The sequence below is a fragment of the Pseudogulbenkiania sp. AW2-16 genome (assembly GCF_056824575.1).
In genome coordinates this window covers 1918359-1974388 of sequence record NZ_CP157668.1, presented here as the reverse complement: position 1 = coordinate 1974388, position 56030 = coordinate 1918359, and the positions used below count along the sequence as shown (strand labels likewise).

Annotated in this window: 53 protein-coding genes, 4 tRNA genes, 8 pseudogenes and 2 riboswitches (2 of these 67 cut by a window edge); of the genes and pseudogenes, 37 read left to right on the top strand and 28 right to left on the bottom strand. The window is 65.7% G+C overall.

Annotated elements, in window-relative coordinates; all coding sequences use genetic code 11:
• The 4 genes from ABKF58_RS09665 to ABKF58_RS09650 form a co-directional block, all read right to left on the bottom strand.
• Positions 1-191, bottom strand: partial view of a beta-ketoacyl-ACP synthase III gene (locus ABKF58_RS09665; protein WP_482584250.1) — the 5' portion only. The gene continues 769 nt to the left of window position 1, outside the view; the window shows 191 of its 960 coding nt (coding positions 1-191); its start codon is at positions 189-191; its stop codon lies beyond the left edge, outside the window.
• 5 nt (positions 192-196) lie between these two features.
• Positions 197-1234, bottom strand: a complete 1038-nt coding sequence (gene plsX / locus ABKF58_RS09660; RefSeq protein ID WP_040653009.1) for a phosphate acyltransferase PlsX — start codon at positions 1232-1234, stop codon at positions 197-199.
• A gap of 65 nt (positions 1235-1299) precedes the next feature.
• On the bottom strand, positions 1300-1479 hold the full coding sequence (gene rpmF / locus ABKF58_RS09655) for a 50S ribosomal protein L32 (RefSeq protein ID WP_008954998.1): 180 nt from the start codon (positions 1477-1479) through the stop codon (positions 1300-1302).
• Between the two features lie 47 nt (positions 1480-1526).
• Positions 1527-2030: a YceD family protein gene (locus tag ABKF58_RS09650; protein WP_008954997.1), complete on the bottom strand. Its 504-nt coding sequence runs from the start codon at positions 2028-2030 to the stop codon at positions 1527-1529.
• Positions 2031-2089: 59 nt separating this feature from the next.
• On the opposite strand from ABKF58_RS09650, the gene ABKF58_RS09645 reads away from it, so the two are divergent.
• The gene (locus ABKF58_RS09645; RefSeq protein ID WP_008954996.1) at positions 2090-2668 is read left to right on the top strand and encodes a Maf family protein; all 579 of its coding nucleotides are present in this window, start codon (positions 2090-2092) and stop codon (positions 2666-2668) included.
• Positions 2668-3372: an SAM-dependent methyltransferase gene (locus ABKF58_RS09640; RefSeq protein ID WP_482584249.1), complete on the top strand. Its 705-nt coding sequence runs from the start codon at positions 2668-2670 to the stop codon at positions 3370-3372. The genes ABKF58_RS09645 and ABKF58_RS09640 overlap by 1 nt, the downstream gene beginning before the upstream one ends.
• Positions 3373-3562: 190 nt before the next feature.
• On the opposite strand, the gene ABKF58_RS09635 is transcribed toward ABKF58_RS09640, so the two are convergent.
• A complete protein-coding gene (locus ABKF58_RS09635; RefSeq protein ID WP_482584248.1) occupies positions 3563-4423 on the bottom strand; it encodes a Rossmann-like and DUF2520 domain-containing protein in 861 nt (286 codons plus the stop codon).
• An 87-nt stretch (positions 4424-4510) separates the two neighbouring features.
• Between ABKF58_RS09635 and ABKF58_RS09630 the strand changes: the two genes are divergently transcribed.
• Both ABKF58_RS09630 and ABKF58_RS09625 read left to right on the top strand, forming a co-directional pair.
• Entirely contained in the window at positions 4511-5080 is a 570-nt protein-coding gene (locus tag ABKF58_RS09630; RefSeq protein WP_482584247.1) for a LemA family protein, read from the top strand.
• The gene (locus ABKF58_RS09625) at positions 5081-5971 is read left to right on the top strand and encodes a hypothetical protein (protein WP_482584246.1); all 891 of its coding nucleotides are present in this window, start codon (positions 5081-5083) and stop codon (positions 5969-5971) included.
• Positions 5972-6019: 48 nt separating this feature from the next.
• Here the strand turns inward: ABKF58_RS09625 and ABKF58_RS09620 are convergent, their stop codons facing one another.
• From ABKF58_RS09620 to gluQRS, 12 genes and pseudogenes are all read right to left on the bottom strand, one after another.
• Entirely contained in the window at positions 6020-7225 is a 1206-nt protein-coding gene (locus ABKF58_RS09620; RefSeq protein WP_482584245.1) for an ABC transporter permease, read from the bottom strand.
• A gap of 247 nt (positions 7226-7472) precedes the next feature.
• Positions 7473-7811: pseudogene (locus tag ABKF58_RS09615) on the bottom strand (ABC transporter ATP-binding protein); the annotation flags it as partial.
• Positions 7812-7936: 125 nt separating this feature from the next.
• Positions 7937-8764 (bottom strand): efflux RND transporter periplasmic adaptor subunit, encoded by an 828-nt coding sequence (locus tag ABKF58_RS09610; protein WP_482584244.1) that lies wholly within the window; start codon positions 8762-8764, stop codon positions 7937-7939.
• A gap of 130 nt (positions 8765-8894) precedes the next feature.
• Positions 8895-9128: pseudogene (locus tag ABKF58_RS09605) on the bottom strand (efflux RND transporter periplasmic adaptor subunit); the annotation flags it as partial.
• Positions 9129-9220: 92 nt separating this feature from the next.
• Positions 9221-9934, bottom strand: coding sequence for a TolC family protein (locus ABKF58_RS09600; RefSeq protein ID WP_482584243.1), 714 nt, complete (start codon positions 9932-9934; stop codon positions 9221-9223).
• 109 nt (positions 9935-10043) lie between these two features.
• A pseudogene (locus tag ABKF58_RS09595) lies at positions 10044-10427 on the bottom strand (TolC family protein); the annotation flags it as partial.
• 294 nt (positions 10428-10721) lie between these two features.
• A complete protein-coding gene (locus ABKF58_RS09590; RefSeq protein ID WP_482584242.1) occupies positions 10722-12008 on the bottom strand; it encodes an isovaleryl-CoA dehydrogenase in 1287 nt (428 codons plus the stop codon).
• Between the two features lie 82 nt (positions 12009-12090).
• Positions 12091-12348, bottom strand: a pseudogene (locus tag ABKF58_RS09585) (DNA alkylation response protein); the annotation flags it as partial.
• Positions 12349-12540: 192 nt separating this feature from the next.
• A complete protein-coding gene (gene gcvP, locus ABKF58_RS09580) occupies positions 12541-15396 on the bottom strand; it encodes an aminomethyl-transferring glycine dehydrogenase (protein ID WP_482584241.1) in 2856 nt (951 codons plus the stop codon).
• Positions 15397-15494: 98 nt separating this feature from the next.
• On the bottom strand, positions 15495-15881 hold the full coding sequence (gcvH, locus tag ABKF58_RS09575) for a glycine cleavage system protein GcvH (protein ID WP_008954982.1): 387 nt from the start codon (positions 15879-15881) through the stop codon (positions 15495-15497).
• Positions 15882-15977: 96 nt separating this feature from the next.
• Positions 15978-17066, bottom strand: coding sequence for a glycine cleavage system aminomethyltransferase GcvT (gene gcvT, locus ABKF58_RS09570; protein ID WP_008954981.1), 1089 nt, complete (start codon positions 17064-17066; stop codon positions 15978-15980).
• Positions 17067-17097: 31 nt separating this feature from the next.
• A riboswitch (glycine riboswitch) is annotated at positions 17098-17205 on the bottom strand.
• 19 nt (positions 17206-17224) lie between these two features.
• Positions 17225-17320, bottom strand: a riboswitch (glycine riboswitch).
• 139 nt (positions 17321-17459) lie between these two features.
• Positions 17460-18363, bottom strand: a pseudogene (gene gluQRS / locus ABKF58_RS09565) (tRNA glutamyl-Q(34) synthetase GluQRS).
• A gap of 84 nt (positions 18364-18447) precedes the next feature.
• On the opposite strand from gluQRS, the gene fdxA reads away from it, so the two are divergent.
• Positions 18448-18771: a ferredoxin FdxA gene (gene fdxA / locus ABKF58_RS09560; RefSeq protein ID WP_008954979.1), complete on the top strand. Its 324-nt coding sequence runs from the start codon at positions 18448-18450 to the stop codon at positions 18769-18771.
• Positions 18772-18985: 214 nt separating this feature from the next.
• Here fdxA and ABKF58_RS09555 read toward each other — a convergent pair whose 3' ends face one another.
• Positions 18986-20131, bottom strand: coding sequence for a sensor histidine kinase (locus ABKF58_RS09555; RefSeq protein WP_150105087.1), 1146 nt, complete (start codon positions 20129-20131; stop codon positions 18986-18988).
• 200 nt (positions 20132-20331) lie between these two features.
• Here ABKF58_RS09555 and ABKF58_RS09550 point away from each other — a divergent pair, with 200 nt between their 5' ends.
• The 10 genes and pseudogenes from ABKF58_RS09550 to ABKF58_RS09505 all read left to right on the top strand — a co-directional run bounded on the left by ABKF58_RS09550 (position 20332) and on the right by ABKF58_RS09505 (position 29574).
• A complete protein-coding gene (locus ABKF58_RS09550) occupies positions 20332-21276 on the top strand; it encodes a chemotaxis protein (RefSeq protein WP_008954977.1) in 945 nt (314 codons plus the stop codon).
• 47 nt (positions 21277-21323) lie between these two features.
• Positions 21324-22292: a chemotaxis protein gene (locus ABKF58_RS09545; RefSeq protein WP_482584240.1), complete on the top strand. Its 969-nt coding sequence runs from the start codon at positions 21324-21326 to the stop codon at positions 22290-22292.
• A 49-nt stretch (positions 22293-22341) separates the two neighbouring features.
• The gene (cheY, locus tag ABKF58_RS09540) at positions 22342-22731 is read left to right on the top strand and encodes a chemotaxis response regulator CheY (RefSeq protein ID WP_014088171.1); all 390 of its coding nucleotides are present in this window, start codon (positions 22342-22344) and stop codon (positions 22729-22731) included.
• Between the two features lie 45 nt (positions 22732-22776).
• Complete coding sequence (cheZ, locus tag ABKF58_RS09535) at positions 22777-23526, top strand: protein phosphatase CheZ (RefSeq protein ID WP_014088172.1); 750 nt, start codon at positions 22777-22779, stop codon at positions 23524-23526.
• A gap of 47 nt (positions 23527-23573) precedes the next feature.
• Positions 23574-25459: pseudogene (locus tag ABKF58_RS09530) on the top strand (chemotaxis protein CheA).
• A gap of 27 nt (positions 25460-25486) precedes the next feature.
• Positions 25487-26710: an EAL and HDOD domain-containing protein gene (locus tag ABKF58_RS09525; RefSeq protein WP_008954972.1), complete on the top strand. Its 1224-nt coding sequence runs from the start codon at positions 25487-25489 to the stop codon at positions 26708-26710.
• 36 nt (positions 26711-26746) lie between these two features.
• Entirely contained in the window at positions 26747-27430 is a 684-nt protein-coding gene (tsaB, locus tag ABKF58_RS09520; RefSeq protein ID WP_482584239.1) for a tRNA (adenosine(37)-N6)-threonylcarbamoyltransferase complex dimerization subunit type 1 TsaB, read from the top strand.
• Entirely contained in the window at positions 27427-27867 is a 441-nt protein-coding gene (gene rimI, locus ABKF58_RS09515; RefSeq protein WP_482584238.1) for a ribosomal protein S18-alanine N-acetyltransferase, read from the top strand. The genes tsaB and rimI overlap by 4 nt, the downstream gene beginning before the upstream one ends.
• Complete coding sequence (locus ABKF58_RS09510) at positions 27864-28715, top strand: uracil-DNA glycosylase (RefSeq protein ID WP_482584237.1); 852 nt, start codon at positions 27864-27866, stop codon at positions 28713-28715. Before rimI ends, ABKF58_RS09510 begins: the two co-directional genes overlap by 4 nt.
• Before the next feature lie 190 nt (positions 28716-28905).
• Positions 28906-29574 carry a GntR family transcriptional regulator gene (locus ABKF58_RS09505; protein ID WP_482584236.1) on the top strand — a complete coding sequence of 223 codons (669 nt, stop codon included), beginning with the start codon at positions 28906-28908 and terminating at the stop codon, positions 29572-29574.
• A gap of 52 nt (positions 29575-29626) precedes the next feature.
• Here the strand turns inward: ABKF58_RS09505 and ABKF58_RS09500 are convergent, their stop codons facing one another.
• A complete protein-coding gene (locus ABKF58_RS09500; protein ID WP_482584235.1) occupies positions 29627-30115 on the bottom strand; it encodes a dihydrofolate reductase in 489 nt (162 codons plus the stop codon).
• On the bottom strand, positions 30112-30906 hold the full coding sequence (locus tag ABKF58_RS09495) for a thymidylate synthase (protein ID WP_482584234.1): 795 nt from the start codon (positions 30904-30906) through the stop codon (positions 30112-30114). Before ABKF58_RS09495 ends, ABKF58_RS09500 begins: the two co-directional genes overlap by 4 nt.
• 153 nt (positions 30907-31059) lie before the next feature.
• Here ABKF58_RS09495 and flhB point away from each other — a divergent pair, with 153 nt between their 5' ends.
• From flhB to ABKF58_RS09460, 7 genes and pseudogenes are all read left to right on the top strand, one after another.
• A complete protein-coding gene (gene flhB, locus ABKF58_RS09490) occupies positions 31060-32226 on the top strand; it encodes a flagellar biosynthesis protein FlhB (RefSeq protein WP_482584233.1) in 1167 nt (388 codons plus the stop codon).
• Positions 32227-32232: 6 nt separating this feature from the next.
• Positions 32233-34318: pseudogene (gene flhA / locus ABKF58_RS09485) on the top strand (flagellar biosynthesis protein FlhA).
• A 128-nt stretch (positions 34319-34446) separates the two neighbouring features.
• Positions 34447-35274 (top strand): annotated as a pseudogene (gene flhF / locus ABKF58_RS09480) (flagellar biosynthesis GTPase FlhF); the annotation flags it as partial.
• A 76-nt stretch (positions 35275-35350) separates the two neighbouring features.
• Positions 35351-35764, top strand: coding sequence for a hypothetical protein (locus ABKF58_RS09475; RefSeq protein ID WP_482584232.1), 414 nt, complete (start codon positions 35351-35353; stop codon positions 35762-35764).
• 1 nt (position 35765) lies between these two features.
• The gene (locus ABKF58_RS09470) at positions 35766-36629 is read left to right on the top strand and encodes a MinD/ParA family ATP-binding protein (RefSeq protein ID WP_482584231.1); all 864 of its coding nucleotides are present in this window, start codon (positions 35766-35768) and stop codon (positions 36627-36629) included.
• Positions 36626-37372: an RNA polymerase sigma factor FliA gene (locus tag ABKF58_RS09465; protein ID WP_482584230.1), complete on the top strand. Its 747-nt coding sequence runs from the start codon at positions 36626-36628 to the stop codon at positions 37370-37372. Before ABKF58_RS09470 ends, ABKF58_RS09465 begins: the two co-directional genes overlap by 4 nt.
• A 46-nt stretch (positions 37373-37418) precedes the next feature.
• Complete coding sequence (locus ABKF58_RS09460; protein ID WP_014088185.1) at positions 37419-38168, top strand: flagellar motor protein; 750 nt, start codon at positions 37419-37421, stop codon at positions 38166-38168.
• 78 nt (positions 38169-38246) lie between these two features.
• Here ABKF58_RS09460 and ABKF58_RS09455 read toward each other — a convergent pair whose 3' ends face one another.
• Both ABKF58_RS09455 and ABKF58_RS09450 read right to left on the bottom strand, forming a co-directional pair.
• Entirely contained in the window at positions 38247-39677 is a 1431-nt protein-coding gene (locus tag ABKF58_RS09455; RefSeq protein WP_482584229.1) for an exonuclease domain-containing protein, read from the bottom strand.
• A gap of 2 nt (positions 39678-39679) precedes the next feature.
• Entirely contained in the window at positions 39680-40954 is a 1275-nt protein-coding gene (locus ABKF58_RS09450) for a Y-family DNA polymerase (protein ID WP_482584228.1), read from the bottom strand.
• A 137-nt stretch (positions 40955-41091) separates the two neighbouring features.
• Between ABKF58_RS09450 and ABKF58_RS09445 the strand changes: the two genes are divergently transcribed.
• The 5 genes from ABKF58_RS09445 (at position 41092) to ABKF58_RS09425 (ending at position 43032) form a co-directional block, all read left to right on the top strand.
• Positions 41092-41168 (top strand) — tRNA-Arg (locus ABKF58_RS09445).
• A 5-nt stretch (positions 41169-41173) separates the two neighbouring features.
• Positions 41174-41248: transfer RNA gene (locus tag ABKF58_RS09440), tRNA-Glu, on the top strand.
• 5 nt (positions 41249-41253) lie between these two features.
• Positions 41254-41330, top strand: a tRNA-Arg gene (locus tag ABKF58_RS09435).
• 3 nt (positions 41331-41333) lie between these two features.
• Positions 41334-41408 (top strand) — tRNA-Glu (locus ABKF58_RS09430).
• 211 nt (positions 41409-41619) lie between these two features.
• Entirely contained in the window at positions 41620-43032 is a 1413-nt protein-coding gene (locus tag ABKF58_RS09425; protein ID WP_482584227.1) for a sodium:proton antiporter, read from the top strand.
• Between the two features lie 66 nt (positions 43033-43098).
• Here ABKF58_RS09425 and coq7 read toward each other — a convergent pair whose 3' ends face one another.
• On the bottom strand, positions 43099-43719 hold the full coding sequence (gene coq7, locus ABKF58_RS09420; protein WP_294865383.1) for a 2-polyprenyl-3-methyl-6-methoxy-1,4-benzoquinone monooxygenase: 621 nt from the start codon (positions 43717-43719) through the stop codon (positions 43099-43101).
• A gap of 134 nt (positions 43720-43853) precedes the next feature.
• Here coq7 and ppa point away from each other — a divergent pair, with 134 nt between their 5' ends.
• Positions 43854-44387: an inorganic diphosphatase gene (gene ppa / locus ABKF58_RS09415; protein ID WP_008954955.1), complete on the top strand. Its 534-nt coding sequence runs from the start codon at positions 43854-43856 to the stop codon at positions 44385-44387.
• Positions 44388-44843: 456 nt separating this feature from the next.
• On the top strand, positions 44844-45584 hold the full coding sequence (locus tag ABKF58_RS09410) for a 6-phosphogluconate dehydrogenase (protein ID WP_482584226.1): 741 nt from the start codon (positions 44844-44846) through the stop codon (positions 45582-45584).
• Between the two features lie 215 nt (positions 45585-45799).
• On the opposite strand, the gene ABKF58_RS09405 is transcribed toward ABKF58_RS09410, so the two are convergent.
• Positions 45800-46348, bottom strand: coding sequence for a phasin family protein (locus ABKF58_RS09405; RefSeq protein WP_008954953.1), 549 nt, complete (start codon positions 46346-46348; stop codon positions 45800-45802).
• Positions 46349-46706: 358 nt separating this feature from the next.
• Between ABKF58_RS09405 and minC the strand changes: the two genes are divergently transcribed.
• The 4 genes from minC to ABKF58_RS09385 are packed head-to-tail and all read left to right on the top strand — an operon-like array spanning position 46707 to position 49473.
• A complete protein-coding gene (gene minC, locus ABKF58_RS09400; protein WP_482584225.1) occupies positions 46707-47414 on the top strand; it encodes a septum site-determining protein MinC in 708 nt (235 codons plus the stop codon).
• Between the two features lie 37 nt (positions 47415-47451).
• The gene (gene minD / locus ABKF58_RS09395; protein ID WP_482584224.1) at positions 47452-48264 is read left to right on the top strand and encodes a septum site-determining protein MinD; all 813 of its coding nucleotides are present in this window, start codon (positions 47452-47454) and stop codon (positions 48262-48264) included.
• 3 nt (positions 48265-48267) lie between these two features.
• Positions 48268-48531: a cell division topological specificity factor MinE gene (minE, locus tag ABKF58_RS09390; protein WP_008954950.1), complete on the top strand. Its 264-nt coding sequence runs from the start codon at positions 48268-48270 to the stop codon at positions 48529-48531.
• A 3-nt stretch (positions 48532-48534) separates the two neighbouring features.
• Positions 48535-49473, top strand: coding sequence for a LysR substrate-binding domain-containing protein (locus ABKF58_RS09385; protein WP_014088193.1), 939 nt, complete (start codon positions 48535-48537; stop codon positions 49471-49473).
• 265 nt (positions 49474-49738) lie between these two features.
• Here the strand turns inward: ABKF58_RS09385 and ABKF58_RS09380 are convergent, their stop codons facing one another.
• Positions 49739-50887, bottom strand: a complete 1149-nt coding sequence (locus tag ABKF58_RS09380; protein ID WP_482584223.1) for an aminotransferase-like domain-containing protein — start codon at positions 50885-50887, stop codon at positions 49739-49741.
• Between the two features lie 77 nt (positions 50888-50964).
• On the opposite strand from ABKF58_RS09380, the gene ABKF58_RS09375 reads away from it, so the two are divergent.
• Entirely contained in the window at positions 50965-51402 is a 438-nt protein-coding gene (locus ABKF58_RS09375) for a MarR family winged helix-turn-helix transcriptional regulator (protein ID WP_008954947.1), read from the top strand.
• 98 nt (positions 51403-51500) lie between these two features.
• Here the strand turns inward: ABKF58_RS09375 and ABKF58_RS09370 are convergent, their stop codons facing one another.
• Entirely contained in the window at positions 51501-52022 is a 522-nt protein-coding gene (locus ABKF58_RS09370) for a cytochrome b/b6 domain-containing protein (RefSeq protein WP_482584222.1), read from the bottom strand.
• A 141-nt stretch (positions 52023-52163) separates the two neighbouring features.
• On the opposite strand from ABKF58_RS09370, the gene ABKF58_RS09365 reads away from it, so the two are divergent.
• The 3 genes from ABKF58_RS09365 to ABKF58_RS09355 all read left to right on the top strand — a co-directional run bounded on the left by ABKF58_RS09365 (position 52164) and on the right by ABKF58_RS09355 (position 54313).
• Positions 52164-52574, top strand: coding sequence for a DUF1924 domain-containing protein (locus tag ABKF58_RS09365; protein WP_482584221.1), 411 nt, complete (start codon positions 52164-52166; stop codon positions 52572-52574).
• A gap of 9 nt (positions 52575-52583) precedes the next feature.
• On the top strand, positions 52584-53072 hold the full coding sequence (locus ABKF58_RS09360) for a diheme cytochrome c (protein ID WP_482584220.1): 489 nt from the start codon (positions 52584-52586) through the stop codon (positions 53070-53072).
• A 101-nt stretch (positions 53073-53173) separates the two neighbouring features.
• Positions 53174-54313 carry a cation diffusion facilitator family transporter gene (locus ABKF58_RS09355; RefSeq protein WP_482584219.1) on the top strand — a complete coding sequence of 380 codons (1140 nt, stop codon included), beginning with the start codon at positions 53174-53176 and terminating at the stop codon, positions 54311-54313.
• Positions 54314-54382: 69 nt separating this feature from the next.
• On the opposite strand, the gene greB is transcribed toward ABKF58_RS09355, so the two are convergent.
• Positions 54383-54940 carry a transcription elongation factor GreB gene (gene greB, locus ABKF58_RS09350; protein ID WP_294865364.1) on the bottom strand — a complete coding sequence of 186 codons (558 nt, stop codon included), beginning with the start codon at positions 54938-54940 and terminating at the stop codon, positions 54383-54385.
• 243 nt (positions 54941-55183) lie between these two features.
• Positions 55184-56030: the 3' portion of a 23S rRNA pseudouridine(2605) synthase RluB gene (gene rluB, locus ABKF58_RS09345; protein WP_294865529.1), read on the bottom strand. The gene runs 101 nt beyond the window's last position; only the last 847 of its 948 coding nucleotides appear in the window; its start codon lies beyond the right edge, outside the window; its stop codon occupies positions 55184-55186.

The following is a 56030-nucleotide window of genomic DNA, read 5'->3' as shown; positions in this document are numbered from 1 at the left end:
AGCGCAGCCTGAGCCGCCTTGAGTGCGAGATCGCTGGTGGTTTCGTGCTCGTCGGCGATGTGGCGGGCACGGATACCGGTGCGGGAGACGATCCACTCGTCACTGGTATCAATGCGCTCAGCCAGCATCGCATTCGTAAGCACGGTCGGCGGCAGGTAGCTGCCGGTGCCGAGAATGCGTGAATAGGCCATGTGTCTCAGTTCGCTGCTGCCTCGGATTGCTTGATGTGTTGTAGTTGCTCGGCAACCCGCTCGGCGATGTGAGCAATCACGCTGGAGCCGGCTTCCTCGCAAGCCTGTTCCAGCGCGTACCGGAATCCCAGCGCGTCGGTGCCGCCGTGGCTTTTCACCACGATGCCGCGCAAGCCCAGCAGGCTCGCGCCGTTGTAGCGGCGGGCATCCACCCGTTTCTTGAAGTGGTTCAGGACCGGCATGGCGGCCAGCGCACACAGCCGTGTCCACCAGCTTCGGGTGAATTCTTCGCGCAGGAAAGAGGCAATCATGTGCGCCAGACCTTCGGAGGTCTTGAGCGCCACGTTGCCGGTAAATCCGTCGCAGACTACCACATCCACCGTGCCACGGTAGATGTCGTTGCCTTCGACGTTGCCGTAAAAGTTCAGCGCGGCGTCTTTCAACAGTTCGGCGGCTTGCTTGACGGTCTCGTTACCCTTGATGTCTTCGGAGCCGATGTTGAGCAGGCCCACCGTGGGGTTGGCCTTGCCCGACAGACTGGACACCAGTTCGGAGCCCATGATGCCGAATTGCAGCAGTTGCGCCGGCGTGCAGTCGACGTTGGCCCCCAGGTCCAGCATGCAGCTGGTGCCCTTGCTGGTGGGCAAGAGCTTGGCGATGGCCGGGCGGTCGATGCCGGGAATGGTCTTGAGTACGAAGCGCGCGGTGGCCATCAGGGCACCGGTATTGCCGGCCGACACAGCCGCCTGCGCCTCGCCTTCTTTGACGAGGTTGATCGCGACCCGCATCGACGAATCTTTCTTGTTCTTCATGGCCAGCTGCGGCGATTCGTCCATGCCCACCACCTGGGATGCGTGGTGGAGGCGCAGACGGTCGCGCGCGACGGAGCCATGCAGCGCCAATTCCGCCTCAAGGGCGGTCTGGTCACCTACAAGAATGAGTCGTGCGTCGGGATGGTCTTGGAGAAACTGGATCGATGCCGGGACGGTGACCTTGAGGCCAACGTCACCGCCCATTGCATCAACCGCTACGGTGATAGTCATCAACGTGTACGGTGGTGAAACCTACCTGTTGTTTGACAGGTAAAGTTTGTGCGGAGAAAAAGCGATTACTCGCCCTTGGTCTTGACGACCTTGCGACCACGGTAGAAGCCGTTCGGGCTGATGTGGTGACGCAGATGGGCTTCGCCGGTGGTCGGCTCAACGGCCAGCGCCGGGGCGATCAGGAAATCGTGGGCGCGGTGCATGCCACGCTTGGACGGGGACTTTTTGTTCTGTTGAACGGCCATGGTCAACTCCTAAGAATTTCAAGTAGATTCTATTACACGAATCCGGTTTACTCGGACTTGGTGCCCTTGAGCGCCGCCAGCACCGCGAACGGATTCGGCTTGTCGGTCTTGGCGCGCGCGAGAGCATCCGTACCGCAATCGTCGTGTTTCGGCGACAGCGGCAAGCCCATGATGATTTCGTCTTCGACCAGCCGAACCACGTCCAACTCCGGCTCGGCCATGATGGCATCGAGCGTTTCGTCGGCCTCGCAGGCCGCCTCGAGCTTTTCCTCGTCGGTGAACAGCGTCATCGAGGAGTCGGTCTTGAGCACGTACGGCATGCTGGAGAGGCAACGCTGACAGCGCACGGAAATCGTGGCGTCGAGCGTGAGCCGGAGCACGGCACGACGCAACGGGTCGACGTGGCCGGAGAGGGTATACTTTACCTCGCCGTCCGTATCGGACAGGTCGTCGTGTATGCGCTGATCCAGCGCCGAGATGGCCAAGGTGCCAGTCTGCGAGCGGCCCTCGCGGGCAAACTTCAGCGGATCGATCAAAATCGGTTTAGACATAAACCTCGCATGATATAATTCGCCTCCCCGATTTGTCAAAAGAATCAAGCATTCACACCATGCAGATTGTCCTCGCTTCCACCTCTCCCTACCGCCGCGAGATCATCGCGCGCCTGGGCCTGCCGTTCGAGGCCGTGGCGCCGCATTGCGACGAAACCCCGCTGCCCAATGAGACCGCGCTCTTGACCGCCACCCGGCTGGCGCGCGCTAAGGCCGAATCGCTCGCCGGGCGCTTTCCCGAAGCGCTGATCATCGGCTCCGACCAGGTGGCGCTACTCGACGGCCAGCAGATCGGCAAGCCGCTCGAATTCGAGCGCGGCGTGGAGATGCTGACGTGGATGAGCGGTCGCACCGTGCTGTTCCACTCCGCGCTAGCGCTGGTGAACAGCGCCACCGGCCGGGTGCAGGAGACGGTGGGCCTGACCCGCGTGACACTGCGCGCGCTGTCCGAGACGCAGATTCGCCACTATCTGACACGCGAGCCGGATGCGCTGCATTGCGCCGGCGCGGCCAAGAGCGAGGGACTGGGTGGCGCGTTGATCGCGCGCATCGAGTCGGACGACCCCAACTCGCTGATCGGCGTGCCGTTGTTCGAGTTGGTGACGATGCTCGGCAACGAAGGCGTGGAGATTCTGTAATGGCCGGCACCCTGTTCCTGATCCCCACTCCGCTCGGCGACGAGGCCACGCCCTGGTTGCCGGAGCCGGAGCGCGCCCGCGTGATTCATCTCACCCATTTCGTGGTGGAGGCGGAAAAGACCGCGCGCAAGCACCTGAAGGCGCTCGGCGTGACCACGCCGATCCGCGAGCTGACGCTATCGACGCTGAACGAGCACACCAAGCCGGCCGAGGTGGCGGCGCTGCTGCAGCCGTTGGCCGAAGGGCTCGACCTGGGCCTGGTGTCGGAGGCCGGCTGCCCGGCGGTGGCCGACCCCGGCGCGCAACTGGTGGCGCTGGCGCACGAGAAGGGCTACCGCGTGGAGCCGTTGATCGGGCCGTCGTCGATCCTCTTGGCGCTGATGGCGTCCGGCGCCAACGGCCAGTGCTTCGCCTTCCACGGCTATTTGCCGGTGGACGCCGCCGAGCGCGCCAAGGCGGTGAAGGAGCTGGAACAGCGTTCGCGCCAGCGCAACGAGACGCAGATCTTCATCGAGACGCCGTACCGCAACAACGCCTTGCTGCAACAGCTGCGCGAGACGCTGAGCCCGGCGACCCGGCTGTGTGTGGCGGCCGATCTGACGCTGCCCAGCCAGACCATCGTCAGCCGCCGCGTCAAGGACTGGCCGAAGGACGCACCCGACTTCCACAAGCGCCCGGCGCTGTTCGTGGTTCACGCCGGCTGAGCGCTAACGTATCAAAGCACTTTGTCAGCAGCCTGAAACCGGCCGACATCGTCGGCCGGTTTTTGTTATCCCCCACCCCGCTTCACCACGCTCTCCATTTCCAGCGATCGCCACAGGTACTGCAGCGTGGACTTGGCCCGGCAGGCATACAATCGACCAGGCCATCGTTCAGCGACGGCGCCGCTCCGTCTCAACTCGGGGAGTCTAGCAGCCTCGCCAGTTCTGCCCGCGCCGCCTCCTCCAGCCGCTCCCCAGCCAGCCGCAGCGTCGCCCGCCCCATGGCACGGTAGGCGTCGGCGCACAGCGCGTCGTCGATGACCGCGAGATGCCGCGCCACGGTGCCGGCGTCGCCGCGCACGATGGGGCCGGTGAGCGCCGCCGCCGGTCCCAGTGCCAGGGTGTTATCGAGCGTCTGGCGCATCAGCCCGCCCACCAGCTGCGACGCCACGAGTGGCTCGATGCCGGCCCCGGCCGCCACCTGCAAGGCCAGCGCGTTGAGCGTCACCAAGTAGTTGGATGCCATCGACAGCGCGGCGTGATAGGCCGCCTTGCCACCCGGAGCGAGCCGGAACGGCCGGGCGCCGAGGGCTTCGGCCAACCTTTCCAGTTCGGCGCAGACACTTTCCTCCCCTTCCAGCGCGCACAGCGTGCCGCCGAAGCCCGCCACGGCGCGCGCCGGCTCGGCGAACGAAAAGGCCGGGTGCAGGCTGCCGATGCGCACACCTCGCGCCGTCAGCGGGGCCAGCAGGCTCGCCTCGCCGGCGCCGCTGGCGTGAAACACCAGCGCCCCGGACGGCACTACGCCGGCGTCGGCCAGGCCTTGCGCCGTGGTGGCGATCGCCGCATCCGGTACCGCCAGCAGGTAGAGTTCGGCCGGGGCCAGCGGTGTCAGCTCGGTGACGGCGCGACCGGCGCCGATGAAGGCGAGCGCCTCGGCGGCGTGCGCCGCGTCGCGGCACAGCACGTCGACCACGGCGTAGCCGGCATCGTGCGCCAGGCGTCCCAGCGTGCGCCCCAGACGCCCGGCACCGATGATGCTCAGACGCGCCATGACACCTCCTCGTCCGCGCTGCGCGTCAGCGCAACGTCATGCCATACTGCCAATGACATCGTTGAATTTCCCGACTGGATGGAAAACATGAAACTGATCCTGTTCTTGCTGCTGCTCACCCTGCCGCTGCTGTACGCAGCCATCCTCTACAACGCGCTGGTCGGCCTCAAGCACCAGGTCGGCAAGTGCTGGGCCAACATCGACGTGCTGCTCAAGCAGCGCCACGACGAATTGCCCAAGCTGGTGGAGGTATGCCGCCAGTACGCCCAGTTCGAACAGGCCACGTTGACCCGGGTGATGGAGGCGCGCGCCGCGATCTCGGACGCGGCACGGGCCGGCAACCTCGGTCGGCTCGGCGAACTCGAGAGCGGGCTGTCCGGCCTGCTCGGCCGTCTCTTCGCCGTGGCCGAGGCCTACCCCGAACTCAAGGCGGACCAGCAGTTTTCGCACCTGGCGCAGCGCATCAGCCAACTGGAAGAAAACATCGCCGACCGGCGCGAACTCTACAACGAAGCGGTCAACCTCAACAACGTGCGCATCGAACAGTTCCCCGACGTGTTCATCGCTCGGCTGTGCGGATTCCGCCCGGCCACGCCGCTGCGCTTTGCCGCCGCCGAGACGCGCGACGTCGACCTGACCGCCCTGTTCCAGCGTTAAGTGAGGAAGCGGCTGATTTACCGGCTGACCAGCCACGGCTGGCTGGGCTTCACCGGCTATCCCTTGGCGCTGCTGCTCGGCTTCAAGCTGCAGCCGGCCATGCTCTACACGCTGGGCTTGCCGCTTTGCACCACCTTCGGCCTGCTGGCGTGGTGGCTCAATTACCGCCGTTACCGGGTGATCGCCGATACGCCCACATCGCGCGCCGGCGCAGTGGCTCAGGGTTACGTCGAGCTGTTCGGTTGCGCGCGCAGCCATGAACGCGCCCCGCTCTACAGCTCGCTGAGCGGGCGGCGTTGCGTCTGGTTCCGCTGGGAACGCCGCTACGTCGGTCGCGACGGCCGGCTCGATCCGGCCCAGCAGCAAGAAAGCGACGCCTCCTTCCTGCTGCAGGACGGCCACGGCGAGGTGGTGGTCGACCCGGAACAGGCCGAGGTCCATCCCGCGCACCGCGCGAGCTGGCACGATCAGGACTATCTGTGCTGCGAGGAATGGATCGCCGACGGCGACCCGCTGTACGTGATCGGGGAGCTGGTCGCCATCGGCGGCGATGCCGCCGCCGACCCGCGGCGCGACGTGGCCGCCCTGCTGGCGGAGTGGAAGCGTGACCAGCCGGCGCTGCTGCGCCGCTTCGACCTCGACCGCAGCGGCGGCATCGACGAGCGCGAGTGGCTGGCGGCGCGTGCCGCCGCCGAACGCGAGGTGCGGCAACGGCAGCAGGAGTTCGCCGCCACGCCGCTCACGCTGCACCTGCAGCGTCCGGCCGACGGCCGGCCCTACCTGATCACCACCTTGTCATCCCATGACGGCGCCCACGCCTTCCGCTGGCGCGCCTGGCTGCACCTGGGAGCCGCGCTCACCGGCCTGCTGCTGTGGCTGCGCACGGGCTGACCCCGTCCGGCCACCCGCGCTCCCGGCTTGCGGCAAGGTACGCCCGCTTCATTCGTGGCGCAGCGCCTCGATCGGATCGAGCCGTGCCGCCTTGCGCGCCGGGAAATAACCGAACACCAGCCCCACCGTGGCGGAAAAGACGAAGGCGACGGCGACGATGGTGGCGTTGAACACGAACGGCACGTTCAGCACCGAGGCCAGCACCGCCGAGGCCACCAACGCCAGTGCGATCCCGATCAGCCCGCCCAGCGACGACAGCACCGCCGCCTCCACCAGGAACTGCAGCAGCACCTCCCGCTCCAGCGCGCCGATGGCGAGCCGGATGCCGATCTCGCGCGTGCGCTCGGTCACCGACACCAGCATGATGTTCATGATGCCGATGCCGCCCACCAGCAGGCTGACCGCCGCCACCGCGCCGAGTAGCGCGGTCAGGACCTCGGTGGTGGAGGTCAGCATCTTGCTGATCTCCTTCATGTCCATGACGTTGAAGTTGCTTTCCTCGTTGGCGGAGAGATGGCGCCGCTCGCGCATCAGGTGCTCGATGTCCTGCTGGGCGCGGCTGGTGGAGGTGCCCTCGCGCACCGACACCTGGAGCTGGTTGACGTCCTGGTTGCCGGCGATGCGGCGCTGGTAGGCGCGCAGCGGCATGATCGCCAGATCGTCCTGGTCGCTGCCCATGGCGGACTGCCCCTTGGGCTCGAGCAGGCCGACCACGCTGCAGGCGATGCCCTGCACGCGGATGCGCTCGCCCAACGGATCCTGCCGGCCGAACAGCTTGTCGCGCACGGTCTGGCCGATGATGCAGGCCGGCGCGCCGGCGCGCAGCTCGCTGTCGGAAAAGCGGCGCCCGCTGCGCAGCGTGAGGTTGCGCACGGTGAAGTACTCGTTGCTGGTGCCGATCACCTGGGTCGACCAGTTGGCGTGCCCGTACACCACCGTCAGCGAGCGCGACGCCATCGGCGCCACCGCCACCAGCGCCGGTATCTCGCGCACCAGCGCCTGGGCGTCGCCGATGCTGAACAGCGCCGCCCCGACGTTCTGCCCCGGGCCGAGGCGCCGGCTCGGGCTGATGATGAGCAGGTTGCTGCCGAGGCTGGCGATCTGCTGGGTGACCTGCAGCGTGGCGCCGCCGCCGAGCGTCACCATGATGATCACCGCCGCCACGCCGATGACGATGCCGAGGATGGTGAGGAAGGAGCGCAGCACGTTGCGGCGGATTTCGCGCAGGGCCAGGGCGAAGGCGTTCCAGAGCATCACCCGCCCCCTGGTGTGCGCGCTCCGCTGCCGGCACCACCAGGCCGTCGCGAAAATGGATGGTGCGGCCGGCGTACGCCGCCATGTCCGGTTCGTGCGTCACCATCACGATGGTGATGCCCTGCTCCCGGTTCAGGCGCGTGAGGATGGTCATGATCTCCTGGCTGCGCGCGCTGTCGAGGTTGCCGGTCGGCTCGTCCGCCAGCAGCAGCGCGGGACGGGTGACGATGGCGCGCGCGATCGCCACGCGCTGCTGTTGCCCGCCGGACAGTTCACCCGGGGTGTGGTCCTCCCAGCCCGCCAGCCCCACCTCCGCCAGCGCCTCGCGGGCGCGCTGGTGGCGCTGTTCGGCGGGATCGCCGCGATAGATCAGCGGCAGCTCGACGTTCTCCAGGGCGCTGGTGCGGTTGAGCAGGTTGAAGCCCTGGAACACGAAACCCAGGTAGTGGCGCCGCAGCAGCGCGCGCTGGTCGCGCGTGAGCCCGCCCACCTCGACCCCCTGGAACAGGTAGCTGCCGGAGCTCGGGGTATCGAGACAGCCGATCAGGTTCATGCAGGTGCTCTTGCCCGAGCCGGACGGCCCCATCACCGCCACGAACTCGCCTTGGGCGATGACGATGTCGATCCCGCCCAGCGCCTGCATCGCCGCCGCGCCGCGGCCGTAGGTCTTGGTGACCCGGCGCAGTTCGACGAGGGGGCGGCCGTCGGGCGTCATGACGGCTTTTTCACCTCGATCACGTCCACCACCACGGCGCGGCCCGGCGCCAGCGCCCCGCCCTTCACCTCGGTCAGGCTGCCGTCGCTCATGCCGGTCTTGAGCGTGACCTTCTGCAGCCGGCCCTGCTGCAGCACCCAGACATGGGGCTGCTTGTCGTTGCCGCCGGGCGGGCTAGCGCTGCGGCGCGGCGGGCGCGGCGGGCGCGGCAGCAGATTGGCGACCAGCCCGCGGCTGGCGGGCGCCGAGGTTTCCTGCGGCGGCACAAAACGCAGCGCGGCATTGGGCACCAGCAGCGCATCGCGCGCCTGCTCGACCACGATGCTGGCGGTGCCGGTCATGCCCGGGCGCAGCAGCAGGCCGGCGTTGTCCACCTTGAGCACGGTTTCGTACGTCACCACCCCGGCCACGGTCTTGGCGCCGAAACGCACTTGGGACAGGCGCGCCGGAAAGGTGCGCTCGGGGTAGGCGTCGACGGTGAAGCTGGCGGCCTGCCCTTCCCGCACCTTGCCAACGTCGGCCTCGTCCACGTCGACGTGCAGTTCCATCTGCGTCAGGTCTTCGGCCAACGTGAACAGTACCGGCGTCTGGAACGAGGCGGCCACGGTCTGGCCGGGTTCGGCGGCGCGTTTCAACACCACGCCGTCCACCGGAGAGCGGATCACTGCCTTGGCCAGGTCGGTGCGCTGCGCCTCCAGCGTGGCTTCCCCCTGGGTCACCGTGGCCCGGCTGTTGGCGGCATCCGCCACGGCGCGCTCGAAGGTGGCCTGGGCGGTCTCCATCTCGGACTGCGACGGCACCTTGCCGCCGCTGACCTGCTGCACCTCGGCGCAGCCGCCCCAGCTTGGCCTTGGCCTCGCTGACGGTGGCCTGCGCCTGCTGCACCCGGGCGCGGGCGGCGGCCAGCGCCGCCAGGCTCTGCTTGAGCTGGGCCTCGAGCTTGCTGGTATCGATGCGCGCCAGCACCTGACCGCGCTTCACCCGGTCGTTGTAATCGACCTCCACGCTCTTGATGGTGCCGGAAATCTCGCTGCCGACGTCCACCTGGTTGGTGGGCTGCAGCGTGCCGGTGGCGGAGACGGCCACGGTCAGGCTGCCGCGGCGCACCTCCTGCGTCAGGTAGCGCGGCTGGCCCGTGGCCTGACGGCTGTTCCAGTACAGCGCCGCCAGCCCCGCCGCCACGACCATGCCCCCCAGCAGCAGCCAGCGCCGGAGGCGCGAGACCACACGGGACTGCCGGTCGAGGCCGAGCTTTTTGGCCATGTCGCCGGGTTGCTCCATCATCCTCCTTTCGCCGCAGCCGCGTCCCAGCCGCCGCCCAGCGCCTTGTAAAGCCGTACCAGGTTGGACACCGCCGCCGCCTCGCTCTGGCTCAGCTGGTCCTGCAGCGACAGCAGCGAGCGTTGGGTGTCGAGCACCGCCTGGAAATCGACCAGGCCGGCCTGGTACTGGCTCGAGGCCAGATCGGCCGCCCCTTGCGCCGCCGTGACCGCATCACGCAGCGCCACGCCGCGGTTCTGCTCCTCGGCGTAGGCCACCAGCGCGCCCTCGACGTCGCGCAAGGCCGTGAGCACGGCGGACTGGTAATTGAGCAGCGCCTGCTGCTGCAGGGCATTCTGCACCTCGATGTTGTGGCGGACGCGGCCGGCGTCGAACACGACCTCGCCGACGCTGGCGCCCAGCGCATACAGGCCGGCGCTGGAACGCAACAGCCGGCCGCCGCTCAGGGCTTGCAGGCCGAGCGTGCCGGACAGCGACACATCGGGGTAGGCGGCGGCGCTGGCCACCCCGACCTGCGCCGTCGCCGCCGCCAGCTGGCGCTCGGCGCGGCGCAGGTCGGGGCGCTGGCGCAGGGTGTCGGCGGGGATGCCCACCGCCACGGTGGCGGGCAGGTGCGGGATGGCGGCCGGCTGGTCCAGTTCGCTCAGCTCGCCGGGCGCGCGCCCCAGCAGCACCGCCAGCCGCTGTTTCGACTGCGCCAGCCCCTGCTGCAATGCCGGCAGCTGGGCCCGCGTCTGCTCCAGGTTGAAGCGGGCCTCGGTCTTCGTCCAGCTGCGTGGTGAGTCCGGCCTGATGGCGCCAGCGCGTGATCTGCCAGGTCTCGTCCTGGGTGGCGAGGCTGCCGCGCGCGAGCGCCAGCCGGGCCTGAAAGCCGCGCGCCTCGACGTAGCCGAGCGCCACTTCCGCCAGCAGGCTGACCCGGGTGTCGCGCAGCGCCTCCTGCTCGGCGTCGAGCGTCGCCGCGGCGGCTTCCTGGGCACGGCGCAGGCCGCCGAACAGGTCGAGCTCCCAGCTGGCATCGAGCTGCGCCGACCAGGTCTCGACGGCGCGCCCCTTGCCCTGGCTCATCTCGTCGCTGGAACGGTTGCGGTTGACGGCGGCGCGGGCGTTCAGGGCAGGATAGCGCTCGGCCACGGCCAGCCCGTAGCGGGCGCGGGCCTCGCGCAGGCGGGCCTGCGCCAGTTTGACATCGAGATTGTTCGCCACGGCCTCGCCGATCAGGCGCGACAACAGCGGATCGGCCAGTGCGCTCCCACCAGCGCGCCAGTTCGGCCGCCGGCGGCATCGCGGCGTGCACGCCGCCCTGCAGCGGGCTGTGCCACGCCGGCGGTACCGCCATGGCAGGGGGTCGATAGTCCGGACCGACGGCGCACGCCGTCGCCAGCAGGGGCATGACAAAAACGGCACCACGCCGCCACGCGCGGCCGGCCGTGGGCCGCACGCCCTGGCCCGCGCCCGCCCCGCTCCGCTTAGGCGCCTCCCCCATGCGCATCCACCCGCTCAGGCCGACAGCGCGCGGCGCACGATCGGCGCCAGCGCCAGCGTCGACGGCAGGCTGCCGAAGCTGCCGCCCCAGTCCTCGCCCAGGCGCGAGGCACAGAACGCCTCGGCCAGCGCTTCCGGCGCGTGGCGCAGCAGCAAACCGGCCTGCACCAGCAGCACCATGCGCCGCACCAGGTGACGGGCGTCGGCCTCCGCCACGGGGCGCTGCAGCTGGTCGCTCAGGCGCCCCAGGGCATGGCGATAGAGCGGGTGACGTCCCGGCACCTGCGCCAGCTCGGCCAGCAGCACCTCGCGCGCGCGCGGATGCTTGGCGAGGGTGCGCAGCACGTCGAGGCACATCACGTTGCCCGAGCCCTCCCAGATCGAATTCACCGGCATTTCGGCGTAGGCCCGCGCCGCCACGCTTTCCGCCATGTAGCCGTTGCCGCCCAGCGCCTCCATCGCTTCCGCCGCCAACTCCGGACCACGCTTGCACACCCAGTACTTGCCGGCCGGCACCAGCAGCCGGCGCAGCAGCGTTTCGCCCTCGTCGTCCGGGGCGTCGGCGGCGCGCGCCAGGCGCAGGGCCAGCGCGATGGCGGCCTCGGTCTCCAGCGCCATGTCGGCCAGCACGTTGAGCATCAGCGGCTGCTCGATCAGGCGCCGGCCGAACGCGCGGCGATGGCGGCAATGGTGCACCGCCTGCGCCAGCACCTGGCGCATCATGCCGGCGCTGCCCAGCAGGCAGTCGAAGCGGGTGTGCCCGCCCATTTCCAGGATGAGCGGCACGCCCCGCCCCTCCTCGCCCAGTAGCACGGCGTAGGCGGCGTCGAACTCGACCTCGGCCGAGGCGTTGGAACGGTTGCCGAGCTTGTCCTTGAGGCGCAGCAGGCGCACCGCGTTGCGCGTGCCGTCGGGCAGCCAGCGCGGCAGGAAGAAGCAGGACAGGCCGCCCGGCGCCTGCGCCAACACCAGGTGGGCGTCGCTCTGCGGCACCGAGAAGAACCACTTGTGACCGCTGAGGCGGTAGCTGCCGTCCGCACACGGCTCGGCACGCGTGGTATTGGTCCGGACGTCGGAGCCGCCCTGCTTCTCGGTCATGCCCATGCCGACCAGGCCGCCGTGCTTCTGCGCGAGCGGCAGGTCGCGTTCGTCGTAGTCGTGGCTGCACAGCGTCGGCAGCCAGTCCAGCGTCAGGCCGGCGTGCTGCGACAGCACCGGGATGGCGCCGAAGGTCATGGTGGTGGGGCACAGCGTGCCGGCCTCGACCTGGGCCTGCAGCAGGAAGGCGGCGGCGCGCGCCACATGGGCGCCAGTGCCGGGGCTCCTCCCACGGCGCGCAATGCAGGCCACGCTCGACGATGCCGCGCATCAGCATGTGCCAGGCGGGGTGGAACTCCACCTCGTCGAGCCGAAAGCCCTGAGCGTCGAAGCCGTGCAGCAAGGGGGGATAGCGATTGGCGAGCCGACCCAGCTCGAAGCTGTCACGCCGCCCCAGCAGCGCGCCGCAGTCGAACAGCGGCTCGCGCGCCCACGCCGCGCCCTCGCGCACCACCCCTTCCTGCAAGGCGACATCGCTGCTGAACAGGTTGTAGTCGACCAGAGGCGGCGGCTGGTTCAAGACTTCGCGGGCTGACGGGGGCATGCAGATTCTCCTGGCGGAGCACGCTGGCCGAGGGTGCGCCGGCCACCATGTCCTTTTGCAGCCTAGACCCGCCACCCGCCCCCGGCAAGCAGCAGACCGGCAAACAAAAACGGCTCCCCGCGATGGGGAGCCGTTTGCCGTCAAAGGTTGGCCGAAGCGGTGCGACACACCGGCTGCGACAGCGCCTGACGCTTACTCGTACTCTTCGACCGACGGGCAGCTGCACACCAGGTTGCGGTCGCCGTAAACGTCGTCAATGCGGTTCACGCTCGGCCAGAACTTGTTGTCCAGCACGTACGGCAGCGGGAAGAAGGCCTCGTCGCGGCTGTACGGACGGTCCCAGTCGGCGGCGATGTCGGCCTTGCTGTGCGGCGCATTCACCAGCGGATTGTTGTTGAGCGGCCAGACGCCGTTCTGCACCTTGTCGATTTCCTGGCGGATGGCCACCATCGCGGCGATGAAGTGGTCCAGCTCGGCCTTGGATTCCGACTCGGTCGGCTCGATCATCAGCGTGCCCGCCACCGGGAAGCTCATGGTCGGGGCGTGGAAGCCGTAGTCCATCAGACGCTTGGCCACGTCCACCTCGGTGATGCCGGACGCCGCCTTGAGCGGACGCAGGTCGATGATGCACTCGTGCGCCACGCGACCGTTGCGGCCGGTGTACAGCACCGGGTAGTGCGCCGACAGGTTCTTCATCAGGTAGTTGGCGTTCAACAGCGCCATCTCGGTGGCGTGCTTCATGCCTTCCGCGCCCATCATGCGGATGTACATGAAGGAGATCGGCAGGATCGACGCGGAACCGAACGGTGCCGCGGCAACCGCGCTCTGGCCGGCCACGGCGCCCGGTACTTCGGACACCACGTGGTTGGCCATGAACGGCGCCAGGTGCGACTTCATGCCGATCGGACCCATGCCCGGGCCGCCGCCGCCGTGCGGGATGCAGAAGGTCTTGTGCAGGTTCATGTGCAGCACGTCGGCGCCGATGTCGGCCGGGCGGGTCAGACCCACCTGCGCGTTCATGTTGGCGCCGTCCATGTACACCTGGCCACCGGCCGCGTGCACGATCTCGCAGATTTCCTTGATGCCTTCCTCGAACACGCCGTGGGTGGACGGGTAGGTGATCATCAGCGCGCCCAGGTTGGCCGCATGCTGCTCGGCCTTGGCACGGAGATCGGCCATGTCCACGTTGCCGTTGTCGTCGGTCTTCACCACCACCACCTGCATGCCCAGCATCTGCGCGGTAGCCGGGTTGGTGCCGTGCGCGGATTGCGGGATCAGGCAGACGTTACGGTGCGCTTCACCACGGCTGGCGTGGAAGCGGCGGATCGCCAGGATACCGGCGTATTCGCCCTGCGCGCCGGAGTTCGGCTGCATCGAGATAGCGTCGAAGCCGGTGATGGCCAGCAGCTGCTGTTGCAGCGCCTCGATCATTTCCAGATAGCCGGCGGCCTGATCGCGCGGGGCGAACGGGTGCATGTTGGCGAATTCCGGCCAGGTGATCGGGATCATCTCGCTGGTGGCGTTGAGCTTCATGGTGCAGCTGCCGAGGCTGATCATGGAGTGGTTCATCGCCAGGTCGCGGTTTTCCAGCTTCTTGAGATAGCGCAGCATCTCGTGTTCGCTGTGGTGGGTGTTGAACACCGGGTGCGACAGGATGGCGGATTCGCGCTTGAGCCCAGCCGGAATGGCGTCGGCAGCGACGGCATCCAGTGCGGCAACGTCGGCCGGCTTGCCGGTGAAGATCTCGATCAGCTGAGCCAGGTCGGCTTCGCTGGCGGCTTCGTGGAAAGCCACGCCCAGCACGCCGTTGCCGGCGTCGCGCAGGTTGATGCCGGCAGCCAGCGCGGCGGCGTACACCTTGGCCGCATCGGCGCCCAAGTCGACCTGCACGGTGTCGTAGAAGCGGTCGAACACCAGCTTGCCACCAGCCGCCTTCACCGCGTGGGCGAAGATGGCCGCCAGGCGATGGATGCGCGCGGCGATGCGCTTCACGCCCTCGGCGCCGTGGTACACGGCGTACATGCCGGCGATGTTGGCCAGCAGCACCTGCGAGGTACAAATATTGGAGTTGGCCTTCTCGCGGCGGATATGCTGCTCGCGGGTCTGCAGCGCCATGCGCAGCGCGGTCTTGCCCTTGGCATCGACCGACACGCCGATGATGCGGCCCGGAGCGGAGCGCTTCATCTCGTCCTTGAACGCGAAGTAGGCGGCGTGCGGGCCGCCGAAGCCCATCGGCACGCCAAAGCGCTGGGTGTTGCCCACCGCCACGTCGGCGCCCATTTCGCCCGGCGACTTCAGCGCCACCAGCGCCATCACGTCGGCCGCAACGATGGCCAGCGCGCCCTTGGCCTTGACCGCGGCGATGTACGGGGTCAGGTCCAACAGTTCGCCGGATTCGCCCGGGTACTGGAACAGCGCGCCGAAGTAGTCGCCGTTGCCGGCCTCTTCCGGATGGCCCAGCACCAGTTCGAAGCCGAAGTACTCGGCACGGGTCTTCATCACGTCCAGCGTCTGCGGCAGCACGCGACTGTCGACGAAGAACTGCTCGGACTTGGACTTGGACACGCGGCGCGCCATAGCCATGGCTTCGGCGGCGGCAGTGGCTTCGTCCAGCAGCGAGGCGTTGGCGATTTCCAGCCCGGTGAGATCGATGATCATCTGCTGGAAATTCAACAGCGCTTCCAGGCGGCCCTGGGCGATTTCGGCCTGGTACGGGGTATAGGCGGTGTACCAGCCCGGGTTTTCCAGCACGTTGCGCAGGATCACGCCCGGGGTGAGCACCGGGTAGTAACCCAGGCCGATGAAGGATTTGTTCACCACGTTCTTGCTGGCGACCGCTTTCAGGTCGGCCAGCGCGTCGGCTTCACGCTGCGCCGGCGGCAGGTCCAGCGCGCGGTTGAAGCGGATGTTGGCCGGTACGGTCTGGGCCACCAGGTCCTCGAAGGAGCCGGCGCCGACGTAGGCCAGCATCTCGGCCTTCTCGGTCTCGCACGGGCCGATATGGCGTTCGATGAATTCGTTGTGGTTAAACAGGGTAGAGAGTGTCATGTTGCAAGTATCCGGATGCAAGAGGACTATGGGCCGGCGCCGCCGGCCCCATAAAACAAAAGCCTCGCGCCCTGGGACGCGAGGCCGGTTCGGCTCGATCAGGCGCCGATTTCCTGGGCGTACTGTTCGGCGTTGAGCAGCTTGTCGAGGTCGGCGACATTGCTCGGCTTGACCTTGAAGAACCAGCCCTGGCCGTACGGCTCGCTGTTGGCCAGTTCCGGCGCGGCTTCCAGTTCACCGTTCACGGCCACCACTTCGCCTTCGATCGGCGCGTACACGTCGGAAGCGGCCTTCACCGACTCCACCACGCCAGCCTGTTCGCCGTCACCCAGCACGGCACCCACTTTCGGCAGCTCGACGAACACGATGTCGCCCAGCAGTTCCTGGGCATGTTCGGTAATGCCCACGGTCACGGTGCCGTCTGCTTCCAGGCGCAGCCATTCGTGGCTGGATACGTATTTCAATTCGGCGGGGATTTGGCTCATTACTGCATCTCCAATGTAGAAAAGGTTGATGACGGGGCCTTGCCGCCCCGTCCGGAAGCGGGCCTGGCCCGCCTCCACTCAGTCCGGATACTCGGCTTAATTAAAGACTTTTTTGCCGTTGCGAACAAACGGCATCTTGACCACGCGCACCTCGGTCAGCGTGCCGCGCAGATCGACCTGGGCGGTCTCGCCGGTCGCAGCCGGTACGCGGGCGATGGCGATGGAATGCTTCAGCGTCGGCGAGAAAGTGCCGCTGGTGATGACGCCTTCGCCGGCGCCCTCGACCACCACCTTCTGCCCCTCGCGCAGCACGCCGCGCCCTTCCAGCACCAGGCCGACCTGCTTCATCGCGACGCCGGCGGCTTTCTGCGCTTCCAGCGCCTGACGGCCGATGAAGTCGCGCTCGGCCGGTTCCCAGGCGATGGTCCAGCCCATCCCGGCCGCCAGCGGCGACACGGTCTCGTCCATGTCGTGGCCGTACAGGTTCATGCCGGCTTCGAGACGCAGCGTGTCGCGCGCGCCCAAACCGATCGGCGCCACGCCGGCCGCCAGCAATTCGCGGAAGAAGGCCGGCGCCTCGGTGGCCGGCACCATGATTTCCAGGCCGTCTTCGCCGGTATAGCCGGTTCGCGCAAAGAACCAGTCGCCTGCAGGCAAGCCCTGGAAGATTTTCAGAGATTTAATAGCGTCTGCCAGCGTCGGCTTCACCGAGCACACTTTGGCAATGGCGTTGGGGCCTTGCACGGCCAGCATGGCCAGATCGCGACGCACCTTCAGCGTCACATCGAAACCGGCTTTCTGCTGCTCCATCCAGGCCAGGTCCTTGTCGGTGGTACCGGCGTTGACCACCATGCGGTAGCCGTACGAAGTCAGATAGACGATCAGGTCGTCCACCACGCCGCCGTCGGCGTTGAGCATGCCGGAATACAGTGCCTTGCCCTCGAAGCCCAGCTTGGCGACGTCGTTAGCGATCAGCTTCTGCAGCCAGGCCTTGGCGTCCGCACCGGTGATGTCGATCACGGTCATGTGGGAGACATCGAACATGCCGGCGTCGCTGCGCACCTGCTCGTGCTCTTTCAGCTGCGAGCCATAATGGATGGGCATTTCCCAGCCGGCAAAATCGACCATCTTGGCGCCGGCGGCGAGGTGTTCGTCAAACAGGGGGGTACGTTTCGGGGCCGTCATGCGGAGTCCTTCAGGGTGCGTTCATCCTTCTATACACCCCTCTGTCCCTACACCTGAGATTTTCCGACTGGTGCAGCACCAGCCGTTAGCCCCTTCGGTGGGCGCCTGGAACCAGGCGCCGCTCTCCAGATTCGGCGGGCCGCCCATGGAACGACGGCCCGATCCTCGCAGTCCTTTTGCCTGAGCGATTGCGGGTGCACTTGCGCCTTCGGCGGCGGCCGGCTTGCGCGGCCACTCTCTCCTGCTAGATGGGGCAAGATTATCGGCGCTGGCCGCCGGTCTGGCAAGCCGCACGCGGCTGCATGCCGCGATTATGTAGGCGCAGCGCCACGTTACTTCCCCACACAATAACCAACAGCAGCCCTTCCCCGACCAAGTTGGCCGAAGCCCGGCTCACACCGTCACCGGCCCGGCCGGCACCTTGTCCAATGACCAATGCCCGCGCGCCCAGGCCCACAACTCGGCCAGGCTGCCGCATTCGTTCGGCGGCACATGCCCGAGACGCTGCAACGCACGGCGCAGCTCCGCTGCCGCTGCCGCCGGGGCAATCGCCGGCGCCAGCGTCTGCTTGGACAGCTTCTCGCCGGCCGCGTTGACCATCAGCGGCAAGTGGCAGTAACTCGGGGTAGACACTCCCAGCGCCCGCTGCACGGCGATCTGGCGCGGCGTCGACACCAAGAGGTCGGCGCCGCGCACGATATCGGTGACGCCCTGCGCGGCATCGTCCACCACCACCGCCAGCTGGTAGGCCCAGAAGCCGTCGGCACGCAGCAGCACGAAATCGCCAATGTCGCGCTCCAGATCCTGGCGGTACTCGCCCTGCAAGCGATCGACGAACACCGTCTCGCCCGGTGCCACGCGTAGCCGCCAGGCACGGCCGGCGCGCCCCGCCACGCAGCCGTTGCGGCAGGTTCCCGGGTAGACGTAGCCGTCCACCCCGCGGCGGGCGTGTGCCGCGATCTCCTTGCGCGTACAGCCACAGGCGTACGCCAGTGCCATCGCGGGCCAACTGGTCCAGCGCGGCGCGGTACAGCTCGTGGCGCCGGCTCTGGTATTCCACAGCGCCATCCCACTCGAAACCCAGCGCCTCGAGCGTCTGCAGGATGGCCGAAGCAGCGCCGGCCACCTCGCGCGGCGGGTCGAGGTCCTCCATGCGCAACAGCCAGACGCCGCCGCGCGTGCGCGCCTCCAGATAGCTGCCGACGGCGGTGGTCAACGAACCGGCATGCAATAAACCGGTCGGACTGGGGGCAAAACGGCCACGATAGGGCAAGGAGGGAGCGAAGCCAGACATCATCGGAAAACAGCCGGGAAAATCAAATGATGGCAAAATTGGCTAGACTGTTGAGTGTCAGCGCCCAAATCGCCAAAGGAAAATGCAATGGCCTACGTTGTAACCGAAGCTTGTATCAAATGCAAATACACCGACTGCGTCGATGTCTGTCCGGTCGACTGCTTCCATGAAGGCCCCAATTTCCTCGCCATCGACCCGGACGAATGCATCGATTGCACCCTGTGCGTCGCCGAGTGCCCGGTCGAAGCGATCTACGCCGAAGAAGACGTGCCGGCCGACCAGTTGCATTTCATCGAGATCAACGACCGGCTGTCCAAGGTCTGGCCGGTGATCGCCGCCAAGAAGGACCCCCTGCCGGATCACGAAGACTGGGCCAAGGTCACCGGCAAGACCCAGTATCTGGAAGAATAATTAAGGGGCCATCAGGCAAAACCCTGCTGGCGTTATTGCACTCGCATGCGAATCCTTCGCCGGACAAATCCCTGCGTGCCAATCTTTGAATTGGCTCAGCGATGGATTTACACGCAGAGATTGGCCCGGCAAGCCCTCGCCATCCTGCCTGTACGGTGCACACACCACGACCAGTGCCCATAGCCGTGATCGCGGGGACGGCAAGCGGCTCGGCTCACGCTAGCGGCAGCCGCACCTCGAAGCAGGCGCCCCCGCCCTCGCGGTTGCCCGCACACACGCTGCCGTGCAGTTCCTCCACCACTTTCTTGACGATGGCGAGCCCCAGCCCGGTTCCCCCGGAGCGCGTGGTAAAGAACGGTTCGAACACCCGCTCCAGCAACTCGTCGCCCAGCCCCGGGCCCTCGTCGACCACGCATAGCCGCACTGCGCCGCCCTCCAGCCGGGCGCCCAGCTCCACGCACTGGCCTTCTACGGAAAAGTGCAGCGCGTTCTCCAGCAGATTGACCAGGATTCCCACCAGCGCCTTGCGATCTCCCGCCACCCGCACCGGCTCGCCCAGCGCAAAGTCACAGTCCAGCCGCACCGCCCGCGCGGCGTAATGAGGCTGCACCACGGCACGGACTTCTTCCAGCAACCCGGCCACGTCCAGCAGCTCGAGCTCGCTCACCTGCCCCCTGACGAAGCTCAGCATGTTCTGGATCAGCCCTTCCAGCGCCTTCAACCGGGCCAGGCTCTTGTCGATGAAGCGCTCTCGCTCCGCCTCGCCCAGACTCGGCTGGCGCAGGTTGGCGGTGTAGAGCATGGCGGTCGCCAGCGGGGTACGCAGCTGATGCGCCAGCGACGCCGCCATGCTGCCCATCGAGGCCAGTTTCTGCTGCTGCGCCAGCTCGCTCGAGAGCTGGTGCAGGTGCGTGACGTCGTGCAGCAGCACGATCTGCCCGCCCAATTCCGGCAGGTCCTGGTACTGCAGCGTGATGCGGCGCGGTGGCTGCTCGCCACAACGCGGTAACAAGAAGGTGTTATCAATGTCGGTCGGCTGGAAGCCGGCCAGCACCTCCGGCCATGACCGTCCCCGCACCGACGCCCCCAGCATCGCCTCGGCGGCGGAGTTTTCAGTCTGCACCCGACCATCGACCAGCAACTCAACCACGCCGGCCGGCAGCGCCTCCAGCAACATGCCGAGCCGCTCGGCCAACGCCGCGTTATTCGAGAGTTGACGCCTAAGCTCGTTATTGGCCTCGTCCAGTTGCGCATTCAGCACATTGACCTGCCCCTGCAGCTGGTTGTAGGCATCGATCAATTGGCCGGAAACGGCATTGAACTGGGCAAACGCCTGCTCCAGTGTTTGCTGGTCGTGCAAGTTTGAAACAGTTTTTGTCATTCACCACAACACATTTGTAAAAACTGATTAATCAGTATGATAATTATCCAAACCGGTTAAGCCAATCTGGGGTACATTTGCCGTAATGGACGGAGCCAGTGGCCCCCGACACCCCTAATAACGGGCGTATCGACACTCCAAACGATACTCCCAAAAAACATGATGCAGCGGAGGTTTCCGTGTCAGAACTTCTTAAAAAGATTGATGCCCGCACCAAGCTCGCCGGCACCAACAAGCTCGAAATCCTGTTGTTCTCCCTCGGAGAAGATCAACGAACCGGGCGCAAGGAAGTTTTCGGGATTAACGTCTTCAAGGTGCGCGAGGTCATGCGCACACCTGAAATCACCTCCGCGCCAGAAATGCCGTCTTCCGTGGAAGGCATGGTCAGCCTGCGTGGCGCACTCGTGCCCATCATCGATCTGGCCAAGTACGCCGGCATCGTCACCGAGAAGAAACCCGAAATCATGATCGTGACCGAATATAACGGTCACACCCAGGGGTTCCTGGTCGAGGCCGTCGACACCATCCTGCGGCTCGACTGGTCGGCCATGCGCGTGCCACCGGAAATGATCACCAACCGCATGGGCGGGCTAGTCACTGCCGTAACCGAGCTCAACAACACCCTGGTCATGATGATGGACGTCGAGAAAGTCCTGGCCGAGACCTCGCTCACCGACGACGCCCATCACTTCCTGAACATCGAGCCGATCAAGGAAGAGCGCATGATCTTCTTCGCCGACGACTCGGTCGTCGCGCGCAAACAGATCGAACGCACCCTGGAAGCCATGAACGTCAAGTACGCCTACGCCATCAACGGCATGCGCGCCTGGGACGAACTCCAGCGGATGGCCGCCCAGGCCGACCTCTCCGGCCGCAAGCTCTGTGACATCGTCAACCTGGTACTGACCGACGTGGAAATGCCGGAAATGGACGGCTACATGCTGACCAAGCTCATCAAGAGCGACCCGCGCTTTGCCGGCATTCCGGTGCTGATGCACTCCTCGCTGTCGGGCAACTCCAACCAGAAGCTCGGCGAATCGGTCGGTGTCGACTCCTACGTTTCCAAGTTCGAAGCCCAAAAACTGGCGATCAAGCTGCGCGAAATGCTGCACATCGGCAAGTAACGCACCACTGACGACCGCACTCAAAAAGAAATCGGGAAAGGTTTGACATGCCAGCCACCGACGCTACCCTGCTCGCCAATATCGATGCCCGCACCAAGCTGGTCGGCTCCAACAAGATGGAGATCCTGCTGTTCTCGCTGGGCACGCGGGAAACCTTCGGCATCAACGTCTTCAAGGTCCGCGAAGTATCGCAGACCCCGACCATCACCAAGACCCCGAACATGCCGTTCGGGGTGGAAGGCGTCCTCTCGCTGCGCGGCAACATCATCCCGATCATCTCGCTCGCCCGCTTCATCGGTGCCAACGATCCGGCCAAGAAGTATGAAACCATGATTGTCACCGAATTCAACAAAAGCACCCAGGCCTTCCTGGTCGACTCAGTAGACCGCATCATCCGCGTCGACTGGGACAAGGTGCGCTCACCCGACAACATGATGTCGGGCAGTGCCGCGACGGCTGGCGAAGTGGCTTCGGCCAGCGGCATGAACCTGATCACGGCCATCACCGAACTGGAAGATGGCAAGCTGGTATCGATTCTGGACGTGGAACAGATCCTGGCCAGCGTGGTGGGCGAGCCGCGCCTGCCCGAGCTGCCTACCGCCCAAATGGAAGCCGATCAGTACGTGTTCTTTGTCGACGATTCGGTGGTGGCGCGCAAGGAGATCACCGGCGTGCTGGAAAAGATGCGCATCAAGTTCCAGCAGGCCAGCAATGGCCGCGAAGCCTGGGAACGGCTGCAAGCGCTGGCCAATCGCCACCAGGGCGATGCCGCGCCGCTGCACGACACCCTCAAGACCATCCTGGTGGACGCCGAGATGCCGGAAATGGACGGCTACGTGCTGACCCGCCTGATCAAGTCCGATCACCGCTTCAACGGCATTCCCGTCGTGATGCATTCCTCGCTGTCGTCCAACGCCAACCGCGCCATGGGCTCCAGCGTCGGCGTCGATGCCTACGTCGCCAAATTCGACCCTGCCGTGTTGGCCGAAACCCTGATTCCATTCCTGCAAAGGTAGTCGCTACAATAGCGGCCAGGAATCATTGACAAATTCAGGATAACCCTCGATGGCAGACAAGAATCTTCGCTTCCTTGTAGTGGACGACTTCTCAACCATGAGACGGATCGTACGCAACCTCCTCAAGGAACTCGGATTTACCAACGTCGATGAAGCGGAGGACGGCCAAGTTGCCCTTCACAAGCTCAAGACACAGCATTTCGATTTCATCGTTTCCGACTGGAACATGCCCAACATGACCGGAATCGAGCTGCTGAAAGCGGTACGCGCCGACCAGCAACTCAAGCCCCTGCCGTTCCTGATGATCACGGCCGAGGCCAAGCGTGAGAACATTATCGAAGCTGCCATGGCAGGGGCAAGTGGCTACATCGTCAAGCCGTTTACTGCCGCCACGCTGGAAGAAAAGCTGAACAAGATCTTCCAGGCAATAAACAAATAAGAACCATTGCACGGCTTGTCGGGCCAGTATTCAGGAGGATTTATCGTGCCAGACCACGTTTTGGAAAGCGGGGATACCCCGGATCTCGAGGCCCTGTTTGACAGCATTGCCAAGCAGCACCAAGCCGGCACGCCACAGATCGCCAGTGAAGCAGACAGTGCCACGGCGTCCACCTCCGCCGCCGAGGGCACCCCCTCGGTGATGTATGAACAAATCGGGCAACTGACCCGCAAACTACACAGTGCGCTGCGCGACATGGGTTACGACAAATCGCTGGAGCGCGTCGCGAATGCGATTCCCGACGCCCGCGACCGCCTCTCCTACATCTCGACACTGACCGAATCCGCAGCAGAGCGGGTACTCAACGCCACCGATATCGCCAAGCCGATCCAGGACGAGCTCGAAAGCAGCGCCAAGCAGCTGTCCGAACGCTGGAACCGGCTGTTCGCCAATATGCTGTCGGTCGACGAGTTCCGCCAGCTGAGCCAGGACACGCACCGTTATCTGCAGAGCGTGCCGGAGCAGACCCAGGCCACCAGCGCGCAACTGCTCGACATCGTCATGGCGCAGGATTTTCAGGATCTGACCGGCCAAGTCATCAAGAAGATGATGGGCATGGTCAAGACGATCGAAACCGATCTCGTCGCCTTCTTGATCGAATTCTCGCCGGAAGAGAAGAAAACGGAAATCGACCCGACTCTGCTGAATGGTCCGGTGATCAACCCGGAAGGACGCAGCGATGTGGTCACCAACCAACAACAAGTCGACGACCTGCTGGAAAGCCTCGGCTTCTGAGACCACGGTCGCAACAAGAAACAATAAATAACGGTGCGGGGTAAAAAATGAGCGAATTCGGCGGCATGGAAGAGCTGTTGCAGGACTTCCTGATGGAGTCCAACGACCTTCTCTCGGACGTTGACAACAAGTTGGTCGAACTGGAAAAAGGCCAGAAGACCGCGCCTTGCTCAACGACATTTTCCGCGGCTTTCATACCATCAAGGGCGGCGCCGGCTTCCTCAACGTGGCGCCCATGGTGACCCTCTGCCACCGCACGGAAAACCTGTTCGACAAGCTGCGCAACGCCGAACTTCAGCTCAACCCCGAAGTAATGGACGTGATCCTTGACGCCACGGCCTCCGTGCGCGACATGTTCGGCACCCTGGGCCAGGGGCTGATACCGCGAGACGCCGATGGCGCATTGCTCGCCGCCCTGGATGCCGTCTTGTCCGGCCGCATGCCGCAAGCACCAGTCCTGCAAGCCACCCCGGCCACACCGCCGGTGGTGACCGCCAGCACACCGCAACGCAGCGACGAACCGGACTGGAACAGTCTCTACCAGGCCGTCGTCCCTGCCGCCCGTACCACCGCGCCCACTTCGCCGGCCCCTGCACCGGTGGAGGTAGTGCCTGCTGCGGCGTTGGTGCCGGAAACGGAGCCGGTAACGGCCGTGGCGGCAGCCAGCCGGGCTGCGGCGCCGGCCAAGAACGTGACGGCGAGCAAGTCGGCCAGCGGCGGCGGGCATGAAAACACCATCCGCATCGATACCAACCGCCTCGACATGGTGCTCAACCTGTCCGGCGAAATCGGCCTGACCAAGAACCGCCTCACCACGCTACGCACCGAGATTCTGCAGGGCAACAACGACAGCAATACCCTGCGCTCGCTGGACGAAGCCATCAGCCAGCTCGACCTGCTGGTCGGCGACCTGCAGAACGCGGTGATGAAGACTCGCATGCAGCCGATCGGCCGGCTGTTCCAGAAGTACCCCCGCCTCGCCCGTGACCTCGCGCGCCAGCTCGGCAAGGACGTCGAACTGGTACTGAGCGGCGAAGAAACCGAACTCGACAAAACCATGATCGAGGACCTGAACGACCCGCTGGTGCACCTGGTGCGCAACGCCGTCGATCACGGCGTCGAGTCCACCGCGGAACGTATCGCCGCCGGCAAGAAACCGCAGTCGCTGATCCAGCTGACGGCCGAACAGGTCGGCGACCATATCCTGATCGAGATCACCGACGACGGTCGCGGCATGAATGCCGACGCCCTGCGCCGCAAGGCAGTGGAAAAGGGCCTGATCGACACCGAAGCCGCCAACGCTCTGGACGAGAAGCAGTGCCTGCAGTTGATCTTCCTGCCCGGCTTCTCCACCAAGGACCAGATTTCAAGTGTGTCTGGCCGCGGTGTCGGCATGGACGTGGTTCGTACCAACATCCAGAAGCTCAACGGCCGCATCGACATCAACTCGATTCCGGGCGAAGGCACCCGCATCAGCATCTCGCTGCCGCTGACGCTGGCGATCCTGCCGGTGCTGGTGGTACGCGCCTGCAACCAACCGTTCGCCGTGCCGCTGGCGATGGTGCGCGAGATCATCACCATCGATCCGGAAGCCATCCAGGAAGTTTCGGGCAATCCGACTATCGTGGTGCGCGACGAAATCCTCCCGCTCAAGACCCTGGCCGGCCTGCTCGGCTGGGCACCGACCCAAAAACCGGGGTTCGGCGTGCTGATGCAATCGGCCGAGCGCTCCTTCATCCTGGCCATCGACTCCTTCGTCGGCCGCGACGATGTGGTGATCAAGCCGCTGCAGAACATCCGTCCCAAGGGCGTGGCGGGTGCCACGCTGTCGGGGGACGGCTCGGTCGTACTGGTACTCGACATGGAAGACCTGTTGACGGCGAAGGACGGCGTAAGTGGGATGGTCAAGACCTCCGAACTGATTACGATCTGACGCTTACCCCACACTGAACGGTACAGAATGACAACAAGCAGTGCCTTCATCGGACGCCAGCCTGTATTGAACCGAAATCAGCAGCTCATCGGCTATGAGCTGCTGTTTCGCCCCTCCCTCGAGGCGGAAGGCGCCGGCCCGCTGGCCGCGCTTCAAGCCGACACTCAGGTTCTGGTCAACACCCTGCACAATATGGGAACCAGCTGGCTGATCGGCAACAAGCTGGCCTTCATCAACGTCGGCGAAGCCATGCTGGCCAGCGAGTTTCTCGAGTTGCTGCCGGCACGTCGGGTCATTCTCGACCTGATGCCCGAGATCACCCCCTCCAACGAGCTGATTGCCCGCATCAAGTATCTGCATGCCCAGGGTTTCGGCATCGCCATGGATGGTTTCTCGTTCAACGCGCCTTCAGCCCAACTGCTGGAATATGCCAAATACGTCAAGCTGGACGTTCAGAAGCACGGCACCAGCGACTTCCAGATGCTGGCCGCCCAAGTGCGCAGCTACCCGGTAATCCGTATCGCCGAGAAAGTGGAAACGCACGAGCACTTCCACCTCTGCCGCGAACTGGGTATGGATGGTTTTCAGGGCTATTACTTCGCCAAGCCGGAGACCCTGTCCGCCAAGGTCATCCATCCCTCTTTCACTCACACGCTGGAGCTGCTCAACCTGCTGCGCATGGATGCCGAGATCAAGGAAGTCGAGGCGGTATTCAAGCGAGACATCGCGCTGTCCTACAAGCTGCTGCGCTTCGTGAACTCGGCCGCGGCTGGACTCAACACCACCATCAGCTCGTTCAGCCACGCGGTCACCGTGCTGGGCTACAAACGGCTCTATCGCTGGCTGACCCTGCTCTTGGTCACCGCCAACGAAGATGGCAAGACCCCACCCGCCCTGCAAAAGACCGCCATTACCCGGGCACGCTTCATGGAACTCCTGGGCGGTGCGCTCAACCTGCCTAACGATGCTTGCGAATCGCTGTTCGTGATCGGCATGTTCAGCTTGCTCGACGTGCTGTTCGACATGCCGATGACCTCCGTGCTGGAACACCTCCACCTCTCCGACCAGTTCAAGCAGGTGCTGCTGGAGCAACCGGACCGGCTCACTCCCTTCCTCCAATTGGCCAAGGCCTGCGAAGACAAGGAGATGCGCGACGTCCCGCAACTGTGCCGGGAACTGGGTCTGTCGCCCGAACCGTTCAATCAGGCTCACGTCGAGGCGCTCGCCTGGGTGGAGGAACTGGGCTTATAATTCATGGCTTTTCCCCGTCAGCCCTCCGGAAACGCCATGAAACTGCTTGCCATCGATACCTCGACGGACTTCCTGTCGCTTGCCGTCTTAAACGATGACAACACCGTCGTGTTTCATGAGCACGTCGGCCAGAAACACGCCGAACAGGCGCTACCACATGTACAGAGCCTGCTGTGCGATGCCGGGCTGACGCTTCAGCAACTCGACGGCGTCGTGTACGGGCAGGGTCCGGGCTCGTTCACCGGGCTGCGCATCGGCTGCGGCCTGGCCCAGGGCCTGGCGTTTGCCGCCGGCCTACCTGTCATCCCCATCCCCACCCTCGACAGCGTGGCGGAACAGACCGGCGCGACGCGCGTTGTCGCCTGTAGCGATGCCCGCATGCAGCAAGTCTATCTGGCGAGTTACGACCTGGACACGCCGTGCCGCCTTTCCCCTATCCTGCTGCTCGACCCGGAGCAGGCCGGCAGCGAACTGCAGCTGGATGGCGAAGGCTGGGTGGGTGCCGGCGACGGCTTTGCCGCCTACCCCATGCTGGCAAGTGGCACTTGGGGCTCACAGCTTGGCGCCATTCACAACGACATCCGCCCCCACGCCGCCAGTTACCTGCGGCTGGCGCAAAGCGGGCGCTACCCCCGCCTCCCCGCGCGCGAAGCCGATCTGCTCTACGTGCGCAACAAGGTGGCGCTGACCTCGCGCGAGCAACAGGCACGCCAGCGATGATCGCCTTCCGCCCGGCCACTGCGCCCGACCTGGCAAAACTAGCCTCCCTGGAAGCGGCGGCCACTCCCCATGGCTGGAGCGAGCGGCAGTTCCACGACTCCCTGGCGGCCGGCCACGCCTTCCTACTGCTGGAGATCGATGGCGAAGTGTGCGGACACGCGGTCAGCATGACGGTACTGGACGAGGCGGAGCTGCTGACCATCGTGATCGCCCCCGAACGGCAGGGGCTGGGGCTGGGACAGGCCTTGCTGGGCGAGCTGCTGCAGCGACTGCGTCGGCAAGGGTGCTCGAGGCTCTTTCTGGAAGTCAGGGAAAGCAACCAACCCGCCCGTGCACTCTATGCCAAGAGCGGCTTCGTCGAGACAGGCCTTCGCAAGCACTACTACCCCACCGCATCCGGGCGCGAGCATGCCGTGTTGATGGAGCTTGGGCCATGAGCCGCCGCCAGCTGATCGGTGAGGTCATCGGCCTCGGCCCGCTGTGGCGCGCGCGCGACGCGCGCTTTGACGACCACCCGGCTCGTCGCGTATCGCCGCCGGCCGCGCCCTTGGCCGACGCCCCGGTCGAAACGGCAACGGCAGAAACCGCCCCCGCTCCTGCCGCCGCCACCCCGGTGCCCACTGCCGTCCAGGCGGGCACCTCGGCACCCGCCCCTGCCGCCCCGGTTCCGGCGGTACTCGCCGAACAGGCGGCCCCCATCCTCCCCGCGCCGGCCAAGCCCGTGCTGAGCTGGGACGAACTGGAGCAGACCGTCGCCCGCTGCAGTCACTGCCGCTTGTGCGAGACGCGCACCCAGACGGTGTTCGGCCGCGGCAATCCACAGGCGCGCTGGCTGATCATTGGGGAAGCGCCGGGTGAACAAGAGGACAAACAGGGCAAGCCATTCGTCGGCCGCGCCGGCCAACTGCTCGACAACATGCTGGCCGCCATCGGTCTCGACAGCAACCACGATGTCTACATCGCCAACGTGCTCAAGTGCCGCCCTCCCGGCAACCGCAACCCTTCGGCCGATGAGATCGTAGCCTGCCAGGATTACCTGCGTCAGCAGATTGCGCACATCCGCCCGACCCTGATCCTGGCGCTGGGACGCTTCGCCGCGCAGACCCTGCTCGACTGCAACGACAGCATCGCTCGCCTGCGTGGCCGCGTACATCGCTACCAGGATGTGCCGATGATCGTCAGCTTCCATCCGGCCTACCTGCTGCGCAATCTGCCCGACAAGGCCAAGAGCTGGCAGGATCTGGTGTTCGCGCGGCGCACCTTCCGCCAACTCACCGGGCAGTGAACGGGGCACGCCCCCTCTGCCCGCACACGGCAGGTGCCGCGCTCGCGCCACGCGCCCCTCACTTCCACTCCCGCTCACGCTACACTGACGTCCTCGAAAATCCGGCGGACGGCCAAGGCGGGGGCACAACCCTGCCAGACGCCCCGGCGACAATAAGACAGAAAACTCCGCTCTTTTCAGGAGAACATGCATGAGGTTCAAGGCTAACGACTCTCTTACCGAGCAGATTGCCCAGCACCTGGGCAACCAGATCATCCTCGGCGTAATGCAGCCGGGGGAGCGCATCCAGGAGCTTCGCATCGCCAGCGAACTCGACGTCAGCCGCGGCTCGGTTCGCGAAGCGTTGCTGATCCTGCAACGCCGCCACCTGGTCAACATCTACCCGCGGCGCGGCGCGGTGGTGGCGAGTATCAGCGCCCGGGATGTGCACGACTTTTTCGGCCTGTGGTTTTTGCTGCTGGAGACGGTGGTGGGCAACATGGCACGGCAGTGGCAGAACGACGACCTCGCCCGCTTCTTCGAACTGCTGGGGCAACTCGAAGCCAGCCGCCAGCACAACGACATCCAGGGCTTCTACCAGCAAGGGGTGGCCTTCCTGCAGGCTTTGTACGGCTTTGCCGACAACCACTACATCGAAAGCACGCTGCGTGACCTCTTGCCGCTGACGCAGCGCTGCCTGTACGCCATCCTGCGTGCTGGCTCGCCGCAGGTGGAGCGCACCTACGCCTTTTTGGAAGAACTACTGAAGGCCATCATCGCGCGTGACACGCTCCGGCTCCAGACGATGATCCGGCAGTTCGGTGCCGATTACGGCCGGCTCGCCGCCGCCTCGGCCGAGGCGCTGGAGGGAGTGCAGTAAAAAGCGCTGCCGGGCGGAGGTGCCGGGCAGCGCTATCGGTTCGCCAGGGCGCTCAGCAGCGCAGGTAGCTCACGAAGGCATAGTCGAGGCCCTGCTCGCTGCGATGCGACTCGCGCTGCACTTCCTGCCAGCCACCGCTGCCGAAGTCGGGGAAATGCGCGTCGCCCTGATAGTTCCCCGCGATTTCGGTGAGCTCCAGGCGGTGTGCCAGGGGCAAGGCCTGACGGTACAGGTCGGCACCGCCGATGATGCAGGCGGATTCCGCCTCCGCAACCAGCGCCAAGGCCGCCTCCAGGCTGTGCGCGACCTCCACGCCGGCAGCACTCCAGTCGTGCTGGCGCGTCACCACGATATTGCGCCGGCCCGGCAAGGGGCGGCTGATCGAATCATAGGTCTTGCGGCCCATGATCACCGGCTTGCCCAGCGTCACCGCCTTGAAATGCTTCAGGTCCTCGGGCAGATGCCACGGCAGCCGGTTGTCGATGCCGATGACGCGGTTGGCCGCCATCGCCGCCACCAGGGTGATGCAGGGTGTCGTCATACCGCCACCTTGGCCTTGATGTGGGGCATCGGATCGTAGCCTTCCAGTTCGAAGTCTTCGAAGCGGAAGGCGAACAGATCGGTCACGGCCGGGTTGATCTTCATCACCGGCAGCGGGCGCGGTTCGCGCGCCAGTTGCTCGTCGGCCTGCTCCAGGTGGTTGCTGTAGAGGTGGGCGTCGCCCAGCGTGTGCACGAATTCGCCCGGCTTCAGGCCGCACACCTGCGCCATCATCATCGTCAACAGCGCGTACGAGGCGATGTTGAATGGCACACCGAGGAAGATGTCGGCCGAACGCTGGTACAACTGACACGACAGACGTCCGTCGGCCACGTAGAACTGGAACAGCGCATGGCACGGCGGCAGCGCCATCTCGTCGACCAGAGCAGGGTTCCAGGCCGAAACGATCAGCCGGCGTGAATCCGGGTTGTTCCTGATCATCTCGACCACGTTGGCGATCTGGTCGACGTGACGGCCATCCGGCGCCGGCCAGCTGCGCCACTGGTAACCGTACACCGGACCGAGGTTGCCGTTCTCGTCCGCCCATTCGTCCCAGATCGACACGCCGTTCTCCTTGAGATAACGGATGTTGGTGTCCCCGGAGAGGAACCACAGCAGCTCGTGCACGATGGACTTCAGGTGCAACTTCTTGGTGGTCAGGAGCGGAAACCCGTCGGCCAGATCGAAGCGCATCTGGTAGCCGAACACGGACAGGGTGCCGGTACCGGTACGGTCGGATTTGTAGTGGCCGTGCTCGCGCACGTGACGCATCAGGTCGAGGTACTGTTTCATGTCGACAGCGCAAAATGGAATGCGCCGATTGTAACCGATCTGCCTGCTCTCGGCAGACCGGATAAGCGTGTCGCCGGGGACCGGGCAAGTCGGGATTCATGGTAGGCTAGCGGCTGTCTCACTCCTCAGCACATCTGCATCGACAGCTTCAGCATGGCAGAAGATTCCGACCTCGAACGAACAGAAGCCGCGACCGGACGGCGCCTGCAGCAGGCGCGCGAGGAAGGCAACATCCCGCGCTCGCGCGAGCTGTCGACGTTTGCCGTGACCATGGCCGGCGTGGCGCTGCTGATGGCGATGGGCGAGCGTCTGGGCAACTTCATGCTGCAACTGATGCGCCGCCTGTTCACCTTCGACCACGACATGGTGCAGCACACCGATCCGGTGCTGCTGCGTTTCAAGGAGTCTCTCACCGACACCCTGCTGCAGCTCATGCCCATTTTCGGCGGGCTGGCGCTGGTGGCGGTGGCCACCCCGCTCCTAGTCGGCGGCTGGAACCTGACCTTCAAGGGCATCGAACCGAAGCTCTCCAAGCTCAATCCGGCCCACGGCATCCAGCGCATGTTCTCGCTCAGCGCGCTGACCGAGGCGCTCAAGGCCATCCTGAAGAGCGTGGTGATCGGCGGCGTCGCCACCTGGGTGATCTGGAACGAGCGCGCCGAGCTGATCGGGCTGATCGCCATGCCGCTGGAGACGGCGCTGGGCAAGATGATGCAGCTGACCTTCCATACCTTCCTGCTGGTGGTCGGCGCCATGTTGCTGCTGGTCGTGGTGGATGTCCCCTTCCAGATCTGGAACTACCACAAGCAGCTGCGCATGACCAAGGAAGAGGTCAAGCAGGAATACAAGGAACAGGAAGGCTCGCCGGAGGTGAAGGGTCGCATCCGCCAGTTGCAGCGCCAGGCCGCGCAGCGGCGCATGATGCAGGAGATTCCTTCGGCCAACGTGATCGTGACCAACCCGACCCACTACGCGGTCGCCCTCAAGTACACCGAGGGCATGCGCGCGCCGCAGGTGATCGCCAAGGGCCGGCTCAAGTTGGCCGAAAAGATCATCGACACCGGCCGCGAGCACCGTGTCACCGTGATGCGCGTGCCGAGCTTCGCCCGCGCGCTGTATTTCCACTCCGAGCTGGGCGAAGAGGTGCCCTCCCGTCTGTACGGCGCAGCGGCGCAGATTCTCGCCTACGTCTACCAGCTCAAGCTGTACGAATACAACGGCGGACTGGCCCCGGTCTACCCCGAGCACGTCGAGGTCCCTGCCGATCTTGACCCGGAAAGCAAACGCCAGCAAGATGCGGCGCCGACGGCTAACCCTTAAGCGGGCATGGATACTATTCTCGAGCAACTGAAACGCTTCAACCTGACCCGCCTGGCGGGCCCGGTCCTGATCATCCTCATTCTGACGATGATGGTGTTGCCGTTGCCGCCGATCATTCTCGACATCTTCTTCACCTTCAATATCGCGGTGTCGGTGATCGTGTTGCTGGTCGGCATCAACGTGCGCCAGCCGCTGGATTTTTCCGCCTTCCCGTCGGTGCTGCTGGTCACCACGCTGCTGCGGCTGTCGCTCAACGTCGCCTCCAGCCGGGTGATCCTGCTGCAGGGCCATACCGGGCCCGACGCCGCCGGCAAGGTGATCGAATCGTTCTCGCATTTCCTGGTCGGCGGCAACGTCGCCATCGGCGTGGTGGTGTTCGTGATCCTCACCATCATCAACTTCGTGGTCATCACCAAGGGTGCCGGCCGTATCGCCGAAGTGAGCGCGCGCTTCACGCTCGACGCCATGCCCGGCAAGCAGATGGCGATCGACGCCGACCTCAACGCCGGCCTGATCGGCGAGGAAGACGCGCGCAAGCGCCGCTCCACCATCGCCGAGGAGGCCAACTTCTTCGGCGCCATGGACGGTGCCTCGAAGTTCGTGCGCGGCGACGCCATGGCCGGCATCATGATCATCCTGATCAACATCGTCGGCGGCCTGATCGTCGGCGTGGTGCAACACGACCTGGCGGTGGGACAGGCGGCCGAGAGCTACACCCTGCTGACCATCGGCGACGGCCTGGTGGCACAGATTCCCGGCCTGATCATCTCCACCGCCGCCGGTATCGTGGTGTCGCGCGTCGGCACCGAAAAGGACATGTCCGAGCAGTTCCTCGGCCAGCTGTTCACCAAACCCTCGGTACTGTATATCACCGCCGCGGTAATCGGCCTCATCGGCATGATTCCCAACATGCCGCACTTCGCCTTCCTGCTGATCGCCAGTGTGTTGGGCGGACTGGGTTGGCTGATGGAAAAGCGCCAGCGCGAAAGCGAACAGCTGGCAGCGCTGGCCAAGGCCGCGCCACCGCCGCCGGGCGAACAGCAGATGGCCGAAGTCAGCTGGAACGACGTGCAGCACGTCGACCAGCTCGGGCTGGAAGTCGGCTACCGCCTGATCCCGCTGGTCGACCGCAGCCAGGATGGCGAGCTGTTGCGCCGCATCCGCGGCATCCGCAAGAAGATCGCCCAGGAGCTGGGCTTCCTGGTGCCGGCCGTGCACATCCGCGACAACCTGGAGATCAAGCCGAACGCCTACCGCATCCTGATGAAGGGGGTGGAGATCGGCAGCGGCGAGGCCTATATCGGCCAGTTTCTCGCCATCAACCCGGGGCGCGTCAGCGGCGAGCTGAAGGGTCTGGCCACCACCGACCCGGCCTTCGGCCTGCCGGCGGTATGGATCGACGGCGGCAAGCGCGACGAGGCGCAGACGCTGGGCTATACCGTGGTCGACGCCAGCACCGTGGTGGCGACCCACCTTTCCAACCTGCTCAACACCCACGCCGCCGAACTGCTGGGGCGCGAGGAAGTGCAGGCGCTGATCAGCCACCAGTGCCAAGGAGTCGCCGAAGCTGATCGAGGACCTGGTGCCGAAGGTGGTGTCGGTGGCCACGCTGCAGAAGGTACTGCAGCATCTGCTGACCGACGGCATCCACATCCGCGACTTCCGCACCATTCTCGAGACCCTGGCCGACCACGTCGGCGTGACGCAGGATATCGACGAGCTGACCGCCGCGGTACGCACGGCGCTATCGCGCGTAATCATCCAGCAGCTCTTCCCCGGCGAGGCGGAACTGCCGCTGATGACGCTCGATCCGGCGCTGGAAAGCGTGCTGCTGCAGGCGGTCCAGTCCAAGGCCGGCGGCGGGCTGGAGCCGGGTCTGGCGGAGAACCTGCTGGCCAGCGCCGCGCAGCAGTCGGAGCAGATGGAGAATCAGGGCTACAATCCGGTCCTGCTTACGCCGCCGGGGCTACGCCCCCTGCTGGCGCGTTTTTTACGCCGAGCCCTCCCACAGTTGCGTGTGATCTCGCATAATGAAATACCGGACAATAAATCCATTCGTATAATCGCGGTCATCGGGGGCAGCAAAGGCTAACTATAGATGGTGGTCAAAAAGTTCTTCGGCAAAACCACGCGCGATGCGCTCAGACAGGTCCGTGAGGAGCTGGGCGCCGACGCGCTCATTCTGTCCAACCGCCCCACCATGGGCGGGGGGTGGAAATCATGGCCGTGGCCGATGCCGACGTTGCCAACCTGGCCACCACCCTGTCCACCTCGACCAGCAAGCATCCGCCGCGCCACGTACCCGCGCCGGTCGCCCCGGCCGGCGGCGCGGTGAACCGTGCACTGGCGCGCACCTACGCCCTGCCGGTAGAGCCGCTGGACGCCCCGGCCCCGGCCGCCGCGCCGACACCCAGCCAGCTCGCGGCCAGCGCCGCCTTCCCGCCACGGCGCGAGACGCTGCCCCCCTCACCGCCGCCCGCCTCGGCCGCCCCGACGCCCGCCCCCGCCCCGGTGCCGCCGCTGCCGGCGGCCGCCGCGGCGACACCTCCCCAGACGAAGCCGGCTCCCGCGCCTGCCGAGGAACCCGAAGAGGTCTCGCAGGAGCTCAAGCACATCGGCGAGGAGATCAAGCTGCTGCGCAGCCTGCTGCAAAGCCAGCTGGCAAGCTTCGCCTGGTCGGACATGGAAGAGCGCGCGCCCAACCGTATCGAGCTGTTCAAGCACCTGCTCTCGGTGGGCCTGAGCGCCACCCTGATCCGCCAGCTGATCGACAAGATGCCGGCGCAGTATCAAGGCGAAGTGACGCTGAAATGGGCGCGCTCGGCGCTGATGCACAATCTCAAGTGCGCCGACGCCGACCGCGACGTGATGGAACGCGGCGGCATCTACGCCCTGGTGGGCCCCACCGGCGTCGGCAAGACCACCACGGTGGCCAAGCTGGCGGCGCGTGCCACGATGAAATTCGGCGCGCAGCACGTGGCGTTGATCACCACCGACAGCTACCGGATCGGCGCCCAGGACCAGCTGCGCATCTACGGCAAGATCCTCGGCGTGCCGGTGTACTCGATCCAGAACGAATCCGAGCTGCAGCTGACGCTGGCCGACCTCGGCCTCGCGCCATATCGTGTTCATCGACACCGTCGGCATGGGCCAGCGCGACGCCCGCGTCGCCGCCCAGACCCAGATGTTCGACGGCACCGGCCGCGAGATCCAGCGCATCCTGCTGATGGCGGCCAACGCCGACGGCCATACCCTGGAAGACGTGGTACGGCATTACCGCGGCCACGGCCTGGCCGGCTGCATCCTCTCCAAGATCGACGAGAGCGTGGCGATGGGACCGAGCTTGGACGTGATCATCCGCAACCGCCTGAAGATGTTCTACATCACCAACGGCCAGCGCGTGCCGGAAGACCTGCACCTGGCCAACGCCGCCTTCCTGATCGACCGTGCCATGCGTTCCCCGCACCTGAACTCGCCGTTCGCGCTGCAAGGCGACGAGCTGCCGATCATGAACGCGGCCCAGGCCGGCTGGTTGTGACATGCAGGATCAGGCCGCCAGTTTGCGCCGTCTTGCCGCCCAGCCGGTGCGTGCGCCCAGCTTCGCCTTCGTCGGCGCCGAAGGCAGCGGGGTCAGCACGCTGGTGGCCGGACTCGGCACCGGGCTCGCCTGGGCCGGCTGCCGGCCGCTGTTGATCGACTGCCGGGCGGGGCAGCAGCTGGCGCGCCAGCTCGGCGTGCCGACCACGGCCACGCTGGAGACACAGATCGTGGGCCCCGGCGGGCTCGACACCATGATGACGCAGTCGCGCCATGGCGTGAACCTGCTCAATCTGTACGCGCGTCCGGAAGACCGCGCACGCTTTTCCGCCCAGCTGTGGCTGCGGCTGGGCAGCGAGTTCGGCTCGCTGGAGCGCGACAGCCACATGCTGCTGGTGGATGTGCCCAACCCGGCGCACGACCCGGTGCCGGCCAGCGTGGCCGACAACCTGGTGCTGGTACTGACGCCGGCGCCGGAAGCGCTGACCATGGCCTACGCCATCATCAAGCGTCTGGCGACGCAGTACGGCCGCCAGCGCTTCAACGTGCTGGTCAACCGCGTGCGTCACCTGGAAGAGGCACGCGAGCTGTTCCAGCGGCTGTCGAGCGTGACCGGGGAGTTTCTCAACGTGGCGCTACGCTGGGTCGGCTTCGTGCCGCAGGACAGCGCGGTGAAGCGCAGTCGCAGCCTGCATCGGCCGCTGATGGAGGCCTTCCCGGACAGCGAATCGGCCATCGCCTTTTCCCAGCTGGCCGCCATGCTGCCGCAATGGCATTCACCCGAAGCCACGCGCCCGGAGGCCGGCTTCATGGACGTACTGATCGCGGCCTCGCGTGACTGGGCCGAGGGAGGAAGGACACGATGACCCTGCCGTCGTTGAAATGCAGGGCGTATAGCAGCCGCGCGCTCCACGGCGACATCGACGTCGAGCTTCACGCCCCGCTGGTCAAGAAGATCGCCAAACTGCTGATTGCCGTGCTGCCGGCCTCGGTCGAACTGGACGACCTGGTCCAGGTCGGCATCATCGGCCTGATCGAGGCGGCACGCCAGTTCGACCCAACTCAGGGAGTGCAATTCGAGACCTTCGCCAGCCAGCGCATCCGTGGCGCGATGCTGGACGAGCTGCGGCGCGAGGACTGGCTGCCGCGCCGGGCACGACGCCACTCCAAACAGATCGAGGACGCCATCCACCAGCTGGAACAGCGCGAAGGACGCCCGCCGCAGGAGTCGGAAATCGCCGACTTCCTCGGTCTGCCGCTGGCCGAATACCAGACCATGCTGGGCGAGTGCAAGGGCGTTTCGCTGCAGCATTTCAGCGACTTTGACGATGATGACGGCGTCGGCGCCGAAGCGGCCGTGGCCAACGTGGCGGACGACAACGCCGTCGACCCGTTCGCCAGCCTCGCCGACGGCGATTTCCGCGGCGCCCTGGTGGACGCCATCAAGGCACTGCCCGAACGCGACCAGCTGGTGATGGCGCTGTATTACGAGCAGGAGCTCAACCTGAAGGAAATCGGCGCGGTGCTCGGGGTCTCCGAGTCACGCGTCAGCCAGTTGCACAGCCAGGCCATCGCCCGCGTGCGGAGCAAACTCAGGGAATGGCTGTAAGCCCCACCCGGCACCAGCATAACAACCACAACAACGGAACACCGTTTTGGACAAGATCAGTATCATCGCCATCATCGGGGGGCTGGCCGCCATCATCGCCGGCCAGGCGCTGGAAGGCGGACATATCGGCTCGCTGTTCCAGTTGACCGCGTTCATGATCGTCATCGGTGGCACCGCCAGCGCCGTCATGCTGCAAAGTACCCCGAAGCAGTTCGTGACCGGGCTGCGCATGGCACGCTGGGTATTCCAGCCGCCCCAGTTCGACCACGAGAAGACCATCCGTGACGTCATCCACTGGAGCCAGAGCGCGCGCAAGGGCGGCCTGCTGTCACTGGAGGGCTACGTCGCCCAGCAGCAGGACCCGTTCCACCGCAAGGCGCTGCAGATGCTGGTGGACGGCACCGAGCCGGAGACGCTGCGCTCGGTGATGGAGGTGGAGATTTCGATGTTCGAGCATGCGCGCCGTCAGTCCACGCGCATCTGGGAATCGGCCGGCGGCTACGCCCCGACCATGGGCATCCTGGGCGCGGTGCTGGGGCTGATCCACGTCATGGAGAACCTCTCCGACCCCTCCAAGCTGGGCTCCGGCATCGCCGTGGCTTTCGTTGCCACCATCTACGGCGTCGGTTCGGCCAACCTGCTGTTCCTGCCGATCGCCAACAAGCTGAAGAACCTGGTGGCGGCCGAGATAGCGATGCGCGAACTGATCGTCGAAGGCTTGGTCGCCATCGGCCACGGCGAGAACCCGCGCATCATCGAGAACCGCCTGCGCGGCTTCCTCGCCATGCACGACTGAGCCGTCAAGGTTGGCCGAAGAGGCTCGGCCAGCAGCCCCTCCGCCGCGAGGCACGTCCCCAATCACGGCAGGCCGGGATCAGCCGATCACCCCGGAAAACACCATCTCGCCCTCGTCGAGCAAGCGCAGCTCGCTCGACGGCGTCGGCTTCTTGAGATAAGCGCTGAACAACTTGTAGCTGTCGAGATCGAAGCTCGGCTGCCCCTCCAGCGTCTCGCTGGCGGCATGGCGCGTCCCCAGATAGCACCAGCGGTCGAACACGTGCTCGACGCGCTCGCCGGTCACCTCGTCCCACTCCACCACGGCCACCGCGCCGGGAAACGGCCAGTTCTTCACCCGCACCCGCGACAGCGCCGACATCAGCCGCGTGTTGTGCTGCATCGCCGGCTCGCGACCGATGCAGGCGCCGCGGCACAGCCCGGCCTGGAAGCCGCCGCACGGCGCCCCCTTGCGGCTGGTCATCTGCTCCACCCCCAGCACGGCCTGGCACAGGCCCTGGGCGCGCGCCATGTCCTGCAACATCTTGCGCGCCTCGCGCGGGTGGCGGAACAGGCCGTACAGATCGGCGGTGCGGCTGAAGTCGAGTTCGTGCGCCAGCACGATGCGCGGTCGCACGAAGCCGTCCGCGCCCTCGCCCAGCTGGATCGAGCACAATTCGTCGCCGGGCCCGCCGCGCCGGTTGTGGCGCGGGCGATGGGCACGGATCCATTGCAGTTCCAGCAGCATGGCACCGAACTCGCCCAGCGTCTCGCGCCACTCCACACGGCGGATCGGCTCGGCGATGTGCAGTGTCTTGCCGTGCGCCTTGTCGGCGTAGAAATGCGCCAGCACCTGGCGGCGCAGGTTGGCACCGCGCCCGACGTACAAGGGCAGCTCGTCGTCGCCCAGCAACAAGTACACACCGGGCACGTCCGGCAGGCTGTCGAGCAGCTCCGGGTCCAGCCCCGGCGGCAAGGCGGTCGGTGCCAGCAGCGCCGTTGCCGCCCCCTGCACCGCCTCCGGCCCCAGCTCGGCCGTCGCCGCCTCGATGAAGTGGTACACCGCCAAGGCGTCGGCCATGGCCCGGTGGCGATCCGCCAGCACGATGCCATGGCGCGCGATCAGGCTGTCGAGACTGTGCTTGAAATGCTGCGGGTAGAGCCGGCGCGACAGCTTGACGGTGCACAGCACCTCGCTCTGGAAGACGTGCCCGGCGCGCTTGAACTCATTCTTCAGGAAGCCGTAGTCGAAGCGCGCGTTGTGCGCCAGCAGCAGGCGGCCCTGCAGCTTTTCCAGCAGCGTCTCCACCAGCGCGGCGAACGGCGGCGCCTCGGCCACCATGGCGTCGGAAATGCCGGTCATGTTCTCGATGAAGGGCGGGATCGGCTGGCCCGGATTGACCAGCGTCTCGTAACGCTCGATGCGCTCGCCATCGATCAGCAGGATGCCGATCTCGGTGATGCGGTCGCGGGTGATGTGGCCGCCGGTCGTCTCGAGGTCGACGATGGCGCAGGGTTGCTCAAACAGCATGCTCAATTCGCTTTCACCACCGGGATATCGTCCCAGCGGGTGGTGTAACAGGGAGAAAGATGGTCTTGCTTCATGCGCCAGGGCTGCTTCGTGCCTTCGGCCAACAAGCGCACGGTGCCGCGCCCCATGCGCTGGTTGATGGCGTCCATGGCCTGCATCAGGCGCGCGCTCTTGGCGTCGAGCGGATCGCCGGCAAAGAGATCGGCCTGCACCTGCCCCGCGTCGACCAGCTCGAACGCCATCACCCCGGCCTTGTGATAACGCACGCCGCGCTGCCACAAGCGTGCCACGGCCTGCTGCGCCGCGCGTGCCAACACCCGGCTATCGTTGGACGGCGGCAACAGCGCCACGGTTTCGCTGGCATCGCCCCCCCGCCCCCAGCCCGGTACGCCGGAGCGTATCCCCACGCGCAGGAAATGCGCCAGCGAACCCTGACGGCGCAGACGCTCGGCGACGCGGCTGGCATGCATCGCCGCCGCCTCCTGCAACTCGGCCAGCGCCGTCACCTTGCGCCCGAACGAGCGCGTCGACATCACCGAACGGCGCGGCTCCAGCAGCGACTCCAGCGCCAGGCAAGAGACGCCGCGCAGCTCGTCGGCGATGCGCGCCGTCACCAGCCCGAAGCGCCGCTGCAGCCAGCCGCGCTCGGTTTCGGCCAACTGCCGCGCACTGCCGATCCCCGCCGGGCGCAGCCGCTCGCCGAGACGACGGCCGATGCCCCATACCTCCTCCACCGCCACCGGCTCCAGCCGCTGCAACAGCGCCGTTGCGTCGAGCGAGCCCAGGTCGAGCACCCCTTCCAGGGCCGCCTCCTGCTTGGCCAGGTGGTTGGCGAGCTTGGCCAGGGTCTTGGACGGGCCAAGGCCGACGCAGGCCGGTAACCCGAGCCCCTGCAACAGCGCGTCGCGCAGGCGCCGCGCCAGCCTCAGCGGCTCGGCTTCGCCACTCAGGTCGAGGAAGCACTCGTCAATCGAATAGACCTCCTGCGCCCGCGCGTAACCGGCCAGGAGCCGCATCGCGCGGTTGGAGAGGTCGCCGTACAAGGCGTAGTTGGAGGAAAACACCGCCACGCCCTGCCGCTCCAGCTGCCCCTTGAGCGTGAAGTACGGTGCCCCCATCGGCACGCCAAGCCGCTTCGCCTCGGCCGAACGCGACACCACGCAACCGTCGTTGTTGGACAACACGACCACGGGCCGGCCAGCCAGCGCCGGGTTGAACACCCGCTCGCAGGCAGCGTAGAAATTGTTGCAATCGACTTGCGCGAAACAGGAGGTCATAGGGGAATCGGCGCGGCATGGGGCTGCGTTCATTGTACTGGCTCGCACACAAAATGCCCAACGACGCTTGACAGTCGGAAACAGCCTCTATAGAATCCGCCTCTCTCGAAAGACGCCAGCGTCTGAAGAGAAACAGCGCACCCGTAGCTCAGTTGGATAGAGTATCTGGCTACGAACCAGAGGGTCGGGCGTTCGAATCGCTCCGGGTGCGCCAGCAGCGTCTCCATCGTCTAGCGGTTAGGACATCGCCCTTTCACGGCGGTAACCGGGGTTCGATTCCCCGTGGGGACGCCAACAACGCACCCGTAGCTCAGTTGGATAGAGTATCTGGCTACGAACCAGAGGGTCGGGCGTTCGAATCGCTCCGGGTGCGCCAGCTGTCTCCATCGTCTAGCGGTTAGGACATCGCCCTTTCACGGCGGTAACCGGGGTTCGATTCCCCGTGGAGACGCCAGGATTCCACAAGAAGCACCAGCACGCGCTGGTGCTTTTTGCTTTTCCGGCTTCGGATTTCCCCCTCCCCATCATGCCGCACTCGCCTCTGGCGAGACGGGTTCCCGCCATCCACTCCGGAAAATCCCCAACTTTTCATCCCCCCCGTTTGCCCTGTTACACTGGCGCTCTTTTTCCAGAACAACGCCATAACCATACAGGGGACACTCTCCATGCTCTCACTCCTCTTCCGCAGAGGGGCGCTGGCCTGGCTGCTGGGGACGCTGCCGCTCGTGGCCCACGCCGGCGTCAACGGCGCCGAGCTCACCACGCTCTGGGCCGTGCCGTTCGCCGGCCTGCTGCTGTCGATCGCCATCCTGCCGCTGCTGGCCCCGGGCCTGTGGCACCACCACTTCGGCAAGATCGCCGCCGGCTGGGCGCTGCTGTTCGTCGTGCCGTTCGCGCTGCAGCACGGTAGCGGCGCCACCGGCCATGAACTCTTGCACACGCTGCTGCTGGAATATCTGCCGTTCATCATCCTGCTGGTGGCGCTGTTCACCGTGGCGGGCGGCATCTACCTGCGCGGCAACCTGCACGGCTCGCCGCTGGTCAATACCACGCTCCTCGGGATTGGCACCGTGCTGGCCAGCTTCACCGGCACCACCGGTGCCTCGATGCTGCTGATCCGCCCGCTCTTGCGCGCCAACGACAACCGCCGCCACAAAACCCACGTCGTGGTGTTTTTCATCTTCCTGGTCGCCAACATCGGCGGCTCGCTCACGCCGCTGGGCGACCCGCCGCTGTTCCTGGGCTTCCTCAAGGGCGTCAGCTTCGGCTGGACCCTGCGGCACCTGCTGCCGCTGATGGCCTTCGCCAGCGCGATCCTGCTGGTGCTGTTCTACCTGCTCGACCGCCACTACTACCACAAGGAAGAAAACCTGCCGCCGCTGGCGGACCCGACCCCGGATTCGAAGCTGCGCCTGGAAGGCAGCATCAACCTGTTGCTGCTGGGTGCGATCGTCGGCGCGGTGTTGGTGTCCGGCACCTGGAAGCCGGGTATCAACTGGACCATCGGCGGCCTGGAGATCGAGCTGCAGAGCGTGGTGCGCGACGTGCTGCTGTTGGGGATCGCGGCGCTGTCGCTGGCGCTGACGCCGGGTCGCTGCCGCGCCGCCAACGCCTTCAACTGGGGGCCGATGCTGGAGGTGGCCAAGCTGTTCGCCGGCATCTTCGTCACTATGATCCCGGTACTGGCGATGCTCAAGGCCGGCTCGGCCGGGGCCTTCGGCAATCTGGTGGCCATGGTCAACGACGGCAGTGGCGCGCCGCTCAACCCGGCCTACTTCTGGCTGACCGGCGCGCTGTCGAGCTTCCTCGACAACGCACCGACCTATCTGGTGTTCTTCAACCTCGCCGGCGGCGAGCCCGGCCAGCTGATGACCACGCTGGCACCGACACTGACCGCGATCTCGGCCGGCGCGGTGTTCATGGGGGCCAACAGCTATATCGGCAACGCCCCCAACTTCATGGTCAAGGCCATCGCCGAGGAGCGCGGCGTGGCGATGCCGTCGTTCTTCGGTTACATTGGCTGGTCGCTGGCCATCCTGATCCCGGTGTTCCTGCTGGTGACGCTGCTGTTCTTCTGAATCCCGGCCGCGCCACGTAAAACGGGCTGCCTGAGCAGCCCGTTTTTCCTTGCCGTTACGACAAGATCACAGCCGGTAGCTGGCCGAGGTCATCACCTTGGAGGTCAGCTTCATCAGGCCGCGCACCGGCAAGGGCAGCTTGGCGGCGCCGTGCTCGTGCGCCATCTCGGCGTGGCGCACTTCGTCGTCGCGCATCTGCTTGACGATGGCGCGGCTCTTCTCATCCTGTTCCGGCAGGTCTTTCAGGTGGCCGTTCAGATGCGCCTCGACCTGGTATTCGGTCTCTTCCAGAAAGCCCAGGTTCCACTTGTCGCCCAACAGCCCGGCGGCGACACCGATGGCCAGCGAGCCGGTGTACCACAGCGGGTTGAACACGCTGGGATGGCCGCCCAGCTCGCGGATGCGGCTCTCGGTCCAGGCCAGGTGCTCCACTTCCTCGAAGGCGGCATGCTTGAGCGCCTCGCGCGCGGCCTCGTTGCGCGCGGTCAGCGCCTGCCCCTGGTACAAGGCCTGGGCGCACACCTCGCCACAGTGGTTGACACGCATCAGGCCCAGCGCGTGGCGCTTTTCCTGCTCGCTCATCTCGGCTTCGGGCATGCCGGCATCCGGGTGCGGACGGGCGCTGGCGGCCGGGGCAAACAGGGTACGCACCCCCTTGTCGAATTCGATGATCAGCTTGTCCAGCATGGTGTGGCGTCCCGCTTGTAGCAAAAAGAAGCGTTGGATTATACCTTGGCGCCCCGCAAGCGACGACGGCTTGCTGTTATAATCGCGGGATAATTCGGCAAATGTGTTCAACGCTCAACCAAAGGACCTCCCAGATGAATCTCGACCGCATCGCCCCCGGCAAGGACATGCCCAACGACATCAACGTGGTGATCGAAATCTCCGCCAACAGCGCCCCGATCAAGTACGAGTTCGACAAGGACTCCGGCGCCATCTGCGTTGACCGTTTCATGGGCACCTCGATGTTCTACCCGGCCAACTACGGTTTCGTGCCGCAAACGCTCGCCGGCGACGGCGATCCGGTGGACGTGCTGGTGGTGACCCCGTTCCCGCTGCCGCCGGGCGTGCTGGTGCGCTGCCGTGCGCTGGGTCTGATCAAGATGGAAGACGATGGCGGCGTGGACGCCAAGCTGGTGGCCGTGCCGGTCGAGAAGCTGTGCCCGATGTACAAGTCGATCCAGCAACTGGAAGACCTGCCGGAACTGTTGCGCAACCAGATGGTGCACTTCTTCCAGCACTACAAGGACCTGGAGCCGGGCAAGTGGGTGAAGATCCAGGGCTGGGGCACGCGCGAAGACGCCACCAAGGAACTGGTGGAAGGCATCGAGCGTTACAAGCAGGAAGGCTGAGCCCTCCTCTGAACGACCAGCAAGCCGGCGATTCGCCGGCTTTGTTGTTTCCGCTGGCCGCTTCGGCCAACGTGCCGGTGACACCCATACCGCTGCGCGGCCGACAACGATACCCCCGCTGGCGCAGCATCCCGAACCGTCCCCGTCGCACGCCATCCGCCATGACGGCGCCAGGCGATACTTCGCGCAGCGGCTGGCACGCTCGTCGTTGCGGCGCGAAAGACAGGATGCGCTCACCACCACCCTCTCTCTCGCCGGCAAGTGGCAGTTATAGCTAAAGGGACTCGGCGCCGGCTATTTGTCGCTTTCGCTGGCCCAGCCCTACGTGGATAATGGGTAACTGATCGTGAAACGCGTCGAAGACGGCAAGGAGCCACAACCTGACAGGGCACTGGGCTGGTTCATCCCGTGCCTCATGCAGACCCTCGACTCCGCGCCCCTGACGTCTTGAGAAGCATGCAAATCATCACGCTCGGTAACGAGCCCTACCTCGAATGGATTCGACGCCGCCTGACGGCGCAGGGGTTCGGCTTGCCGGCCGAGCCCTTCCCCTCCCCGCCGGCTTCCGACGCTTTTGCCGCCGACTGGCAGGCGCTGCAGTACGGCGGCGTGCTGCTGGACCTGAAGCGCGCCACCCCGGACAGCTGTGCCGCCCGGGAACGGCACTGCCGGGAGTTCGGGCTGGGCTACGTCGACGTGGCGGCCAACTGGCAAGCCCCGGGAGTGCAGCAAGGCTTCGCCCTGTTCGTGGGCGGCTCGGACCGCGCGCTGGACGGTGCCGTGCCGGTGCTGGATGCGCTGGCGCCCTTGCCGGGTGCCTGGCTGCACTGCGGCCCCGCCGGCAGCGGCCATTTCGTGGCTACGGTATTCGAGGCGCTGAGTTACGCCTTCGGCTTGCTGCTGCAGGCGGGCTGGACCGCCCCCGGCGAAACGCCGCGCCCACCGGACTGGAACCATTTCTTCAGCCAGCAAAAGGAGCTGGCCGCCAACCTGTTGCAACTGTCCCGGCTCTACCTGGCGCAGCACCCGCCGCAGCAGGAAGCACACGATCCCTGGCAATTGCTGGCACACTTTGCCCTGCCCGCCTACCAGCAAAGCCACTACGCCCTGATCCTGGCCCAGCTGATCGAGCTGGCACTGGGCCAGGGTCTCGCCCTGCAGGCCATCTTCGACTCCCTCAGCCAGCCACGCCCATAAAAAAACCCGCCTTGCGGCGGGTTTCCAGGCTGCTGCCAACGTATCCTGTCGAGACGCTACCGGACCCGGCAAAGCCGGACCGCTCCCGATACGTTATTGCCTCCACAGCCTTCCCGTTTACACGACAAACCCCTTCCGCTGCGCGAAAGGGGTTTGTCAAAATCAAAAACCCGCCTTGCGGCGGGTTTTTTTGCTTCGGAGCGGTGCCAGCCCGATCAGGCCTTCTTGGCAACGGCAGCGGAAGCGACCTTGGCGGACTTGGTCGCAGCCTGCACACCGGCTTCGGCTAGTTCGCTGCCGACTTTCTTAGCGGTCTGCGACACGCTTTCGAAGGCGGCGTTGGACGAGGTCACGAAGTTTTTCAGCGCGCTGACGGCAACATCGGAACCGGCCGGAGCGTTCTTGGCCAGCTTGTCGATGGTGGACAGCACGGCCTTGTTGGACTCGGCAACCTGCTCTTCGACGAAGGCGGTCAGTTCGCCCTGGGTGGTCACCGCGGCGTCGTACACGCTGCGGGCGGCAACGAAGGCCTTGTCCAGGGCCGGCTGAGCCAGACCTGCCGGCAGCTCGACCAGAGCCTTCGGATCCTTGATGTCGACCAGGGTCTTGAACAGCTGGGCGTTTTCGGCCAGCACCTTGCGGCTCAGGTCGAACTGCAGAGCGGCGAAACGCTCGGCGCTGCCCAGCAAGAGGGAAGACAGGCGTACAGCTTTATCGAATTGCGCCTGTCCAAGAGCGGTCAGTTCTTGAGTAGTAGTAAACATAATGACTCCTGAATAGTTGGGAAGTAACCCAGCGACAACAGCAACAAACCCTGTACCTCTGTCGCATTGTGCGATGCAGCAATTGCACTTTAACCAAAGCCTGCCTTCCGGTCAACCTGTTTGTTGCATTGCACAATCTACTAAGCCCCTAATCTGTTGGGTTTTTTGCAACACTCCAGACGGCAAAAAACCCCGGCAGCGGGGCATGAGGGCATGACAGTATCACAACACGTGAGCATTACAAATCCATGACGGCAGCACACCCGCCAGAGCGTGCGACTTTCATTGAAAGCCCCGCCGCAAGCCAGTACACTCGCCTTCATAGAAGAAATCTATCTTTAGGTATTATTACAGCGACATGAGCCAGACGGCGAACACCTACGACATCAAATCGGCCAGCCTCGACGTGCTGGCCTTCGTACTGCGCAGCAACCATCTCGACGAGCTGACCCTGGCACTGGAAAGCCGCTTCGGCAACCGCGCCAAACCTTCCGCCGCCGAAGCCGTGGTGCTCGACGTGGCCGCGCTCGACAACCCCGCCGACCTCGCCCTCGACCACGTGCTGTCCCTGCTCGGCCACTACGGCTTCCGCGCCGTGGCGCTGCGCCACCCGGACCCGGCACTCGAGGCGCTGGCACACCGCTTCGGCCTGGCCCACGTCACCGGCCAGGTGATCGCCAGCAAGCCGGCGGCCAACGAGGCACCGGCGGCGCCGGAGGGCCTCGCCAGCGCCCCGACGATGATCATCGACCGCCCGGTCCGGGCCGGCCAGCAGATCTATGCCAAGGGCGGCGATCTGGTGGTGCTGGCGATGGTCAGCGCCGGTGCCGAAGTGATCGCCGACGGCAACATCCACGTCTACGCCCCGCTGCGCGGCCGCGCCCTGGCCGGCGCGCGCGGCAATACTGCGGCGCGCATCTTCACGCAATGCATGGAAGCTGAACTGGTGTCGATCGCCGGCGTCTATCGAACCATCGAGCAGGCGTTGCCCGACAGCATCCGCGGCAAGCCGGCTCAGGTCTTCCTCGAGAACGAGCGCCTGGTGATCACCGCGCTCGGCGAATAACGAACACTCCATCACTGGTTAATTCAAGGGAATCATCGTGGCAAAAATCATCGTCGTGACATCCGGCAAGGGCGGCGTCGGCAAGACCACCACCAGCGCCAGCTTCGCTTCCGGGCTGGCCCTGCGCGGCCACAAGACCGTGGTCATCGATTTCGACGTCGGTCTCAGAAACCTCGACCTGATCATGGGCTGCGAGCGGCGCGTGGTGTACGACCTGATCAACGTGGTCAACAACGAGGCCACGCTGAACCAGGCGCTGATCAAGGACAAGAACTGCGACAACCTGTACGTGCTGCCGGCCTCGCAGACCCGCGACAAGGATGCGCTGACCGAAGAAGGCGTGGAAAAGGTGCTGAACGAGCTGGCCACGATGAACTTCGACTTCATCGTCTGCGATTCGCCGGCCGGCATCGAGAAGGGCGCGCTGATGGCGCTCTACTTCGCCGACGAGGCGCTGATCGTGACCAACCCGGAAGTGTCGTCGGTGCGCGACTCCGACCGCATCCTCGGCATCCTGTCGTCCAAGTCGCGCCGTGCCATCGAGGGCCGTGAACCGGTCAAGGAACACCTGCTGATCACGCGCTATTCGCCGAGCCGCGTGGAAAAGGGCGAGATGTTGTCGGTCGACGACGTCAAGGAAATCCTGCGCGTGTCGCTCTTGGGGGTGATCCCGGAATCGCAGGTGGTGCTGCAGGCTTCCAACTCGGGCACGCCGGCCATCCACCTCAAGGGGACCGATGCCTCCGAGGCCTACGCCGACGTGGTGTCGCGCTTCCTCGGCGAGGATCGCCCGATGCGTTTCCTCGACGTCCCGAAGGTTGGGCTCCTCAAACGACTGTTCGGAGGCTAAGCCATGTCGCTGATGGACATTTTGTTCGGCAGCAAGCGCAAGAAATCGGCCGAGGTGGCGCGTGAGCGCCTGCAGATCATCCTGGCTCACGAGCGCAACGGCCGTGCCGGCGCCCCGGACTACCTACCGGCATTGCAGCGCGAGCTGATGGAGGTGATCTCGCGCTACGTGGCGGTCAACCTGGACGACATCAAGGTCAACCTCGAGCGCCAGGACAACTTCGAGGTGCTGGAGGTCAACATCGTGTTGCCGGAGCACGAACGCTAAGCCATGACGCTGACCGAACTGCGTTACATCGTGGCGGTGGCGCGCGAGCGCCACTTCGGCCGCGCGGCCCAGAGCTGCTATGTCAGCCAGCCGACGCTGTCGATCGCCATCAAGAAGCTGGAGGACGAACTGGGCATCACCCTGTTCGAACGCGGCGGCCCCGAGGTGGCGGTGACCGATATCGGCGAGCGCGTGATCGAGCAGGCCCAGCGCGTGCTGGAAGAAGCGGAGACGGTGAAGCGACTGGCCGGCGAACACCAGAACGAGCTGGTGGGGCCGCTCAAGCTGGGGGTGATCTTCACCATCAGCCCTTACCTGCTGCCCAAGCTGATCCCGGCGCTGCGCATCCTGGCCCCGGACATGCCGCTGATTCTCGAGGAGAACTACACGGCGCGTCTGGCCGAGATGCTCAAGCGCGGCGAAGTCGACGCCATCATCGTGGCCGACCCGTTCGAGGAGCCCGGCACCGTGGCCTACCCGCTCTACGACGAGCCGTTCGTGGTGGCCACGCCGAAGGGGCATCCGTGGGAGAAACAGCCGATGGTGCGCCCCAGCCAGTTGGCGGAGGAAAGCGTGTTGCTGCTCAACCAGGGCAACTGCTTCCGCGACCAGGTGCTGCAGTCGTGCAGCGAGCTGGCCACGCGCCAGCACCAGTCCGGCAGCCTGGCCAGCACCCTGCAGGGCAGCTCGCTCAACACCATCCGCCACATGGTGGCGAGCGGCATGGGGGTGACGGTGCTGCCGGCCACCTCGGTCAGCCCGGCCGACGATGCCCTGCTGTCGGTGGTGCCGTTCAGCCTGCCGGCGCCACAACGGCGCGTGATGCTGGTGACGCGCAAGCAGTACTTCCGCCGCAAGGCGGTCACCACGCTGCAGCAGGCGGTGTTCCGTTCCGGCCTGCCGGGCGTCACCATGCTGGAAGAAGACGCACAGCCGGCCTGAGAACCTGTTTTACGATCTGCTGCGCGTCGGCGATACGGCGTTGAAACCGTCTCCGGAATGCTCATTTACCACGTGTAAGCTCCGCTTCCTCAGCCGTTTTTGCCTTGTCTCGCTCTAGCTCGCGAGATCGTAAACAGGCTCTGAGCGAAGACGCCAAAGACGAAAAAGCCTGACCGGAATGCCCCGTCAGGCTTTTTGCTTTTCCATCGGGCGGGGAAGGACGGTGGCTTGCCCCCTTCCCCTGCCCTGACTTGTCTCGCCGGCGTCAACCCGCGCGGATCAGGCCGGCCAGACGTGCGATGCCTTCTTCGATGCGTTCCGGGGTGGCATGGCTGAAGTTGAGCCGCAGATGACCGATGCCGGTGTCCGGATCGGCGTAGAACGCCTCGCCCGGCATGAAGGCGACGTTGTGCTGTTCCAGCGCCGGCTTGAGGAAGGTGCGAGTGTCGCGCTTGTTCTTCAACGTCAGCCAGAAGAACAGGCCCCCTTGCGGCACCTGCCAGTCGGCCAGATCGGCGAAGTGGCGCTCCAGTGCGGCTTGCATCGCATCACGGCCGACCTTGTAGTTCTGCTGCAGACGCTTGAGATGAGCGGGGTAATCACCGCTCTTCAGCCACTGTGCGATGAACCACTGGCCCAGACGGTTGGAATGCAGATCGACCGCCTGTTTCAGCTTGAGCAGATGCGGCATCAGTTCCTTGGAAGCGATCAGGTAGCCAATGCGCAGGCCCGGCGCCAGCGTCTTGGAGAACGAACCGCAGTAGATCCACGGCGCGCTCTTCAAGTGCGTGACCAGCGGAGCCGGTGCGTCGCCGTCGTAGGACAGCGCGCGGTAGGGATCGTCCTCGATCACCGGCAGGTGGGCGTCGTCCAGCACGCGCGCCAGCGCCTGGCGCGTCTCGACGCTGTAGCAGGCGCCGGACGGGTTCTGGAAGGTGGGGATCAGGTAGGCGAGCTTGGCCTTGCTGTCGGCGATAGCGGCCTGCAGCGTGGCGGCCGGCAACTGGCCGTCCTGCTGCTCCACGGTGTGGAACTGCGCGCCGAACAGACGGAACACCTGCAGCGCGGCGAGGTAGGTCGGACCTTCGGTGATCACCGGGGTGCCCGGATCGACGAACAGCTTGGCGGCGAGGTCGAGCGCCTGCTGCGAGCCGGACAGCACCAGCACCTGCGACGCGTCGCAGCTCAGACCGATGCGCGCCACGTCCTTGGCAATCTGCTCGCGCAGCTCCGGTTCGCCCTCGCTGGTGCCGTATTGGGCCAGCGACGGCGGCACGTCGGGAAAGTCCAGCGCCGGCAGGCAGCTGGAAGCCGGCAGGCCGCCGGCGAAGGAAATCACCTCGGGGCGCTGGGCGGCGGCGAGGATTTCGCGGATCAGCGAGCCGCTGAGTCGTTCGATGCGTTCAGAAAACATGCTACCCTCGTAGTGGCTGGACTTATAAATGTCAATTTTTTTGACCCAATTTACGCCTGCACCAGGCCCTCGTCAACATGCCCGACACGCCCGTTTCCCCCGACCTGCGCGCCTCGATGGAGGCCTTCTTCCACGCCTACATGGCATTCACCGCCAAACCCGACGAGATGCTGGCGCGCCGCGGCCTGGCGCGGGTGCACCACCGTATCCTGTTCTTCGTGGCTCACACGCCGGGGCTGAGCGTCAAGGCGCTGCTGGCGGCGCTGGGCGTGACCAAGCAGGCGATCAACATCCCGCTGCGCCAGCTGATGGAGATGGGGCTGGTGGAAGCGCGTGCCGCGGAGCACGACAAGCGGGTGAAGGAGCTGACGCTGACGGCAGAGGGGCGCAAGCTGGAGGAGTCGTTGTACCGCGAGCAGGCGAAGCTGCTGCTGACGGCGTTTGCCGGCGCCGGCAAGGATGCCCACCAGGGCTGGCTCGACGTCAACCTGCTCCTGGCGAGCCACGCCAAGTAGCACACACCGCGCCGCGCGGCGGGAGCGGCCGGGCGCCACGCCCCCTCCCCACACGGCAGCCGGCCAGAACGGCCGGCGACATACGGCGGCCGGCTTTCTCAGGCACGCGAGCGGCGCGCCTGTCCCCGGATCATGGTCAGCACCATGTGGCGGCGATAACACAGCAGGTAGGCGACGTGCAGCCCCGCCAGCAGCAGGGTGAGGTTGGCCGAAGCCTCGTGCACCTCCTTGGCGCTATCGCTCGCCTCGCCTTCCTCACCATCCGCACTCGCCATGGCGGCGTCAGCCGTCTGCGCCGCAGGCAGCCCCAGCACCCGGGCGTTGTCGACCATCATCAGGCCCGATCCCCCGGTCAGCACGGCGCCACTCAACAGCAGCACCGTCAAGAGCTTGCCCAGCAACGGAACACCTCGCGCCTGCCACTGGCCGGCAGTCGGCAGCAACGGCGGAAAGCCGCGGATTTTCGAGAGATGGGCCAGCAAGCGCAGCAGCAGCACCGCGATCAGACCGTAACCCAGCCAGACGTGCAGCAAGCCACCGTCGTCGCCGCTCAGGTAGCCGAACAGGAAGAAGGCCGCGACCAGCCAGTGCAACAAGCGCAAACGATTGAAGGGATTCATGATGCTTCTCCGCCATGTGACCCTGATACGCTAAGGCGGAACGCTTAAGTCGACATTAACCATTGAATCGACAGGGTTTTAAGCGCAACTTAATGCTCCGCGCCTAGGCTGGAAGCTCTTCCTGCTTGCCGGAGTCTGCCCATGTCCCGTCTCTTCCTGCTGTTGCTGGCCGCCAGCCTCGCCCCCCTGGCCCAGGCCGCCTCCTCTCCTGCCGAGCTATTGCAGGGCTACGCCGCGGAAGCGCGCCAGGCCGCGCCGGGGTTCAGCGGCTTTTCCGCTGAACGCGGCAAGGAACTCTACTTCCGCCGCAACACCAAGGATGGCAAGGCGATCAGCTGCGCCAGCTGCCACTCGGACGACCCGCGCCGCAGCGGCATGACGCCGAGCTTCCGCAAGATCGGGCCGATGGCCAGCGCGGTCAATCCGGAGCGCTTCCGCGACCCGGCCAAGGTGGAAAAATGGTTCCGCCGCAACTGCGACGACGTGCTGTCGCGCGCCTGCACCCCGCTGGAAAAGGGCGACTTCCTCACCTTCCTGACTACCCTGCGCTAGGAGACGAACATGCGCTATCTCGCTTCCCTCATTGCCGCTTCCCTGCTGCTGGCCGGCACCACCCACGCCGAGGAACATGAAGGACGCCGTCTGGCCATGCCGGCCAAGGTCAACGCGGCGTGGAAAACCGAGTGCGGCAGCTGCCATATGGCCTACCCGCCGGGCTTGCTGCCCGGCCGCTCGTGGAATGCCCTGATGGACAATCTGCCGCACCATTTCGGCAGCAACGCCTCGCTCGACAAGGGCACCGAGGCGGAAATCCGCCAGTTTCTGCTGTATGCCTCGAGCGACCGCGACACCCGGCCGGCCAAGGCCGCGCCGGGCGAGCGCATCGTCACCCGCATCACCGACACCGCGCGCTTTGCCGACTGGCACGAGGAAGTGCGGGCGGACGTGTTCCGGCGCCAATCGGTGGGCAGCGCGGCCAACTGCATGGCGTGCCATCGCGGCGCGGAACAGGGCAACTTCGACGAGCATCAGGTGCGCATTCCGCGCTGAAGCCGGGCTCGCAGCAGGCAGCCATGCGTCCGGGAAGCGTGTGGCTGTTTTTTTGCGGTATCCTCCTGCCAACGACATACCCGTGGGTTTAGCCATTTCTCATGCACTATCAGGAATCTCATGAAGCCGGCGATGCCGGCGCCCGCAACCAGGCCGTCCAGCGCAGCACCTGGGTCAGCGTGGGTGTCAACCTGCTGCTGACGCTGGCCCAGCTCGCGGCCGGCCTGTTCGCCCATTCCTCGGCGCTGGTGGCCGATGCCATGCACTCGCTGTCGGACCTGCTGGCGGACTTCGTGGTGCTGCTCGCCAACCACCACAGCGCCAAGCCGGAGGACGAGGACCATCACTACGGCCATCGCCGCTACGAGAACGCCGCCTCGCTGGTGCTGGGCGTGCTGCTGCTGGCGGTGGGGCTCGGCATGCTGTGGAACGCCGCCGGCAAGTTCCTCGACCCCCACGCCCTGCCGCAGGTCAAGCCGCTGGCACTGTACGTGGCGCTGGGCAGCCTGTTGGCCAAGGAGCTGCTGTTCCGTTACATGCTGGCGATCGCCAAGCGCGTCGGCTCCAGCCTGCTCATCGCCAACGCCTGGCACGCCCGTTCCGACGCCGCCTCGTCGCTGGTGGTGGCGGTGGGCATCATCGGCAACATGGCGGGCTGGACCTTCCTCGACCCGCTGGCGGCGGCACTGGTGGGCTTCATGATCAGCCGCACCGGCTGGGAGTTCAGCAGCGAGGCGTTCGGCGACCTCACCGACCGCGCGGTGTCGGCCGAGGAACAGCAGGCGATCCGCGCCGAGATCGCCGCCGTGCCGGGGGTGGTGGAAGTCCACGACATGCGCATGCGGCGCATGGGTGACCTCGCCCTGGTGGACGTGCACATCGTGGTGCCGCCCAGCATCAGCGTGTCGGAAGGTCACCAGATCGCGGCATTGGCGCGCCAGCGCGTGCTGGCGGCGCACCCGGTGCTCAACGTCACGGTGCACGTCGACTCCGACCTGAGCCACGCGCCGGTGCGTTACGAGCTGCCGATGCGCCCGGAGCTGGAAGCGCGCCTGAACCGCGCCCTGGGACGCCCGCTGCTCGACAGCGAGACGCTGCAATTGCACTACGCGCCGGACGGCATCCATGCCGTGCTGCTGCTGCCGGCCGCCGACAGCGCGGCCCTGCCGGCTTTGCAGGCCGCCCTGGCGGCGGAGGCGGACATCGTCGCCACCCGCGTCTACCTGCGCCCAGCCGCCTGAACCGTGCCGCAAAGCGCTTCGGCCAACCTCACAAGGTTGGCCGAAGCGGTGATACGGGGTTGCCCGCGCTCAGTCGATGCGCTCGTAGCGCACTTCCAGCACCTCGATGGTTTCCTCTCCGTCCGGGCCGCGAAACACCACCTCGTCGCCTTCGCGCGCCTTGATCAGGCAGCGCGCGATGGGCGAAATCCAGCTGATGTGGCCGCGCGGCAGATCGATTTCGTCGACGCCGACGATACGCAGCAGCTGCTCCGAACCATCGCCACGCAGGATCAGCACGGTGGCGCTGAAGAAGATCTGGTCGGTCGCCTCGCGCGTTTCCGGGTCCACCACTTCGGCGATTTCCAGGCGCTTGGTGAGAAAGCGGATGCGCCGGTCGATCTCGCGGAGGCGGCGCTTGCCGTAGAGATAATCGCCGTTCTCCGAGCGGTCGCCGTTGCTGGCGGCCCAGTTCACCACGTTGACCATCTCCGGCCGCTCGCGGTGCACCAGGTGGTAGAGCTCGTTCTTCAGCCGCTGCCAGCCTTGCGGCGTCAGGTAGTTCTTGGTCGCCGCCGGCAGACGCTGTTCTGGCGGCAGGTCGTCATCGTGCTCGCCGTCGTCTTCCTTGGTAAACGCCTTGCTCATGCCGTAGGGTCTTTCCTGATTCGATGGGTGCAACGGAGGCAATAAAAAACCTCCAACACCCAACGATAGGGCCTTGGAGGCGGGCTTTCAAGTCATACTAGTGGCTCATTGGCGAAACCGGAGCGGGAGGGAGAAATCGTCGTGAGCAACCCCAGGCCGGTTCGAGAAGCACAGCCGTACAGATGGTACGGCGAGCATCACAGGGCCGGGATGGGGATGCGCAGCAGATTTATGCCCCCGCTCTTAGCGGGATTTGGCGCGGCCGGTCACCGTCAGGTCCGACCACTTCATCACCGCCGCCACTTCGGCCGAGTTGAGCTCGTAGAACTGGCCGCGCTTGAGGCGGGCCGGCAGGCCGATGTTGCCGAAGCGCACGCGGATCAGGCGGCTCACGGTGAGGCCGAAGTGTTCGAATATGCGGCGCACTTCGCGGTTGCGGCCTTCCTTGATCACCACGCGGTACCAGTGGTTGACGCCCTCGCCGCCCTGCTCGACGATGCGCTGGAAATGCGCCGGGCCGTCTTCCAGCTCGATGCCGCGCGTCATTTCCTTCATCTGTTCCGGCTCGAGCTGACCCAGTACGCGCACCGCGTACTCGCGCTCGGCTTCGAAGCTCGGGTGCATCAGGCGGTTGGCCAGTTCACCACTGGTGGTGACGATCAGCAGACCGCTGGTATTGACGTCCAGACGCCCAACCGCCACCCAGCGGCTGCTCTTGGCCTGCGGCAGACGGTCGAAGATGGTGACGCGGCCTTCCGGGTCGTCGCGGGTGACCAGCTCACCTTCCTGCTTGTGGTACAGGATCACGCGCGGCAGGCGGTCCGGCCACTTCAGGCGGATCGGGTTACCCTTGGCGGTGACGCGGTCCTGCGGGCCGACGCGGTCGCCCAGCGTGGCTTTCTTGCCATTGACCAGGATCAGCCCGGCCTCGATCCACTCTTCCATCTCGCGGCGCGAGCCGACGCCGGACGCCGCCAGCGCCTTCTGCAGGCGCACCGGCTCGATCTGTTCCATGTCGACGCGGGTGTCGCGCAGGCGCTGGGCGCGGTCGAGGATCTGCTGGTTGGGGTCGCGCACGCGCAGCTTCTTG

Excerpts from the sequence above, each read along its gene's own strand:
- minC (WP_482584225.1), top strand. The coding sequence starts at position 46,707 with ATGAGCCAGACGGCGAACACCTACGACATCAAATCGGCCAGCCTCGAC.
- ABKF58_RS09455 (WP_482584229.1), bottom strand. The coding sequence starts at position 39,677 with ATGCTGTTTGAGCAACCCTGCGCCATCGTCGACCTCGAGACGACCGGC.
- gcvH (WP_008954982.1), bottom strand. The coding sequence starts at position 15,881 with ATGAGCCAAATCCCCGCCGAATTGAAATACGTATCCAGCCACGAATGG.
- ABKF58_RS09620 (WP_482584245.1), bottom strand. The coding sequence starts at position 7,225 with ATGCTCTGGAACGCCTTCGCCCTGGCCCTGCGCGAAATCCGCCGCAAC.
- minE (WP_008954950.1), top strand. The coding sequence starts at position 48,268 with ATGTCGCTGATGGACATTTTGTTCGGCAGCAAGCGCAAGAAATCGGCC.
- ABKF58_RS09410 (WP_482584226.1), top strand. The coding sequence starts at position 44,844 with ATGCAAATCATCACGCTCGGTAACGAGCCCTACCTCGAATGGATTCGA.
- ABKF58_RS09450 (WP_482584228.1), bottom strand. The coding sequence starts at position 40,954 with ATGACCTCCTGTTTCGCGCAAGTCGATTGCAACAATTTCTACGCTGCC.
- ABKF58_RS09465 (WP_482584230.1), top strand. The coding sequence starts at position 36,626 with ATGACCCTGCCGTCGTTGAAATGCAGGGCGTATAGCAGCCGCGCGCTC.
- rpmF (WP_008954998.1), bottom strand. The coding sequence starts at position 1,479 with ATGGCCGTTCAACAGAACAAAAAGTCCCCGTCCAAGCGTGGCATGCAC.
- tsaB (WP_482584239.1), top strand. The coding sequence starts at position 26,747 with ATGAAACTGCTTGCCATCGATACCTCGACGGACTTCCTGTCGCTTGCC.
- gcvP (WP_482584241.1), bottom strand. The coding sequence starts at position 15,396 with ATGACACTCTCTACCCTGTTTAACCACAACGAATTCATCGAACGCCAT.
- rimI (WP_482584238.1), top strand. The coding sequence starts at position 27,427 with ATGATCGCCTTCCGCCCGGCCACTGCGCCCGACCTGGCAAAACTAGCC.
- ABKF58_RS09495 (WP_482584234.1), bottom strand. The coding sequence starts at position 30,906 with ATGAAACAGTACCTCGACCTGATGCGTCACGTGCGCGAGCACGGCCAC.
- ABKF58_RS09500 (WP_482584235.1), bottom strand. The coding sequence starts at position 30,115 with ATGACGACACCCTGCATCACCCTGGTGGCGGCGATGGCGGCCAACCGC.
- greB (WP_294865364.1), bottom strand. The coding sequence starts at position 54,940 with ATGAGCAAGGCGTTTACCAAGGAAGACGACGGCGAGCACGATGACGAC.
- ABKF58_RS09355 (WP_482584219.1), top strand. The coding sequence starts at position 53,174 with ATGCACTATCAGGAATCTCATGAAGCCGGCGATGCCGGCGCCCGCAAC.
- cheY (WP_014088171.1), top strand. The coding sequence starts at position 22,342 with ATGGCAGACAAGAATCTTCGCTTCCTTGTAGTGGACGACTTCTCAACC.
- ppa (WP_008954955.1), top strand. The coding sequence starts at position 43,854 with ATGAATCTCGACCGCATCGCCCCCGGCAAGGACATGCCCAACGACATC.
- coq7 (WP_294865383.1), bottom strand. The coding sequence starts at position 43,719 with ATGCTGGACAAGCTGATCATCGAATTCGACAAGGGGGTGCGTACCCTG.
- ABKF58_RS09640 (WP_482584249.1), top strand. The coding sequence starts at position 2,668 with ATGGCCGGCACCCTGTTCCTGATCCCCACTCCGCTCGGCGACGAGGCC.
- ABKF58_RS09650 (WP_008954997.1), bottom strand. The coding sequence starts at position 2,030 with ATGTCTAAACCGATTTTGATCGATCCGCTGAAGTTTGCCCGCGAGGGC.
- ABKF58_RS09545 (WP_482584240.1), top strand. The coding sequence starts at position 21,324 with ATGCCAGCCACCGACGCTACCCTGCTCGCCAATATCGATGCCCGCACC.
- plsX (WP_040653009.1), bottom strand. The coding sequence starts at position 1,234 with ATGACTATCACCGTAGCGGTTGATGCAATGGGCGGTGACGTTGGCCTC.
- ABKF58_RS09630 (WP_482584247.1), top strand. The coding sequence starts at position 4,511 with ATGAAACTGATCCTGTTCTTGCTGCTGCTCACCCTGCCGCTGCTGTAC.
- ABKF58_RS09370 (WP_482584222.1), bottom strand. The coding sequence starts at position 52,022 with ATGAATCCCTTCAATCGTTTGCGCTTGTTGCACTGGCTGGTCGCGGCC.
- ABKF58_RS09385 (WP_014088193.1), top strand. The coding sequence starts at position 48,535 with ATGACGCTGACCGAACTGCGTTACATCGTGGCGGTGGCGCGCGAGCGC.
- ABKF58_RS09405 (WP_008954953.1), bottom strand. The coding sequence starts at position 46,348 with ATGTTTACTACTACTCAAGAACTGACCGCTCTTGGACAGGCGCAATTC.
- fdxA (WP_008954979.1), top strand. The coding sequence starts at position 18,448 with ATGGCCTACGTTGTAACCGAAGCTTGTATCAAATGCAAATACACCGAC.
- ABKF58_RS09645 (WP_008954996.1), top strand. The coding sequence starts at position 2,090 with ATGCAGATTGTCCTCGCTTCCACCTCTCCCTACCGCCGCGAGATCATC.
- ABKF58_RS09510 (WP_482584237.1), top strand. The coding sequence starts at position 27,864 with ATGAGCCGCCGCCAGCTGATCGGTGAGGTCATCGGCCTCGGCCCGCTG.
- ABKF58_RS09375 (WP_008954947.1), top strand. The coding sequence starts at position 50,965 with ATGCCCGACACGCCCGTTTCCCCCGACCTGCGCGCCTCGATGGAGGCC.
- ABKF58_RS09365 (WP_482584221.1), top strand. The coding sequence starts at position 52,164 with ATGTCCCGTCTCTTCCTGCTGTTGCTGGCCGCCAGCCTCGCCCCCCTG.
- ABKF58_RS09380 (WP_482584223.1), bottom strand. The coding sequence starts at position 50,887 with ATGTTTTCTGAACGCATCGAACGACTCAGCGGCTCGCTGATCCGCGAA.
- ABKF58_RS09635 (WP_482584248.1), bottom strand. The coding sequence starts at position 4,423 with ATGGCGCGTCTGAGCATCATCGGTGCCGGGCGTCTGGGGCGCACGCTG.
- gcvT (WP_008954981.1), bottom strand. The coding sequence starts at position 17,066 with ATGACGGCCCCGAAACGTACCCCCCTGTTTGACGAACACCTCGCCGCC.
- ABKF58_RS09425 (WP_482584227.1), top strand. The coding sequence starts at position 41,620 with ATGCTCTCACTCCTCTTCCGCAGAGGGGCGCTGGCCTGGCTGCTGGGG.
- ABKF58_RS09505 (WP_482584236.1), top strand. The coding sequence starts at position 28,906 with ATGAGGTTCAAGGCTAACGACTCTCTTACCGAGCAGATTGCCCAGCAC.
- ABKF58_RS09470 (WP_482584231.1), top strand. The coding sequence starts at position 35,766 with ATGCAGGATCAGGCCGCCAGTTTGCGCCGTCTTGCCGCCCAGCCGGTG.
- ABKF58_RS09525 (WP_008954972.1), top strand. The coding sequence starts at position 25,487 with ATGACAACAAGCAGTGCCTTCATCGGACGCCAGCCTGTATTGAACCGA.
- flhB (WP_482584233.1), top strand. The coding sequence starts at position 31,060 with ATGGCAGAAGATTCCGACCTCGAACGAACAGAAGCCGCGACCGGACGG.
- ABKF58_RS09360 (WP_482584220.1), top strand. The coding sequence starts at position 52,584 with ATGCGCTATCTCGCTTCCCTCATTGCCGCTTCCCTGCTGCTGGCCGGC.